Origin of the sequence: Dakarella massiliensis, from assembly GCF_001182045.1 — a bacterium.
Lineage (GTDB): Bacteria > Pseudomonadota > Gammaproteobacteria > Burkholderiales > Burkholderiaceae_F > Mesosutterella > Mesosutterella massiliensis.
The window spans coordinates 518,194-574,589 of sequence record NZ_CVTY01000006.1 but is presented as its reverse complement, the minus strand read 5'-3'; the positions used below and the strand labels follow the sequence as shown (position 1 = coordinate 574,589).

Below are 56,396 nucleotides of genomic sequence, written 5' to 3'. Positions count from 1 at the left end.
AGCGGAGATTATGTCAGGGTAATCCGAAATTACTTGCTGGCGTTCTTGACGGCATTGTCACCAGCCACGTAACCTGAGACGATTGCCCAGGTGTTCATCATGGCAGGGAGCGGATGCGCGCCGTTCGCGCCGCCGACCACACAGCCGGCGCCGTACAGATTCTTGAAGGGCTTGCCGCTCTTATCCACGATCTGCAACTGGGCGTTGGCGCGGAGACCGCCAAGCGTCGTCTGATAGCGGGCCTTCTGTTCGATGATGTGGTACGGACCCTCACCGATCGCGTGCAGATTCGTGCGGCCGAACTGCGTGTCCTTGCCGGCCTTCACTTCGCTGTTCCACTGAGCGACCTGAGCGAGCAGCCCCTTCGGATTGATGCCCATCGTCTTCGCGCAGGCTTCGAGTGTCCCCTCGCAGTGAGCCGGACGGCCGTTATTGATCAGCGTCTTCCAGGACTCAAAGACCGCGGGGCTCGTGAACGTATGATCATCAATCGCTTTCTTGACATACGTGTCATAGCCCTGCTTATCCATCACGAGATAAAGGAGGTGACCCGGAGCCCTCAGAGTCGCCTGAGCAAGTGCGGCAAGCGACGCGTTTTCGTTAATCACGCGCTTACCGGTAGCGTCCACGAAGATTGCGTTCTTCTTCACGGCGAAGCTTGACGAACCCGTCGTATCAATCGAGCGGCCGGGCTGGACTTCCACGCCGTTCGGGTACGTCGTCGCGAGTTCGAGATTCAGCGTATCGGCGCCGATTTCGCGGCCCATACGGAGACCGTCACCCGTTTCGGTCGGCAGACCATAGAAGAGGACGTGGGCCTTCTTATCCTTGAAATTATTGCGGTTCGCGCCGAAGCCGCCGGAGGCGAGGACGAAAGACTTCGCCTTGAAGGTATAAGGCTGGCCATACAGACCGTTTGCCTTGACACCCACTACGCCGTGACCCTTCGTCATGAACTTATTCGCGCGCATATCGGTCATGATGACGCCGCCGTGCTTCTTATAGATATCGAGCATCAGCTGCTGGTACTTGACCGAGTTGCCTTTGATGGAAATCTGACGATCCGCGCTGTGGTCCGGGAACTTCACCCAGGCGGCGCCGTACGGGAACTTGAGATCATCAATCAGCCAGTCACCGACTTTGCCGGTCATCTGCGTCACCATGTGGGCGACAACCGGGTCGTTGAGGTTACGGCCGCTTCGCAGCATATCTTTATAGAGGAGTTCCGGTGAATCCTTCGTTTCCTTCATCACTTCACGCTGATAGCGTGTACCGAGCGCGACAAAGCCGCCGTGGTTCAGGGCGGACACCCCGCCGACCGCGGCACGCTTCTCAATGAGGATCACTTTCTTTCCCTGCAGCACACCGCGAACCGCAGCCGTGATGCCGGCGTTGCCGCCGCCGATCACGAGAATATCCGTATCCACTTCTTTCGCGGGACTGCCGGCGAGTGACTTATGCGGCACTTTCTTCGCGAAGTCTTTCTGCGTGGCGCCAGCCTTAGCGAGAGACGCCGCGGTCGCGCCGATAATGGCTTTGGAGGTGAGAGAGGCGCCGCTCACCACGTCGACCTTCGTGCTCTGGCTCTCAACGATTTCCTTCGGGATGTTCTTCAGGGCGGCGTCGGAAATGCCCTTTGTTTCCTTCTGGTCGATCACTTTGACGTCCGCGATCTTGCCGTCCTTAACCGTAACGGAAACCTTGACCGGGGCGTTGCGTCCGTGAGCTTCGCCTTCGTACACACCGTCAGTGACAGCCGCCGTGGCTGCCATCGAATACGCTGCGGCAACAGACATCACAAGAGTTGCGGCGGCGGAGAAATGAAATTTCATATTGCTCTCCTCTGTTTGCCGGTCTTAAGGCAGACCGGCTTAACAATCCGCCAACAATTCTATCAAATAAGCCCTATATCCAATACAAAAGTATTAGATATTAGTGATTATGAACAGAGATAAAGGTCAGGGAATAAGTTCGCGAACTTCTTTAGGCACATGAGAGGGGGATTCAGTGGCGGTAAGAACGGGGGAGATTTTCAGAGCTCCGTGTATTTCTTTGAATTTCCCTTCGCCTTATCGACCGGGTACTTCGCCGCGTTCTTTTCAATCTTTTTCAGGATCGCGTCCGGTATGTCGATATGGAGGGCGTCCGCCATATAGATGCAGTAAATCATGACGTCCGCGAGTTCTTCCGCCATCTGAGGCTTCTTCCCGGCGGCTTCAAGGTCCGCTCCGGACCACTGGAAAAGCTCGAGGAGCTCCGAGGCTTCAAGCGACACCGAGATCGCGAGATCCTTCGGGTTATGGAACGGCTTCCACTCCCGGTCGTCCCGGAACTGAATCGCTTTGGCTGCCGCGTCCTCAAATGTGTTCCTGCTCATCAGAGTTTCCTTTTTTGACTGAATGCCGCCCCGCGAAGCCTTTGATTAGCCGCATCGGGGGTGGGGTTAGAAAATCGTTATACTGCAGTAATGGTTTTTATTCATAAAACACACACGGAGTCCATCCCATGAAAAAAGTTATTCTGGTTTTAGCTTCAGCTTTCTGCTTTAGCGGCAGTGCCCTCGCAGGCGTTAACTGCTACAGCGATGGATTCGGCAACACCAACTGCAGCGGTTATAACCAGAACGGCGACTATGTGAGTACGCATTCCTACAGCGACGGCTTCGGGAACACCACGACTACAGGCCGTATCGGGGATAGTTCCGTGAACACGAATTCTTATAGTGACGGGTTTGGCAACACCACAACGACCGGCCGTGTCGGAGGTAGCTCCGTGAACACGAATTCCTACAGTGACGGGTTTGGCAACACCACGACGACCGGCCGTATCGGGGACAGCTCCGTGAACACGAATTCCTATAGTGACGTATTTGGCAACACCACGACATCAGGCCGCGTGGGGAACCGTTCCATCCATTCCAATTCCTTTTCTGACGGTTTCGGGAACACGACGCATACGGGTTGGTAATCCTGGGGATCAGACTTCCCTAAAGTCACTCTCCCCCTCCCGCTGTCTCTCCGGAGATAGAGTCCCCGCCGAAACGTTTCAGGGCCGCAGACATGTCCGCGTGGCCCTGAAACAGCTGTTCGCCCGATCAAAGAATCAGCGCTAAGAGGAAACCAACCGCTACGCCGGCGAGATCGGTCGCGATATAGCGGGCAAGGCGCCTCTTCAGCAGTATTCGCGCCATCTACTCTTTCCTTCCGAATATGAGACTCAGGACGAAAACCACGGCGATGATGGGGACCGCGATGAGGCTCGCGGCGGAGGCGACCCAAAAGAGACCGAGTCTGATACAAGTCCAAAGCCAAGAACCGCGACGATAAAAATTACCATGCCGATGGTTTTCAGTGTTTCCATACGAATGAACGATTGTCAGGCATTCGGTCTCATTTACTGCCTTGCTCTCCGCCCAGAAAAAAGCCGTCCGGTCAGTTTCACCGAACGGATACGGGATTCTCGCGATCAGAACCAATAGACGGTATCGCCCTTCACGAGAGGCGCGTCCCGGATTTCTTCAGCGACTGCGCCGTAACTGATGCCCCAGTGACCCAGCAGGTTGTCTGAGCCTTCGCAGTAACTGATCGTGGGGCTCCCGTCCGCGGAGATCACGTAGCAGTCTCCAAAACACATGCAGCTTTCCCACGCGTGTCCATTCAGGCGGTCAATCGCGAGACAGAGCAGCTCTTCGGTGGGGCCGCACTCCCCGCTATACCCGAGAGGAACGCGGTGAAGACGCTCCTCGCAGAACGGAATGAACGCTTTCTTTTCCTCGTCGTTCACGAAGAGGAGAGGCTTTTCCGGATCGGGATCCAGGACGGACTTATATTTTCCGGATTCATTCCAGTCGCTGACGATGAATTCGCGAAGGGAGGGAATTTCATCCGTCACAAATTTCTCGATTTTATGCGCGGTTTCTTCCTTTTCTTCTTCACTGATCCCCTCTTCCTCGTCATCCTCTACGAAGCCGTCATCCTCGTCTTCGTCGTCCCCTTCTTCATCCAGCACTTCCGGCGTTTCGGGCGCCTTGGGTTCAGTCACTTCGGCCACGGGGGCTGTGACACTTTCTTCTGTCTCTGCCATCAGATCATCTCCTTTCCGGGTATCCGGTAACCATCCTGATTTATCAGCGGTTTCCGGAACTTCGGAATCTTTGTCTCCTGAAATAAAAGTAGCATTTTTGATGACGGATGAATCAGAGTTCCTCGTCAATACTGTCCCTGGATCGCAATACCGTTTCTTTTGAAGGGGGAAGACAGGGGGATGCTTCAGAACAGCTCGCTTTTTCTCCTGAACCGCGGGTGACAGAGACGCAAAAAATCCGCCCTGACGATCAATCAGGACGGATCTGACATGTAAAACTGAAAGTGTTTACTTCAGGATCGTCAGCCGATAGCTGCGGCGGCCGACGCCGTTCTTCTCCGCTTTCCAGATACCCGCGGGGTCCGTGAACATGAGATCCGCGGTGCCGCCTGAAAGCGTTGAGGAACCGGTCCAGGTGCCGGCGAGCGTCACAGTCGCCAACGCGCCGTCCGACGCCGAGAGGTCGCCTGTCCACGCGGTGCCGGTCCCGAAGTCAGCCTGCAGCTGGGTCCCCGAGCCTGACTCGGTCACGTTCCCGGTGAGGGTCGACGTGCCGGAGAGCATCACTATGGCTCCTGCTCCCGAGGTCAGGCTGATACCCGCGAGACTCGACGCCGTATCCTGCTCCTGAAGGAGGAAACGGCCTCCTGTTCCGTCCACCGAGACTTCTGACGTGCCGCCGGTCTGCGACGTGTACGCAGCGTCTCCCGTCAGCACCAGGTATACCCAGCTATCGGATGCCGTGATCTTATTCGCTTTCAGGTAGGAACCCGCTCCGCTTTCGTGAATGGCGACGCGGGAATCATTGCTGGCTGTCACGTTCCCAACCACCTGGACGCTTGATGCTTGGAGATCCCCGTTAATCGTGACGCCGGTCGAAGGATCGGCATTATCAGAGAGAATCACTTGGCCGCCGGATTGGTTGATCACCTGAATTGGGGCGCCGTCCGCCCGAATAACGACGCTGCCTTCGTCTGACGCGTAAATCGTCGGAGAGTCGGAATTATTGAGCACCTGAACTCCGGTGCCCGAAGCATCGTTCGCTTTCAGGCTAACCAGCCCGTGACCGGTGACTTTAATCGCGGCGGACGAAGCGGCGGTGTCTTTCACGGTCACGCTGCCAGCGTCAATCGTGACAGTGCCATCCGAATCCGACATGATTGCCGCGGCAGCGGATTGAAGACTCTCAGCCGTCACCGTGCCGCCGTCGTGGTCTTCCCCCGTACCATAAAGATTCACGATGCCGCTGTCCGCGCGAATAGCGAAAGTGCTGCTTGACGTGACTGTCGTGGTCCCGGCCCCGGCGATCTGAACAATCGCTGAAGCGGCATTCGTTTCAATGCCGTAGCCCTTATCCGCCGTGATCGACACGGTGCCGCCTGAGAGCGTGAGGTCGACGCCCCGGTACACGTACCGATCCGTCGTTCCGGCGCTCCCGAGGATCGCGGCGCCCCCTTCAGTCGAACGCACCGTCAGATTCCCGCCGATCGTGCCGTCAATATTGTTGTTTGACCCCGTGACGAGCGAATCCCCGACTGTCGTCACATTCACATCTCCCGCCACCGCGAGGTGAACGCCTCCCGTTGTCGAGCCAGTCGACGTCCCGGTGAGACTGTTCGCGGACGAAATGCCGTAAGGACTGATTCCAGAGCTCGCGGCGGACACGGTATTCGTGACCGTGAGGGAGTTAAGGGTCAGCGTGATGCCTGTCGCGGCGTCCGTGTCTGATCCTGCCTCAACCGGCGCGAGGGATCCGACCGCAGCGGTATCCGTCTGATCGGTATAAGACACGACCGCGTCAGTCCCGGCGGCGTTGATCGATGTGCCTATCTGGGTATACGTGACTTCCGACGCGTGCGCCGCGCCGATCGCGAAAAGCGCCGCGGCGACCGCTGCCGCCGCCTTCGTCCCCTTCAGGGCATAGGTTTTTCTCTGCTTCATGGTGAATACTCGTCCAATGGTGTGTTGAGCCGGATTAAAGACTCACCTCGGGTCAGAAACTGCCCTTCAAGGGGAATTGCTGAGAGGGATGGATTCTGACTTTTTCGCCTCACCTGTTTATTTTTGGTTGTTCTTCAAGTTGACAGATGGACCGAAGTAAGGATTACGGTAATTATGGAATCTTTACTCATTATTTCGTGTCGCTTCCGATTTCGCAAATAAATACAGAATTCTGTTGCCTTCCGGCAACAGGGAAATCGGAGAGCTAGTAACTTTTCCGTAATTTCAAAAATAGATGAGTTAATTTCAGTTAACTATTTCAGGTTGACAAATAAGGGCAGGAAACCCGGGGAAGCTGTCAGAATTTGAAGGCCAGCGGGATCAGATTTCAGTCACTCGGGCGATCTGAGAAACGCTTTTCGTTATTCTCTTTTTGAATATCCAACATAACTTGCAAAGGACTCAAGCTATATCTACCTAGTACTACCCAAAAGGTTTATTAATCACGTCAAACCATTTAAACGACTGAAAAAAGCCCTGTATCTTTTTTTATCGTTCTCATAAAAATAAGCCGTCTCAAAATAGTCTCGCAAATTTAAGAAACCTGTGGCAGACTGCCCCCGATGCTTTGAACAAGCTTTTGATGTCATAAAAATGAAAACAAAAAATAACCTCCGGCTTGAGATGGAGTTTTATCGGCTGGCTGCGGGCGACTACCGCCCGCTCCCGGAGCTGCCGAACAGAACTTCCCCTTCCCGCGGACCCCGCGGCCTGAAGAAGTACTGTGAACACTCTGTCGAACAGGCGATCTACCGCTTTTTCGCGTCGGACCATGAGGTTCCGGACGAAATGGCGCTGGAACACGCCTAAGAACGTTCCTCCGATTCGGCTGTCCCCCTGAAACTCTTGCCGGCCGGACGGAAGGAACCACCGGCCTCTCGGAGACGGAGCCGGATGACAAAAATGGAACCGCCCCAGGGCTTCAGCGCTCTGGGGCGATTTCATTACCGCTCTGCCGGCTGAGGAGAGGGGTCGCCGGCAGTTTCTGCTACGAGAGGCATGAAACTGTGTCGCTTCCGGGCATATCTCCCCGAACGCTCATGCTCTCGCGAGGAACCTAGATCTAGGCCCGGTGCGCCGCGGCGCTCTTTCCGGCGACCCTGCCATACACGACGCAGTCCGCGATGGACACCGTTCCGAGTCTCACCATGCCGTGGACACCGCCGCAGATTTCACCCGCAGCGAAGAGACCCGGGATGATATTGAAGTCAGTGTCAATCACTTCGGCCTTCGGGGTCACGGTCAGACCTCCCATGCAGTAGTGCACCCGAGGCCAGAGGCGGCAGGCGTAAAACACGCCTTCGTTCGGCTCCGCGTCCTTAAAGATCATGGCGTGGAAATCCGGATCAGCCCGGTTCTGGATCGCCTGATTCCAACGTGCGACTGTAGCCTTCAGTGCCGCGGGATCGATCTTATAGGCGGCAGCCACCGCGTCTAGCCCCTCGAGCCGCTTGATCGAGCCATTCTTGACACCCGCGTCCACCGTGCTCTGCGGCACATGCTTCTTCATGTTCTTTTCCGAAATCATGATGATCGAGGGGTGACCGGTCGCGATGATGGCGTCCGCGCGGACCTTGCGGTTGCCGGTTTCCTGGACGAAACGCTTCCCGGTCTGCGGATCCACCATGAGACCGTAGCCAACAGACGCCTCGACAAATTTCGGGCATTCACCGAAACCTACTTCGTCCGGGCTCGTCCAGGGGCCGAGCTGAATCCAATCCATCAGCGTCGTACCGGCGCCGATCCGTTCGGCGGCCTGAAGGGCCGCGCCGTCAGCACCAGGCTGATTGGTGGAACCCAGTTCCGACGTGAGCCGCGGGTCCTGCATCATGCGCATCTTGATGTTCTGGGAGAATCCGCCGCCGCCGAGCACCACGCCGCGGAGCGCGCGGACCGCAGCGGGTTTGCCGGACTTCTGGTTCGGGAACCGGAAGTTTTTGAGAATCTCAACCCCAAGCACCGCGCCCTTATCGTCCGTCACGATATTGGTCATCTTGGTTCGGAGCCGGACCGGAATCCCCAGTTCTTTGCACTTATCGAGCATCGGCCCGATGATGTCAGCTCCGGTGCCATTCTTAAAACTGCAGGAACGGGCAACGGAGTGACCGCCCTGGAAACCGAGACGGTCCCACTTCACACCGATGAAATCCGTCGCCCACCGGTACGAGTCATAAGCGCCGTAAGCCACGACCTTCGCGCACTGCACCTGATTCAGGTTGCCGCCTGCTCTCAGCATGTCTTTGAGAAGGAGTTCCGGGCTGTCCTGAATGCCGGCTTTCTTCTGCATGTCGTTCTCCGGAGCCGCGAAGCCGCCCGCTGAAAGGATGGAGTTTCCGCCCGGAATCGGCATCTGATCAAACACCACGACATTCGCGCCCGCGGTCTTTGCTTCAATCGCGGCTGAGAGTCCGGCGAATCCTGAGCCTATAACGACCACATCAAAGGTTTCATCCCATTTGGCGGGCATCTTTGCTGCCGGGTGGGCAAAAGCGGCAGGGGCCGCGGCGGCGAGACCCGCGGTAATAGAGGCTCCAAGCAGATTCCGGCGGTTGATACTAACGGTCATGATTCTCTCCTTAGTGAATAGAGGAACTGTTTTTCGAGTTCCTTGCTCTATAGAGAAAATCTAGTTTCGCGGCGTCTGAAAATCCTTAAACAAAAGTTTTAGATGCGTGAAAATCAGGACTTTATCCCTGCCGCATCCAGCCCCGCGATCCGCCCGAAAACCAATCCATCCGGAATTCCGCAGCCTCCCAGACGGTTAACGCCATGAACCCCGCCCGTGACTTCGCCCGCGGCCCAGAGTCCCGGGATAGGCTTTCCCAACGCTGTAAGGACGCGGGCCTGAGGTGAAATCCTCACGCCCCCAAGCGTGTAAAGCGTTGACATGCCGGCGTAGCACCCCCAGAACGGAGGCTTCAGAATCGGGGATTTCAGCGCGGAAGCCGCTTTTCCGAGGGGATCCTGACGTGTTTTGACGGAGCGGTTGTACTGCTCCACGGTCCGTGCGAGATTTCCCTTCGGGAGTCCCATGAGCGAGGCGAGTTCCGGAACCGTGTCCGCGCACCAGGCGTCCCCCGTCTCAATCGCGAGCGTCGCCTCTTTCTGCATGAGGATGCTGAGATTCCGGAATGCCCGATCGTCGATCACGGTGTACGCGTACCGCTCAGGAAGCTTAAGCACGGCGTCTGTCAGCTGATTCCGATGCGCGTCCTCCCGGATAAAACGCCTCCCCTGATGATTCACCAGAATAAATTGATCCACGATCATGTGGAAACGGGCGTGGTGCGTCCTTCCCTCGGGGGCTCCGGGGTTGCAGAGAATCCGATCCATGTCGGTGAGGGAGGAACCGATTTTTTCCGCTTCGAGAATCATTTCTCCGGTAGATCCCGGCGCGGCATTCGTGGTGAGCCCATCGTATTTAGGCGCAAAGCGGTGAATCATTTCCCGGTTGGCGCCGAAGCCGCCGCTCGAGAGAATCACGCCCTTTTTCGCGTTCAGATTTCTGAGAGTGCCTCGGTCGTTCACCCTGACCCCGGTTACTCGGCCGTCAGACTGAAGAAGTGCCACCGCGGCGGTCCCCGTCCTGATTTCCGCGCCAAGAGCGGACGCCCGGTTACTGAGCGTCCGGATATAGCCTTCGCCGTTTGGCATCAGGGGTTTATGGGCCCTCGGCCACTCAGCGCCATAAGCCTCGGTGACAGAAGGCATGAATTTCATCCCCTGGGACTCAAGCCACCTGAGCATCGGGGTCGCGCCGAACACCAGAGTCCGGGCAAGCGCCGGGTCCGAGTGGCCTCCGCCGCTCTGAAGAACCTGACTGAGAAAAAAGGGCTCTGAATCCCGGATCCTCAGCGCGTTCTGACGGCCCGGGTCGACGCAGGAATAAAAGCCGCCTGAGATCCTTGTGCTCCCGCCGATATGCTCCTCTTTTTCGAGAACCAGAACGCGGAGACCGTTTTCGGCCGCCATGATGAATTTTCTCCGTGAAGAGGCGATTTCCATCATTCATCCTCACTCAGTCCGCCGGTGATCGGGAAAATTTCAGGTTTCCCGGCTTCATCCGCTTTTTTAAGGAGTTCAGCGATTTCCACCGCGCTCTTCACCTCAAGCTTATTGGTCGCGTTCCAGCGATGAATCTTCACGGTCTGTTCGGTGACACCGAGTTTCTCGGCGATCTCTTTGTTATGAAGCCCAGATGCGGCCTCGCGGCAGATTTCGAGTTCCTTCGGCGTGAGTGTCCGAAGCTTATCAGCCGCGGCTTTCGCTTCAATCCTCTTTCTGCAGACGGCTTCATGCCACGCGACAAGCCGCTTCACGGACTCGGTGAGTGTCTCCGAACGCATCGGTTTCTGCACAAAGTCAGCTGCCCCGCGTTTCAGCGCGGCAACTGCCATATCCAGATCACCGTGGCCTGTGAGAAAGAGGATCGGGATCGTGCGCCCTTGCCGGATCAGTTCCTTCTGAAGCTCTATTCCGCTCAGCCCCGGCATCCGGATATCGAGAACAAGGCACCCGCAGCGCTCCTTGTCATCCGACTCGAGAAACCGCTCGGCGCTCTCGTACTCCTTCACGTCCCAGCCGGAGAGCCTCAGCACAAACGCTTCAGACTGCCGGACCCTCTCATCATCGTCCACAATTCTGACGAGAGGATTCAGTTTCGGGTTCAGATTTTCCATTGTCATGCCTCGCTCCCTCTTGCGGCCGGGTGGATGGTGGGAAGGGTGACGGTCACCGTGAGTCCCCTCTTTTCTCTCCGGAATCCGATATGGCCGCCGTGGCGCTCGATAATCGACCGGGCAAGACTGAGGCCGAGACCCAGCCCATCCGGTTTGAGACTCGTCACCGGGCGGCTGAGTGACTGAAGTTTTTCCTCGGACACGCCAACCCCGTTATCCGTGACTTCAACACTGGCCGTGTCGTTCCCAAGATCGAGGACCCGGATCGTGATCCGTTTGTCCGTCTCATCCCGCATCGCGGCGGCTGAGTTTTTGAGGAGATTCACGAGGACGAGCTCGAGTTCCATCGGATCCCCGAGCACCGTGATGTCCGGATTTACGCTCGGCTCGATATGGATCCCCTCCGCAGCTGAGGTGCGGCTGAAAAGCCTGACAGCCTCATTCACCAGTTTCTCAATCGTCACCGGAACCGGCCGCGGGCGATCCTGTTTCGCGTAGCGGCGAACCTTTTCCACGATATCAGAGGCCCGGACCGCCTCTTCCTCTATCACCCGGGTGGTTTCCGTCACGGTCGGATCATCGCCTTTGATCCTCGAGAGGTAGAGCCGCAGACCGCCCGCGAAATTCATGAGAGAGGTCAGAGGCTGCCGGAGTTCGTGCGCGACGAGCAGCGACATCTGGCTCACGGTCCCGGCCCTTTCAAGCTGTGAGAGCGTCTGGCTCTTCATCTGATTCTCTTTTTCGAGTCTTTCTTTTTCCGCCATCGACTCCCGGAGTTCCCGCGTCCGGATATCCACCAGCCGGTTCACACGCACTGTGTGAGCTGCCCAGAGGAGAATCAGCGCGGCGAGAACATAAACCGCGTACCGGTACTTTTCCCAGAACGCTTCCCAGTTCATTTCCTTCAGGTAAGCGTATGGGCCGGATTTCAGCACTTTATAGAGATTCGTGACCGCGGCTGAGTCATTCGCGATCGCCCAGACAGTCCCGTCATAGGCCGGTTTTTCGGCGAGCAGCGTGAGCGCGGTCGCCTTCACAAGTGCGGGATCGGTATAGGGGAGCGCCGCGAATACGACCCCCGGGTACAGCGGAGCGGAACGGCGGCAGGCGGATTTTTTGTCTGTCTGCTCGCGGATCACCCGGAATGCGTCCGGCTTAAAGGCGTGAAGCGTGAGCTGTTTCTCGAGATCACAGGCCTTCAGGATGCCGACATAGGCGTCGCCTGAAAGCACCGCGTCAACCACATTCGGATAGTCATAGTGGGTAAAAAGCTCCCGCCCCCAGAATTTATCCGGATCAAACCCCGCTTTCGCGACTTCCCCCTGGAAAACCACCCAGGAAGAGAAATCGTTCGGATCCTGACTGACGACAGTTTTCCCCTTCAGGTCTCCGATCGACTGGAGACCAGACCGATCGGATCGGACAAAAACCACGGCGCTCGTGCTGCGACCGGGGTTCATCCCCGAAACGCTTCTCGCCGCGACATTCGTCGCCCCGGATTCGAGCGCCTGGTAGGAGAAGAACCCGCTGTCCGACATGAAAAAATCAATCTGATGATTTTTGATCGCGTCAGTCAGCCCTTCCATCGACAGGACTTCGGTCCGGAAAGTCCTGCCGGGATTTTTGTCTCTCAGTGTCCTCAGTGTCGGCCCCATCGTATTCACAAAGAAATCAGGGTCGAGCGACTCCTGTATTCCGATCGTGACGGGGCGCTCTGACGCGCTGGCGGGATAGGGACCGAAAGCGATCAGAGCTGCGAAAAGACTGATGACGGATAGAGAGGCTCTGAGCACGGTGAAAAAACACCTCGGGCGGGTGTCCGTTGAATGAATAAGTGATACGTACTCTGACATTCTCGTTTCAGAGCGCGGATAAATCAAATAAATTCAATCCCACACAATCTTCACAGCCGTCCATGGACGCCCGTACGCGGCAGTCGGATTCCCGCCACAATGTTTAATCTAAGTTCAACTACTTACGTACTCGGATCCGTATCCTTAACTCTGTTCCGGGAAGCAACAGCGGCTTGATAGGTGCGCCGCTCCCGGAGCTAGGTGTTTTTATATTTACCGCTGCCAGATCCGGACTCTCTCCACCGGATGAGCAGCGGGCTTTTCTCTCCTTTGGTTGCTCTCCGACGGACCCGCGAGCTCTCTCTCCTGCGCGGGTCCGTTTATTTTTGCCTGGAAACCGACCTCCACGCCTCTTCTCTCCCTTACTTGATTTACTTATACAGAAATCAAGATTTCGGAGAAAAACGGTATTTTCCGAGGAAAACGAAGACTTTTCCCTGTCTGTTTGGCATCCACAGGAAAATCGGTCGGGGGCCGGCGTGCCGCCTTGGCCCCCTGGCGGACAGTACGAATAAAAAATACCCCGCCGTGGTTTGGCAATTGATAGCAAATCAGTATAATTTGCTGGCCCACAGCGTTTGTGCGTTTTCGCGCTGTGGGCTCCTTGCACCGCCCACCCCCGAGTCCTGAACACCTTGCGGGGCTGGGCGGTGTTTCTCTATCTGGCAGTAAGAAACAAAGACTCTTTGGCTTCACCGCAGGGTGCTCATTCCGTAAGAAGATTTCCATAAGTTTCGGCGTTAAGATTCCGCGGTCTTTAACAGCCAGCCATCCGCTTTCCGACTCCAGCGACTCCGGAAAAAGAACGTCATTTCCCTGTCGTTTGATTTTCTTATACGGAAATCAAGTTTGAGACCGTAAAAGGTATTTTCCCGGGATTTTTGACACTTTTTGCTTATTTATTAGGCAATCGTGAGAAAATCAGGCAAGTTTTCTGAGGTCAAATCCGGGAATTCCGGCGCTTTTCTCCGTCTCCCCGGCCCTTTAGCTGCGAGATCCCTCTTGATTCTCACATACTGAAATCAAGAAGCGTCTTCAAACCGGTTTTTTCCGGCAAATTTTGAGACTGCCGGGACCGGTTTTTGAGCTGAAAGAGTCTGTTTCGGGCATTCATGTTCCTGTTTTCCCCCGTTTCGATGAATTTTTCATCTTGATTTCGATATACCCAAATCAAGTGGAATCTGAAGCCATAAAAAAAACATCTTGAAATTGATATATTGAAATCAAGTTTCCCTGCGGACAGCCCTTCCAAAGAGAAAGAATATGGCATTACGGCTGATCAAAAAGACCGTTATGGGAATCACCGGGAACTCGCCAGAATCCCGGGTTTCTGGCGATCTATAGCGCTGTTTACCATTGATAGCAATATGATGTTTTCATAACTCAAACTGAAGTGGGCCCGGAACTGTGGTTCCTGATCCCCGCTTATCTCGCTATGAAGAAAATCGCATTGGCTCTCTGCTGCGCTGCCACGGCCCTTATGAGCCAGGGTGTGTCGGCCCACGGAATGACTCAGAACGACCTGATGAATCTGACAGAAGCGTATGCCTATGTCTATCAGCGGCAGCAGGTGCTCGCGGCGGCGGAGAAGCAATTCAGGAACGACGTTGGGGTGCTGGGCGTGGTTGATACCTCGCGTCTCACATGGAATCTGCTCTATCCGGACGCGGAAAACGCGCTGATCACGCATCTCGGACACTTCGGTCTCAGCCGGGCTGATATCGCGAAGCTCACCGCGGAAACGCTCGGAGCCTCGGATAAGAATCTCCGATTCCGGGACGCGAATCAGGCCAAAGCCGTGGTGCTGCACTACAGCCTGGTGTCCAAGAGTCCAACCGAGAAGGAAAACCGGGGCCGCCGGACACTATCGGATGCCGCCTTCTCGGACTACCCGGAAGAAGAGTTCGCGTTCCATCGGACAGCGCACGAAATCAAATATCCGCTTCGGAATACCGCGGGGGAGAAAAAATTCCGAATCCTGATCCCGGATTCCTGGGAAGAAACGCCGATGAGTTTTCCGGGGCATCTTGGCTACTGGACGAAGAATGATGAGGACGTCGTCGTCTCGATCGGCGCGAGGCGGCCTGTCGACGATGACTACAACCCTGCCGATTTCATTTACCGGAACCTGAAGGCAATCGAATCGACGCCGGAAATCTGGAAGCGGTTCGGACCGCTTGAAAGCGAGCTCGTTAAGAAGGGCTCTTCGAAGGTCGTCATTTTCGACCGGACACCGGTGATCCTTCTCGAGTGGGACGGACAATTCTCGAGAGACAATACGCCTTTCTACACGCACATCACTTCAGCGATCTATCAGGATGGATCGCAGTACGTGGATGTGGAATTTTATGTGGCGTCATGCGATCCCGAGGCAGCGAAGCGGGCGGGTAACAAGTACCAGATGCTGAGAGACCAGATCCTCAGTTCTATCCGGTTAGTTTCCGCAGACAAATAATCTCCGAAGCCCGCTGATTCCGCGGGCTTTTCCTTTATCCGTGGGGCAGAAGCGGGCAACTTTTCTTATCCCCCTATCTGATCCTGATTTTCTAATATCGGAGTCCAGTCTCCCAATGGCCTTTATTGATTGAGGTGACATTACGGTTTTTGAAAATCTCGTTACAGAAGAGGATCAAGAGACTCCGAGGCTGAACGTCGGCCGCCTTTCAAGTGGATCAATCAAGGAGGCAGGGATGTTCATTTAGTAACTAATCCGGTACTATCTGCAGTAACTGATTTTTCTCTCTGCCTCCTTCACCATGAAGAAACTCATTATCACTATTGCCGGCGCTGCCACCTGCCTCTTCAGCCAAAGCTCTTTGGCGCACGGGTTTACACAGACTGATCTTCAGAACCTTGTTGAGGCTTACGCATTTGTGTACCAGCAGAAACAGCTGATCGAAAACGCCCGGAAACAGTTTCCGAATGACAAACATTTAATGATAGAAGTCAGTGCCAGCGAGGCGGTTTGGAATACTGACTATCCGAATTCGGAAGAGGCCTTGCTCAGTCACATTGACGAGTTTGGCCTGACCAGAGAAAAATTAACCGGAAAGCTGGAAGCCAAACTCCGAAAGTTCAACTCGAACCGCAGATTCCATAATAAAAATGAAGCACTAAAATTAGTACATCAGTTCACCGGGGTTACGGACCACCCGACTCAGGATGAAAAGCGGATTTTCGCAACGGTCAGTGATGTGACTTTCTCTGAATATCCGGCAGAAGAACTTTTCGTTCACAAAAAGACATACTCAGAGTCTTTGCCTCGAGAACCGAACAAATCGCCTCGGAAGTTTCAGATTTCTCTCCCGGAATCCTGGGAAAAGAAACCACTGGATCATCCTTTTTCCCTTGGTTATTGGACTAAGTCCGATGAACACGCGTTAATTACCGTTTTAGTCTTGCGGGAAAGACAGACCGATGATCTTCCGTTTTTTAGGGAATACCGCTATTTGATGAAACGCATCAAGGAAGATAGTGCGGCGATCTGGAAAGAGTACGGTCCTCTGGAGGATGAATCCATTGCTAAAGGCCGGATTGATGCTGACTTTGTGGGCGACAGCGCAACCGGAACAGCGCTTCTGCTCGACTGGAAAGGAAGCGACAAAATAGAAAAGAACCACCCATTTTTCTATCATTCATACGTCGCGGAATACTTTGATTTTGACGAAAACATCCGGGTTGAGTTCACGATTGCGTCACCGGATGCCGAAACAACTGAAAAGACAGCGGAAAAATATCGAAAGTTAAGAAATCACATCTTTAATTCCGTTAAAGTAATCTTCAACTGATCCTGTATTTCCATGCCCGCCTTGCGCGGGCATTTTCATATCCAGAAAACAGAAACGGACCTGTTTTTGGGATTTTTTGTGTCACCCAAGTGTCGTTTTTTTGACGTGTGACCGGGCTACCTAGGCAGAGGTCTAATCCAAACTTACTACGTCGAGAGACATAGAGAGCCGCAAAGAAAAACGCGGCGGTCTCTCAATACGCATACAACCAAAAAGGAGATTTTAGCCATGCCCGTTTCGGTTTCACGCCGCAGCCTCTTGAAAGCCTCAGGTCTTACCGCCGCCGCGGTGAGTATGAATGGCGCAGCGTCCGCGGTCGCTTCCGCAGCGACGAAGGACATCAACGTTCAGCATCCGATCAGGAATATCGAGCACGTCCGCGCGTTCTATAAGAATTTCCCGACGCGGCTCGCCGCTGTGCGGAAGGGATTTAACCGTCCGCTCACGCTTTCTGAAAAGATCCTCTACACGCATCTCTATCACATCGAGGATGCGAGGGACTTCAAGCGCGGCCACGAATTCGCGAATTTCCGCCCGGATCAGCTCGTGATGGAAGACCTCACCGCGCAGTCCGCGATGCAGCAGTTCCTCGTCGCGGAGTTCCCGAAGGTCCAGCTTCCCTCCTCCATCCACTGCGATCACCTGACGCTCGCGAGCGACGGCGCGATCAAGGATCTGAAGGTCTCAAACTACGATAACCGCGTGACCTACAAGTTCCTGAGCGACGTGAGCGATAAGCTCGGTATCGACTTCTGGGAACCGGGCGCGGGCATTATTCATCAGGAGACACTCGAAAACTACGCGTATCCGGGCTGCCTCATTGTGGGCTGCGACTCTCACACGCCGAATGGCTCGGGGCTTGGCGGCATCGCGATCGGTATCGGCGGCGCGGACGCCGTGGACTGCATGTCGGGGGTCGAATGGGAGCTTCCGGTGCCGAAGGTGATCGGCGTGAAGCTCACCGGGGAACTGAAGGGGTGGTCCACTCCGAAGGATGTGATCCTCAAGCTCCTCGGAATTCTCTCCGTCAAAGGCGGCACGAACGCCATTATTGAATACTTCGGTCCGGGCACGGATACCCTTTCCGCGACCGGCAAAGCGACGATCGCGAACATGGGCGCGGAACTCGGCGCGACAAGCTCAGTCTTCCCGTATGACTCCCACATGATGGATTACCTCCGGAAGACAGGCCGCGAAGAGATCGTCCTGATGGCAAATAAGATCGCGGGCGACCTCAGAGCCGATAAGGCGGTGTACGAGAACCCGTCCAAATTCTATGACCAGGTGATCACGATCGACCTCTCGACTCTTGAACCCCAGGTGTCCGGACCGTATTCGCCTGACGCTGACATGAACCTCTCCGAAATGAAGGAGAACGTGAAGAAGAAGGGGCTTTCGGACAAGATCGAAGCGGTGCTGATCGGTTCCTGCACGAATTCATCCTACGAAGACATTTCGCGCGCCGCCTCCATCGCGCAGCAGGCGCTCGATCACGGGATTTCTGTGAAGTGCCCGATGTTCCTGTCGCCAGGCTCCAACCTCGTGAAGGCCACGATGGACCGCGACGGTCTCACGCAGGTCTTCCAGAAACTCGGTGTCACGGTGCTCGCGAATGCCTGCGGGCCGTGCGTCGGCATGTGGAACCGGAAGAACAACCCGAAGCGTAAGAACACGATCGTTCACGGCTTCAACCGCAACTTCCGGAAGCGTAACGACGGGAACCCGCTCACTGAAGCGTTCCTCGTGTCCCCGGATATCGCGGTCGCTTACGCGCTCGGCGGCCGTCTCTCCTTTAACCCGATGACGGATACCGTGACGGGGAAGGACGGAAAGGCGGTGAAACTCGAAGTCCCGCACGGAAATGAACTCCCGCCGAAGGGCTTTGCCCGCGCCGGCACTGGCTGCCACACGGCGACCTTTAAGACGAAAGTGATCAAGATCGACCCGAGCTACGACCGCCTGCGGCTGCTTGACCCCTTCCCCGCCTGGAACGGGAAGGATATCCAGGGTCTTCCGCTCCTCATCAAGGTGAAGGGGAAGTGCACGACGGACCACATTTCGCCTGCCGGCAAGTGGATTCACTACGTTGGGAACATCTCCCGGATTTCGGATAACACGCTTTCTGTCGCTGATAACGCCTTCCAGCCTGGGAAACTCGACCACGTCTTCAATCAGAAGACGGGGACCTACGACAAGGTGAGCTCTGTCGCGAAGAGCTATAAGGCCGCGAACCAGTTCTCGTGCGTCGTGGCGGACGAAAACTACGGTGAAGGGTCGTCCCGCGAACAGGCCGCGATGCAGCCCCGCTACCTCAATGTCCAGGTGATCATCGCGAGGAGCTTCGCCCGAATTCACGAGACGAACCTGAAGAAGCAGGGCATCCTCGCGCTCACCTTCGCGAATCCGGATGACTGGAACAAGGTGCAGGAGAAGGACCGCATCTCGGTGGTTGGCATGAAGGACTTCAAGCCTGGTAAACCGCTCACCGTGATCCTCAGTCACGCCGATGGGTCTCAGGACCGTGTCCAGGTGAACCACACCTACACCGATCGTCAGATCGAGTGGTTCCGTTATGGGTCGTCGCTTAACATGCTCCGCGCCCAGAACCAGGCTAAGGCGAAGAACGCCTGAGCTCTTTAGCAGTACCCGCTCCTGGATTCTCCCGATCCGGGAGCGGCGATTCTCTCTTTGGTCTTCGTTTGAACGTACGACGTTTTCACGCTCTTCCTCTTTTTTCAGATGAAGAGCGTGTTTTTTTATTGTGAGGGGCCGAGTCCTCTTCCCTATACTTATAGGCGTTACCGTGAACCTTTATTCGTTTATTCCCATGCGCCGCGCGAGATACCGCCTGAAACCTGTGAGCCTCTGCCTGATCGCGGGCTTTCTTGCTCTCCCGCTTCTTGTTACGCCGGCGGGCGCGTCCGGGATCGATGAGCCGTACCCGATCGGGCGCGTACTCACTCCCGAAACCGCGGCGCGGAAGGACGCCCCGGACGTGGTCCGGATGCAGGTCTCGCACTTCTCGCAGCCGAACCAGAATGACGCGATCATCATGCCGACGGTGCGCGCGTTTCAAAAAGCGTTCGGGCGGGATCACTTTTACGCCGAGGTGTTTTCAGGGGAACGGATCAATCCGAAGAAAACGGACCTGGTGCTGAGCTCCGCGGGGACGTACCGCCGGGCGGCTGACATCGGAAGCCGCGATATCGGGTAGCTCGTGTCGGATCGCTTTCCGGATCCGAATCACGCGGAAGGCTCCGTTTTTGTCGTGCGGAAAGGAGACCGGACGTACCAGAGTCTGAAAGATCTGGAGGGACTGAGGCTCGTGACGAGCGGCCCCAAGGCCTTCACTGGCTTCCAGGTCGCGATGGGGGAACTCCTGCGGGAGGGCTTCAACCCCGACCGGTTCTTTTCGGATCAGATTGTGAAGCTGAACGATATGCCGTCTGTCGTTACGGCGCTCCGGAACGGGGAAGCGGATGTCGGCGTGCTGCGAACCTGTTTCCTTGAAGATATGGCATCCGAAGGGAAAGATATTTCAGACCTCGCTGTCGTCGGCGCGAAACCGGAAACGAAAGACTTCCGCTGCATTCGAAGCACGGCGCTTTACCCGAATTGGACCGTGACGATTACGCCTCACGCGACACCGGATGTCGCGAGGCTCGCCGCGTCCACCCTCCTCTCGATGAAACCGATCCCCGGGAACCTCCACTGGGGGATGGCGACAGATTTCACCCCGGTCGACACCCTCTTCAAGGAACTTAAGATCGGGCCGTATGAGTACCTGCGGCACTGGACCCTGAGGCGGTTCCTCTCCGAATACTGGCCGTTCCTCACGCTCTTTATCGCCGCGGTCATCGGGCTCCTTCTTCATTCGGTCCGGAGTGACCGGCTGGTGGAGCGAAGGACCCGTGAACTCACAAAAGCCTACGCAAAGCAAAAAGAACTCGAAGAACGCACGCGTCGGGCAAACGAGCATCTCGCGTCGCTTCAGAAAAACGGGATGATCGGGCAGATGAGCTCCATGGTCGTTCATGAACTCCGGCAGCCCCTCGCGACAATCGTGAATTACGTGCAGAGCCTTCTGAGACTCTCAGACATGCATCGGCCGAATTCCGAAGCCATGATGCAGAAAGGCCTCACCACAATTCGAAGCGAAGCCTTGAAGGCGGACGAAATCGTGACGAAGGTCCGGGACTACGCGAAGCGGTCGAGCGGCTCGGACACCCGGACCGTGATTGATCTTTCGGACCTTGTGACGCGCTCCGTCTCGAATCTCGAGGACTCGAGCCGCTACCGGACCGCGATTCAATCTGATACCCGCCCTGGGTGCCTGATCGAGGGGGACCGGCTTGAGATTGAAGTCGCGGTCGTGAATCTCATCAAAAACGCGCTTGAAGCCGCGGACCGGAAGGGAGGCGCAGACGCCCGGGTCTCGGTGGTGCTTAACCGGTTTGAAACGGCGGATGGGGAATCGATCCGGCTCACGATTCAGAACACCGGTGAGGTCCTCACAAAAGAGCGGCTGGAGAGTCTCGGGTACGCCACAAAGAGCGCGAAGCCTGAGGGGCTCGGGCTTGGGCTCGCCATTGTCCGCACCATCATCCAGAACCACTCGGGAACGATCGCCTTTAACCCGGGTGCCGCCGGGGGACTTGCCGTGACCGTCACGATCCCAGCTCCGGCTCATCCGATTTCCTGATTCTGTCGCTTTCTCCCCTCCACTCTTCGGCCCTTCTGCTTCTCTTCTCTATATAGATAAGAAAAAAACCGGAAATCCGTCTGCCCCCGGAGAGAGAAAGGGCGGGATTTCCGGGGAACCTCAAGAATGAGGAGAAGTCAAAGGAAGAACGGAGGACTCGCTTCCTGTCTTACGGCGTCTTCAGATTGAACTTGTGGCACTGGCTGCAGGAAAGCGTGCTCTGCTGGTGACCCTTGTGGCACGTCGTGCAGTCGCGTTCGCCGTAGTGGTTGAAGTGCGGGTTCGGGTGAACGTTCTCGGTCTTCTTCGCGAGCGCTTCGTAAGACTTGTGGCACACGAGGCACTGCGCTTTGCGGACCGGTTTCGTGGTGTCGCCATTCACGTGGCAGGACTCGCACTTCACGCCGCGCTCGACGTGACGGTCCGCGAGGAAGTGGTCAGTCGTTCCGGCAGCCGCGGCGGACCCCGCGATCAGCATGGCGAGCGTCATAACGATTAAGTTTTTCATGGTCGTTTTCTCCCCTTCGGTTAAGCGTTCTTATGCTTTGAAGCCATATCAGCCGCGGCAATGCGGCCGAACACAGTGGCACCGCCAAGCTGCGAGCCGCCGATATAGTTTCCGAAGAAGAGACCGCCCGCGGCGTTGCCGACCGCGTAGAGACCCTTGAACGGGACGCCTTCGTTACTCACGATCTGAGCCTTAGAGTTGATCTTCGGGCCGCCGAACGTGGCCGTGATACCGCCCTGGAACGGGAACGCGTAGTACGGAGGCTTATTGAGGGGCTTCGGATCCTTGAGGGAGCATGGCGGATTCATATCCTTCAGCTTTCCGTCCGCGAGCGCCTTGTTGTATTCGGCGAAAAGCTTCGTGAAGACTTCGGGCTTCAGCCCCATCTTCTGCGCGAGTTCTTCCGGGGTGTTCGCGATGATCACTTCGCTATTCATCCCGAGGAACTTCTTCGCCGCCATTTCGGAGCGCGGCCAGTTCGCGTCAATCAGGTGATAGGCCTTGTTTTCCTTCGTCTTCGTCGCGGTCGCCATCGACTTCTGCGTGTACGTGAACACTTCATCCATGAAGCGCTGGCCCTGGCAGTTCACATCAAGACCCGTGCCGGCATCAATCACGAAGTTCGGATTCGCGTGGGTGTTCTCCACGATCGGACCGCAGTGGAACTGGTCCATGTGAACGAGCATCGCGCCAAGCGGCTCCGTCATCGAGACGTTTTCACCCGTGACGTACTGAGATCCGCGGAGTACGAGGCGGGAGAGCGGACCTCCCATATAGCGGCAGAGCATCGCGCGGTTCGCGGAGAAGCCGCCGGTACCGATCACGACACCGTCACGCGCCATGTAGTTCTTGAGGCCGTCGTCCGTCAGGCACTCAACGCCCACGATCCGATACTGGTTATCGGTGATGAGTTTCAGACCTTTCGTGTTGAAGCGGACCGGGATCTTGCGGTGAAGGAGCGGCCACGGGAGGCTGCGGATCTTCGCGAACTTCACGCCGATCTTCTTCTGCAGCCACTCGATATCGGGGCCGATATTTTCAACATAGGTGTCGACGAGCGCGGGATCGGCGCGGTTCTGCGACACTTTCATCATGTCAGCGCGGAACGCCTTTTTCGTTTCGTTGAATCCCTGAGCCTTCTGAAGGTCGGTGCCCCAGGCGGCGATACCGCCGGACGCGAAAATGGAGTTACCGGCGGCCCAGGACATCTTTTCGAGCACCACAGGCTTCAGACCGCGGTCAAAGGCCTCAATCGCGGTGACGAGGCTTCCGGTGCCCGCGCCGAGAATGACGCAGTCAAAGGTTTCGGACGGAAGCGTCTTATTGATGTTCGACTTCTGGGACGGGGAAGCTTTTCCTGTCGCAGCCTGAGCGACACTCGCGGTACCCGCGGCCGCTGCCGCGACACCGGCTTTCAGCCAATTTCTCCGAGTCAGCATACATATCTCTCCATGAGTGAGTTCTTGGTCTTGTGAGGACATCCGGTCACCCGAATCCCCTCTTCTCAGGAGAAATTGTGTTTCGGGGGTCTACCTAGGTGACCCCCATCGAAATCAGAAAATAGTCAGAAAGACTATGCCGAAAGACGTATAAAACCCGCTTTACCGCTCCGGGTTCGCGGCGAGGAACGCGTCAACCCGCGCGAAAAACTGTGCGAGGTCGGCGGAGGAATGAAGCCCGAGTTTCTTAAGGGCGGATCCCCGGTAGTGCTCCACCGTTCGGTGCGAAATCTCGAGCCGCTCCCCGATCGCCCGGCTCACAAAGCCCTGGATCGTGAGGCGGCAGATTTTTTCTTCCCTCTCCGAAAGACTCTGGAAAAGCTTCACCTCTTCCCGGATATCGCGGCTGATGCCTTCACGCCGCAGACGGTCATTTTCTAGCGCCCGCGCGACCGCCGGGAGGAACTTCTCCACGTTGATCGATTTTTGTCTGAAAGTCGCACGCCCCATCCCGCATCGCGCCCACCGCCATATCGGTGTCGCCATGCGCCGTGAGGAAGATCACCGGGACTTCGTACCCCCGGTGATTCAGCCGGTCAAAGAGATCAAGTCCGCTCATTTCCGGCATCTGGATATCGAGGATCAGGCACCCGGGGCGGCTTGGGGTGTCAGACTTCAGAAAATCCATGGCGCTCGCGTAGGACACGACCTCATACCCCTCGCACTGCAGCATGAATTCAAGCAACTGCCGAAGCGTGTCGTTATCGTCCACGACGCGGATAAGCGGGGGAAGTGCCGGGGTGTCAGTCTGAAGTGCCATAGGAAAACGTTGCTGCCTTGAAGTGATCTGGATCGCGGTAATTCTACTCACGGAAGTCCGGAGGCCGTCAAGAATAAGAATTCCGCAAACGACGTTTCTACCCTGCCGGATTTGAAATTACGAGTTTCGCGATGAAGCCAGAACGGGTTTCGCCGGCTGCTTTGGCCTGGCGGTCAAGACGCGTCAGAACCCTCGCGGGGAGCGTGATATTCACGCGGATCGATTTATCGGAAAGCGCCTCCGGATCCACATCAATCACGGACCAGATCCAGCCTTCAAACCCTGGATTCTTTCTGAGTTTTTCGAATGAGGATGGGGCTGGAATGGCTCTGCCATTATCGAGCTCTGACTCCATCCAGAGTTCGGCAGCCGCCTTTCCGTTTCTGAGTGCCTCTTCCAAAGTGTTTCCGGCTGAAAAGCATCCCGGCAGATCAGGAATCACAACACCAAACGCGTTTTCATCGTCACCTGGTTCAATCGCGGTCAGATACTTCATGATTTCGGCTTCCGATTATTTTTCATACACATCATACACATAAAAACTCTTCAATCCGAATACTGACACGTTCCGTATTCGTATCCATTGCCTTGGTTACTGAAACCGTTCAGAATCGAAGAAGCACTTAATTCAAAAGATCGTTTTCCTATGAAAACCGCCGCTCTGATTCTCTCTGCCCTCTTCTTCACCTCAATCAGCGGCGCGGCGTCCGCTCACGGTCTTGGGGAATCCGATATCCGGAATCTCGCCGAGGCCTACGGCTACGTGGAGTATCAGAAGACCGCGCTCACGGAAATCATGCATTCGTACCCCGCTCTCACGCCGGATGTTCTCATGTTTCAGCGCCGCTTCCGGGATCGGTTTCCGGGAGCCGAAGCCGCGGTGCGGAAACACTTTGAATGCTTCGGGGATTTCGGGATCAAGGTGCTCGCGAAATCAAACGAACGGATCGGGAAGCTGATGCCGGACGTGAAGTTCAGGAACGAGGAACTCGCGGAGAAGCAGCTTGATCTCTTTATTGCCACGCTTGATCAGCCGACAGAACTGACGGACCGGATTTTCCGGACGCTGTCCGACGTCTCCTTCACCCATAACCCGGCAGAAGAGTTCTCGAGGAACAAAGAAACCTATTCGACAAAAGGGAACCCCAAGGCTCAGGGGCTCAATATCGAGATCTCGTTCCCGCTCTCCTGGGTGCAGAAAACGAAAACCGTCCGCCCGCATGTAGTGAGCGAATGGATGAAGGCGGATGAACAGACGGTGCTGATCTCCGTGATCGGAATCGACACCAATCCGGATCCGGAAGTTAAGGCGAACTGGGAGCTCCCCGTTCTCAAAGAAGTGGTGAAGTCTCCCGATTTCTGGACAGACATCTTTCCGCCGGTTGGTGAAATCGTGAAACGCGGGGACGCGAGAGCCACGATGCTCGATTCCTACCCCGCGATTCTCGCTGACGCGACCGTGAAGACCGAGCGGCTTGGAAATGTTCTCTATCTGCACACCTTTTACATGCTTTTCCTTGTGGAAAACAAGGCTGTGAACGTACAGTTCACGATAGGATCAAAGGATCTCAGGACCACGGATTTATCAACACAGAAATACCGTAAACTCGCCTACCAGGTATTCAATTCGATCTACGTGAGAAAATGAGCATTTTTATTTCATCACTTTAAGAAAAATTAAAGCTTTGGCAGTAAAATAACAACGCGCACAATAGTACAGACGAAATAACCAAAAAAATCGATTTCCTCTCCGGCGCAACACCTCACATTGGAGAAATCTATGTCTGCAAATGCTTCTGGTGAATTCAATATCTGCCTCAGTTCCGGGGAGCAGCATCTGCTGCAGGATGCCGCTGAAAAGAGCGGCGTATCGCTTGCCGGTTTTATCCGGGTCGCGGCGCTCCGGGAGGCGGAGAAACTCGCGAAGCTCTCCCAAGTGTCTCACGAGGAATCCGTAGTACAGACCCGGAAAGCGTCCGAGAAACTGATCGAGTCACTCGACCACAGCTTCACGCCGAACGAGAAGATGAATGAAGCGATGGATCTCGCGAACCGCATCATTCAGAATTCGGAAAGCTATCAGCAAAAAGCGAACGATTGATTCCGCATCCCTCCAGCACTTCACAGCCGGAGGGATTTTTCATTCCGGGGAAAAGAAAAACCGCCTGCCTTCTGGGTTTACCAGCCCAAAAGACAAGCGGTTCGTGGGGCAAGCTAGAAAGGTTACTTCAGCATGTCGAGGATCCCTTCGCCCCCCTTCTTCCCGAAGTGGACGTCCTTATCGTTCACGATGAGGCACGGAACGCTCATGATGTTCCACTTCTTCTGAAGCTCCGGATAGTGAGCGAGGTCATACACGTCGACCGTCACATTCGGGTTATCGGCCGCGATCCTTTCAGCCGCGGCGACGAGATCCGGACACATCGTGCAGGAGAGCGACACAGCGATCGTGAGCGCTTTCGACGTATCGATCGAGTCGATCCGCTTCTGCAGCGCCTCACCCACGTCCTGCCCCGGACCCGCGACGTTATACATCGCGAGTATGAACGAATTGAATTCGTGACCGCCAGGCACCCCGTGGAAGCGGAGCCCCGCCTCTTCCTTCTTATCGTTCAGAATCGCGATCGTGTGTTCCTTACCCGGAACCGCGTCGACCACTTCGTAGGAGACCTTGTCAGAGAGACTGGCAAGCTCCTTGATCATCTCCGCGTCTTCACGCGAGAGATCCGAGTGATCGTCATAGAGCCTCAGCGTAATCGGATTCGTGAAGCGTCCGAGCACCGGAGCGAGCGCCGCGCGGGTATCCGCGTCGAGGAACGAATTGTCGTCCGCCGCTGGAGCGGCTTCAGGCTTCGGCTCTTCCTTCGGTTCGAGTTTCTTCACGTACGTCCGCTTCAGCTGAAGCTTCCGGTACTGGCTGCCGAGATACTTCTCAAGCGACGTCGCCGCGACCGCGCCATCCGACACCGCGGTCACCACCTGGCGAAGTTCCTTCACGCAGATGTCGCCCGCCGCGTAGACGCCGTCGATATTCGTCTTCTGATTCCGGTCCGCGATCACGTACCCCTGCGGGTTCAGTTCCACCTGGCCTTTGATCAGATCGTTCCCAGGCGTGTAGCCCACGAACACGAAGACGCCGTAGAAGCCATCCGACCCGGATTCGTAAACGGTTTCTTCTCCCGTCTTCCGATCCTTCAGCACCACCCGTCGGACGGCGCTGTCGCCTTCGACCCGAGCGACTTCCGTATTGAAGTGCAGCTCGACCTTCGGATTCTCCTTCAGCTCCTCAACCGCAGCGGAGTTGATCGAGAAGTCGTCACGGCGCACCACCATGATGATTTTCTTTCCGTACTTCGTGAGGAAGAGCCCCTCCTCCACCGAAGCGTAACCTCCACCGAAGCGTAACCGCCGCCGATCACGAAAATCGTGCGGTCCGTAAAGAATTCACCGTCGCAGGTCGCGCAGTAGGCGACACCGTGGCCCCGGAATTCGGATTCGCCGGTAAACCCGGCGAGTCTCGGATGAGCCCCGGCCGCGTACACCACGCCGAGCGTCTTAAAGTCGCCGCGGTTCGTGTGTACGATCTTCCAGTCACCCTCAAGCTCAAGCCCCGTCACTTCAGCCGCGAGGAATTCCGCGCCGAAATTCTGAGCCTGGCGTGTCATGTCAGAGGTGAGCTTCTCCCCGTTCGTCTTCACGATACCGGGATAATTCACGACCTCTGCCGTGATGGTGATCTGACCGCCGATCTTTTCCTTTTCAAGGACAAGAACGCGGAAACGAGCACGTGCCAAATAAATAGCGGCGGAGAGTCCTGCAGGACCTCCGCCGACTACTATAGCATCGTAGGTTTTAATTTCTGCCAAGATGCCATATCCCCATTAAAGCTTGCCGACCAGGTCGAAAGAGGGCTTGAGGGTCTTTTCACCCGGCTGCCACTTGGCCGGGCAGACCTCGTCACCGTGCTCGTGCACGAACTGCGCGGCCTGGACCTTGCGGAAGAGTTCATCCGCGTTGCGGCCGATGTTGCCGGCGCTCACTTCGTAGAGCACCACTTCGCCTTCCGGATTGATCACGAAGGTACCGCGTTCAGCCTGACCCGCGTCCTCAATGAAGACATCGAGTTCCTTCGCGAGACGGCCGGTCGGGTCACCGATCATCGGGTACTGAACCTTGCCGATACGTTCGGAGGATTCGTGCCAGGCCTTGTGAACGAAGTGGGTGTCGCACGACACGGAGTAGATCTCAGCGCCGATCTTCTGGAATTCAGCGTACTTGTTCTGCAGATCCTCGAGTTCGGTCGGGCAGACAAAGGTGAAGTCAGCCGGATAGAAGAAGAGGACGCTCCACTTCCCCTGCAGGTCCTTATCGGTCACATCGATAAACTCACCGTTCTTGTAAGCCTTCAGAGCAAATTCGCCGACTTTCTTTCCATTAAGAGACATGGTTAATTCCTCATATGTTGTTTGACAAATAACCGTCATGAACAGATACGAATGAGAATGACTATTGTTTCGTTGTTGATGGTGAACACTATATCAAGTATTTTTTAACTTTGCAAGACCACGATATTGTCGGAATGTTTTCCGCTGTAATTGGCTTTTATGCAATTTGCGTGATTCTGAAAAAGAGAACTTTAAGGTTCGTTTAAGGGTTGACACAGATCTAAAAAAGTTCTCGTTTTCTGATTAAAAAATCATCATTACTATGACTTTTATCACGGTTACAGTTGGTTAATGGCGGAGGTACTTCTGATGGCTAAAAGGGAAAATCCTGAATCAGGCTGAAGGTGTTTGCGCCCATTCACGCTTCTAAAAGCCTTCAGATGGAGCCCCTATTCGTGAGGGTTATTTAGTTGCGGACACCACTCGAAGGACCGCCAGGACTATACGAATAAGTACACTTAATAGTGTACTTATTGCTTTTACTTGTATAGTTCAGTCTCTTAGTTCAGTACTCTTCCAATGCATTGAAACCTTCCGAGAGAGCCAACATGAACTTTCTCCCTCCCCCTATTCAGAACGCGATTGAAAGAATGCGAGTCCTTGGACCTGACGCGCAGCATTATGAAGTGATCAGTGCCGGCGACGGCCTTCCTGACTCTCTCTTGGAAACCATCTCCGCCTTTGCTAATCGGGATGGAGGAACGCTGATCCTCGGTCTCGACGTCAAAAGTATGGCTGCGGTTCCAGGCTTTGACGCGAAGAAAATTCATGACGCGCTCCTTAGGCTGGGACGCGATCTCACTCCGCCCTGCCGCCTCAATATCGAACGCTATCCGGTTGAAGGCGGCGATATCGTGGTTGCCTCCATTCAGCCTGTCCCATTAAATCAGCGCCCCTGCTACATAACCAAAAAAGGATTGCGGTTCGGTTCATTTATCCGTACCAAAGACGGTAACAAAAGGCTGACAGATTACGAGATCGAGCGTCTGCGGGAATTTTACAAACAACCCGCTTTCGATCGGGAGCCTGTAGAAGAAGCGACCCTGGATGATCTGAATCCAGAGATTCTGGATGCGATCGTTCAGCGGAACCGAGAGATCGCCCCTAGAGTGTTTGGAAAAATGCCAAGAGATGAGGCCCTCGTCAGGCTTGGCGCTTTGGCTCCTGCCGCTGGCGGCAAGTACGTACCAACGCTAGCCGGGCTGCTCGCTGCCGGGATCTTCCCACAGCAATTCTTCCCCCGCCTCAACATCACGTTCACGGTTTACCCCGGAGTAACCAAAGCTCAGGCTGAAGAGCTGCCGGGCCGTTATTCGGTAACTCAGCCCATTAATGGATCGATCCCGGAAATGCTGACAAGCGCCATTGAGCTGTTAAGACAACACATGGGGACGGGAGCACTCATTCAGGGGGCGCTCCGCAGGGAGGTCACAGACTACCCTATTCCTGCCTGCCGCGAAGCCATTGTTAATGCCTTGCAGCACCGGGATTACTCGCCTGACGGAAGAGGCTCTCAGGTACAAATTAATCTATATGCGGACCGGCTGGAGATTCTGAATCCTGGAGGCCTTTATGGTGCCGCTTCCTTCAGCAGTCTCCCACACGGTATCTCCGCAACTCGAAATACCCGCCTGTCACAGCTATTAGAGTTCACCCCCTACAAAGAAGATGACGGCCAGACCAGCTTTGTTATTGAAAACAGAGGCTCCGGTCTTCAGCAAATCAAACAGGAACTGCATGAGGATCTTTTGCCGGAAGCGGATCTGAAAGACTTTGTCTCTGCCTTTCAAATTACATTCTTCAAGCGTCAATTCCCGGAGACCGAGAAGACCGGAAATATATGGAAAAATTTCGACGCCGCTTTGCTGGCTGCTTTGGAAAAGCAGGGCTCCATGTCGGTCAATGAAATCATCGACAGTTCCGGGCTATCCAGAAATACGGTTTCTTCCCATATACGCAGCCTTAAAAACCGGGGATTAATCGAAGGCACTGAACGCCCAAAGAGCCCCCGGCAGCGTTATCGGCTGGTAAAGAAATAATCCCGTTACAGCCGCCATTCTCTCTGGCGGCTCATCTTTTTGCTTGAGGTTAGCCCCGGTTACTTGTATTCTGGGAAACAAGCTTAAGCTGCCGGTTTTCTATAGCACAGGCTCTATGGGTTACGAACCAGGAAGGGATTTCGTTTTCTCTCCACGGGTCATTACCCTTTAAATCTCCAATTAAAGAGAGGATGTCATGCGTACGCTTTTGATTCTCGGTTTAACCGCGGCGACACTGTCATTAACAGGCTGCGGGGGCACTTTTCCCATTCAGCAGCTTCCTCAGCATGAAGTCACTCAGAGTCAGTCCGCGATTCACGACGCGGTGATCAAAGCCGCGAACGAGCGCCGCTTCATGGTGGAGAAGGACACGCCGACCTCAGTCGCCCTCGTCTACCCGCCGACGAACCACGGTAAATACATCCAGTTCCACGCCCGCTATCGGGTAGATATCGGACCGCACTCGTACGAAGTCAAATATATCGACAGCATGGGGCTTGATGTCAGCAAGTGCACACAGCCCGCCTTTGAAGACAAGCTTTGCGGCCAATCAGTGGCAGCTGCTGCTTGACCAGAGCATCGAAAAATACCTGGCCTATAAAGAACCCGCGAAGAAGTAATCCTCTTCATTCCGGATTCAACGTGCCGCCCTATGAAACACGGTTTCGGGGCGGCATTTTTGATTCCGGAGTCCAATAAAAATCCAGATGCCCGTAGGACACCTGGATTTCATTTTCGGTTTATTGCTGGAAGCGTTTATTCCGTCGCGAGCGGGGGCTTAGGATCCGCGATCCACTCAGACCAGCTGCCGATGTAAACGCCAGCGGGCTGAATCCCGACATCTTCCATCGCGAGGTGGTTGCAGCAGGCGGTGACACCGGACCCGCAGTAATTGATGATGGGCTTCCCGGCAGCGGCCTTCAGAACGTCCTCAAACCCGTCCTTCAGTTCACCTTTCCGGAGGAAATATCCATCCGGTCCGATGTTCGCGGCTGACGGGTGATTGAACGCTCCGGGGATATGGCCGCCCTTCGGATCCATCGTTTCGTTCTTCCCGTGGAAGCGGTCGTTTGAGCGGGCGTCAACAAGGAGATACTCCCCGGTTTCGAGGTTCTTCTCGATCTCTTCCTTCGTGAAGACCCGTTCCAGCGGCTCACCGACCTCAAAGTCGCCCTTTTCAGGGGTCGGAATCTCAGCGGTCACAGGAAGCCCCGCGTCGACCCAGGCTTTAAAGCCGCCATTCAGCACACGGATATCCCCGTGGCCGGCCGCGCGGAACGTAAACCAAAGTCGGGACGCGAAATTCGCTTCTCCCCCGTCGTAAAGAATCACGAAGGTGTCCTTCCGGACGCCGAAGTTCCGCATCTTTTCAGCGAATGTCTCAAGATCCGGGAACGGGTGACGGCCGTTCGTCCCGGTCTTCACGCCCGCGACGTCCGTCTCCATATCCGCGAACACCGCGCCCGGGATGTGAGATTCGAGATACGCCTCGCGCCCCTTCTCGGGGTAAACGAGGTTCGATCGCACATCAATGATCACGACGTGGTTCTTGCCGTCCTCGAGCACACCCTTGAGGCACGGCGCGGTAATGAGCGGAAAAGCCGACTGTTTCATGACGCATCCTTTATTCAGAAAAGCTTGAAGTTATATTACCTTTTCCTTTGATTCTGCAGGAGAAAATAATTTCAAGACTGAACAAAAACTGAAGCGCATCAGAGGTTTAACCGTTACCGCCCAGACGCTTTAAACCGTATAGCGGATCCAGACCGACTGATCAGCGACCTTTTCCACGCTCTGCAGCGTGAGCTTATAGGGCACGGTGTGGGATTCTGAGATCCCTTCAAACGCGGTCGGCTGGCTGGAGCGGCCGTCAATTCCGGCCCCATAGACCATGCTCACTTCATCAATCAGACCGGCTTCAAGGAACGAGCCATTGATATGGCCGCCGCCCACCACACCGATCCGCTTGGACCCGAATTCGGTCTCAAGGATCCGCACCGCTTCCTTGAGGTCAATCGACTTCTTCCCGACCGCGATATAGGAGATGCCGTTCTTCTTCAGATAGTCGAGGTACTCGCGCGGGGCGAGTTCAGAAACGAGGCAGAGCCGGTTCTTATCATCCGTTTCCGGCCACACGAGCGTACCGCGGGTATCGGCGATCACTGCCCACTTGTCGGACTCATGCGACTTAAAGAACTCAGGCTTTCCGACAGAAGTCGGATCGATCGGCGTATAGGGGCCGCTCGCGTAGTGATGCAGCGCCGTGACCTTCCCTTCCACCGTCGTATCAATCTTCAGGGCTTCGAGCGCTTCGTAATAGCCTTTCGAACCCAGGTGGCTCGTCATATCGCAGTCAATACGTCCATCAAGCGACGCCATCATGTGGCAGATAACTGTTGCCATGCTGTCTCCTTAAATCCATGCGCCGGGAAACCGCTCCCAGATTGCTTTCCATAACTCTAACAGGAGGACCGCTGGTCTTTTGTCTGAAATTCTCAGAAGTCTGCGAGATTTTTTCGGATTGGGAGGGAAAGGCCTGTCCTCGTTAATGACGTTTCTGAAATTGGATAGTCTGAAAGCTGTTGATTTAATAAGGCAGTTCACAGCTACTCTACCAAGGTAGTCATGCGAGGCCGGCATTCTACCGAAAGAAATAAAAAATGCCAGAGGCTGGAAAACTTGGGATTTTCGGATCCCAAGACATCCTTCCCTTGTTAAAATTCCGAGTCAGAATGCCTCGCCCCCGATGAGGCACCCATTGATACCTGTCCTCTCATGAGCATATCCGCGTCGCAGTTTGCCATCGTCGTTCCGGTCTATAACGTGATCCAGTACCTGCCGGAATTTCTCGATTCACTCGATAAGCAGACTTCAAAAGCTTTCTTCGTGATCGCGGTGGATGACGGGTCAACTGACCGTGGCGGCCTGATTGTCGACCGGTTCTCGGCCGCTCACCCCTGGCTCACCGCGGTGCATCAGCCTAACGCCGGCGTTTCGGCTGCCCGGAACCGGGGGCTTGATATCGTGAGTCAGGTGAAAGGAGTGAAGTACGTGTCGTTTGTGGATCCGGACGATGTACTGAATCCCAACTACGTGGAGTCCTTCACGGAGTCGCTTGAACGCACCGGGGCCGATCTCGCGCTCTGCCCCTATACGGACTTCGACCGGAAGAAAGAAACCCCGAAAGTCCCGAATCTCAAAGAAATCCGCCTCGATCAGGATGCCATCGGGGCGGTGTTTTTTGGCTATGAAGCGACCAAGGACGAAGCGCCCTTCAGTTCCCGCGGACTCCCCACGAAGTGTTTCCGGTATGACCGGATCAAGGATTATCGCTTTGACGCGCGGCTCGGGATCGCGGAGGATCAGGAGTATTTCATCCGGATTCTCCCGTGGCTTAAAACCGCGATCACCGTGCCCCAGTACCTCTACCGCCGGCGGCTCAGAAAGTCCTCCATCACGCATAGCCTCAGGAACGACTCGGCTGGGCTTCCTTTCCTTCGCCGGTTCCTTGAGCGGCCGGATGGGCTCCCGCCCGCCGCGCTCCGGGGGATTGAGCGGACACTGGTCGGCATGTGGTGGGCCGCCGTGCGGTTTGGCTATGGCCGCGGGGACAGCAAGGCGCTCCTCGAAGCGGACGTCTATTACGGCTGGCTCAGGAACTACAAGTTCTCCTCGCCCCTACCCGCACAGGATAAGAAGCGGCTGCTTTTCTACGCGCTCGGGCGCTATATCCTCACGCCGTACCTTCGGTTCCGGGAGCGGGATAAACCGAGGAAAACGAAAGATCTTTTTGACTGAGTGAAGGACGGTTCCGTTCCTGGCTGGGAAATTCAGAATCCGGAACGAGTTCCGAAACCGATATCCAATAAAGACAGTTGCCTTCCGCGTCAGACAACAGAAAAGGGGCGGCTCCGTTTAAAGGAATCGCCCCTTAGCCGTTCAGACGGGACTCTGAAAATTTAGTCAGAGGACTTATTGCCCGGACGCTGCTTACCGAAGTAATGCATGTAGCCGCGGTCCTTGGCCTTGCCTGTGATGTTTTCAGGGGTCATCTCGAAGACATTCATATAAAGAGCGATCTTCTGGGTACGGGCAGCCATGGCCTTATCAATATCGATGCTCGGCGTAAAGCGGGCGAGCAGATAGCGCATGAACTTTTCCTTCTCCTTCGCGTCCGTCACGATGCGAATCGGGCCGCGGGCGATCACGGAAACGTAATCCACCGTGAGATGCGGCTCATTGATGTCCTGCTTCGCGATCCAGCAGAGCGACCCGCGGGGGTTCTGAGTAAGGTTCGCGTTGCGGCGGCCTTCGCCCATTCCGATACCGTGGAAATAAATCTTCCCGTTCAGCATAAACGGGGTCACCGGAACGCCATACGGTTCACCGGTGGCATCCGCGGTCGAGAGAACCGCGTGATCCGTGTGCTCGATGATATAGAGGCATTCTTCTTTGGAAAGCGCGAGTTCCGTATGCTTCATCGGCATATCTTTAGTGGACTTGGGGGCGTCGGCGGCGAAAGCGCCATCAGCAAAAGTGGCAAGTCCGGCAGCGGCACCGAGGGCGATAGCAGAACGGCGGGAAATTTCGGTCATAACAAACTCTCTCCTGTTTTCTCAGGCAACAGCGCCTGCGTGCCGTGAAATATAGAGAAGAAAAACCGCGATTTAACCCAAATCCGGGGTTACTACCATCATGGGTAGTAATACGGATAATTCCCATAAAAGAAAAATAAATTCAATCGATAAGTCTGCTGTTCTTCGAGGCGGGGAGAGAGGAAGAGGACCCGCATCTGCGCGGTTTACTGCCTTCTGAACGGAAAGACAGTCTTCAGCGAAACTTTGGCTCGCGGGAAGCGGACAATCAAAAAACAGAAGCCTGACACGGTTCCCAACGTGCCAGGCTTCTTCTCTTCTCAGAGACAGTCGTTTCACTCCTCTCAATAGGTCTCTGGAACAATCGGCGGGTCGGAGAGTGTGATGCGTAGTTTGCCAACTGCCCCAGAGGGGGAAACCTTTGAGAGGAGTGAAAGAACGGCCCATGAGGACAGTGCTTTCACTTCTATTGATACTTCAGGTGCTGCTTTTTTCCTCGAAACTAAAAAGTGAACAGCCAGAGCGGATCCCTCTTACCGCTCCTCTGCAGATCCATCACCGAAAAACCCGGCTCTGGCCATTCACCCAGGAGAAAGACGTTTACTTCAGAAAGAATCAGCGTTCAACAACGCGGGATTCAATCTCGAGAGCCCTCGGGAAGATGAGGTTGTTCTCAAGATGGATGTGCTCGTGCAGGTCATCCTTGAACTGCTTCAGGAGCGCGTAGGTGAGCTTGAGGCTCCCGCAGGCGTCCGCGGGCGGCGTGTAGTCGTTCGTCAGCTGACGGATCTTTTCCTGACGCTGACCTTCTTCCTCGTGTTCCGCTTCCATGACACCGATCGGAGACTCAACGGAGCCGCAGTGGAAAGCCTGCACGGAGTGGTGGTTCAGGTCACCGTCGCAGAGCTGATAGATGAAGGGGTAAAGCATCATCTCTTCCTTCATCAGGTGGTTCGTCAGATCCACCATGGTCTGCTGGAAGAGAGACTGGATTTCGTGGAGTTCGGGGTGATTCGGGCCGTGCACTTCAACGACCTTGGCAAGCAGATCCAGAATCTTCGGACCCACCTGGCGGATGCCGCGGTGATGCACCTTCAGCACGTAGTCAGAGAGAAGATCGGTCGGCCAGGTATTGAAGTCGTGCGACATCTGGGCCGGAACACCGACCACGGAGTCGAGCTCCTGGGCGACCTTTTCAGGATCAGCGCCAGCCTTGCGGCAGGCTTCGGAGAAGCCGTCAGAGCCGTGACAGCAGAAATCAACGCCGGCGTCGTTCAGCACCTTGGCAAAAGCCGTGCTCTTCGAGGCCACATTTCCGACAGACTGCGATGCATATTCAGGTAACGACATGATTCTCTCTTATTTAATTTAAGTTATATTTCAAATACAGCTTTAATATACCGAAGAACCTCACCCTAAGCAAGATTCCTAAGAATGAGACATTCGTGTCTACGGGTAATCCCGTATCAAATGTCCAAATTCTATAAACCGCCGGGCCGTCTCAAGACTATTCAGACTGAGCCTTCGACGACAGACGATCCCGCTCATTCTGCCGCTTCGCCCGCCGATACGCACTTGGGGACAATCCGGTTTTATTTTTGAAGGACTGCCCGAAGTAGCTCATCTGAGCGAAACCCACGGATTCCGCGATCGCGCCGATCGGGAGATCGGTTTTCGCGAGCAGCTCCCCGCCCCGCTGCAGCCGATATTCGAGAAGATACTGATACGGCGTTTTCTCAAGAGTCTGTCTGAAAACGCGGCCGCATTCGGACTTGCTGATACTCGCACTCCGCGCCAGGTCTTCGAGCGTGATCGGTTCGGAAAAATGAAGCGAAATGTACTGCAGCATCTTCTGCAGCCGCCGGTGCAGCGGACTCACTTTCTGTTTATCGGGGAGCCTGAGATTCCGGACCAGCACGAGCCAAAGCCTCGCGAGCTCTATCAGAACCTCATAGGCATACGTTTCGTCTTTCGCCTGGTCCTCAAGTTTGTAGAGGCTGGTAAGACGCTCGAGCACTTCGCGGTTCCAATCCGTATCAGCTGAAAACCGAATCAGCCGGATGTCCTGATTCTCGGTCACCCGGGTCACCAGATCTTCCGCGGGGCTCCCCGGAAAGAAGGACAGAAACGAGGCCGGGAAAATAAAGCTCCGATAGCGGCAGGTCCCGATCTTTGTGATGCGGTGGATGACCGTCGCGTTGATAAAAATGGCTTCCCCTGCCCCCACTTCCACCTTTTCATCCAGTGTCTGAACCGTGATCCGCCCGTCTGTCACCAGGATGAACTGCAGATCCTCGTGCCAGTGCATCAGGCGAAAACCCGGGTTCGGCGGAAACGGCTTGTCATCAATCGCGTCCACCACGAAATAAGGAAACCGCGTTCCGATATTCAGATTGACGGAATTGACAAAACGGTTCTTATCCATGCGAAAAATTCCAGTTTGGCGATTTATTGATCATTTTCGCTATTTTCCTGATATCAAAACGGGGATTTTGAGAATAAATTGCTACTCAGGAAGTGATACGAATGGAGATGAGGCCGTGCTCCGGCACTGCCCGGCGCTGAAAGCCGGCGGGGCTGGATTCGCAGGGACGCGGGTAACAGTTCAGCGCTGCCTCCGATGGTTCACAGAATAAGACAGCCAGACCCGGCTGTCAGATTCAGAGCGTTATTTTAGCCTCATGATCAGAAATGGTAACTGTAAAGTACTACGACTCCCCGCTTGGGCTAATTTTTCTCGCGGCCGATGACACGGGGCTCATTGGACTCTGGTTTGAAGGACAGAAATATTTCGCCCAGACACTCACCCGGAATTACCAGACTGGCAGCACACCGATTCTGGAATCCGCGGTCCGCTGGCTCAGGGCTTATTTTTCAGGCGAAAAACCGGCTTTCACGCCGCCTCTTCACCTGATCGGAACCGACTGCCAGATCGCGGTTTGGAAGCGCCTGAACTCGATCCCCTACGGAACCTCCGCGACGTACGGCGAGATTGGAAAACGGGTTGCCGCGGCGCGGACCGGCTTTCGCCCTTCTCCGCAGGCGGTGGGCGGCATAGTGAGCCAGAATCCGATTTCAATCATTATTCCGAGCCATCGGGTGGTGCCGGCAAACGGAAGTCTCACGGGGTACGCGGGCGGCGTTATCCACCGGGCCAGACTTCTGATGCTTGAAAAAACCGATATGGGGTCGCTCTTAATCCCGGCTTCGGTTTCCGATCTGCAGCCTCTGGGGGTTGTTTAGTCCATCGCGAATCAGCGGTGGTTTCCTTTCCGCTCGGGTTTCAGAATTACAGCCGCCGCTCTTTTATTAAAGAGAGATTTCTCAGGAAAGGCCGTGTTTACGCCTTGAGCGGCAGACACGGCGGGAATGCCATCAATCGGAGCTGCCTTCAGACATCCGGTAACCCGTCTATTCGTTTTTCTTCCGGTGCGCCCGTCGGTAGGCGCTGGGGGTGAGTCCGGTTCTCTTCCGGAAGCAGTGCCCGAAGTGACTCACCTGGCTGAAACCCACCGTTTCACCAATGGTCCCAATCGGAAGATCGGTTTCCGCGAGAAGCTCAGAAGCTCTCTGCATCCGATACTCCATCAGATACTGGTACGGCGTTCTCTGAAGGCTCACTCTGAAAACCCGTCCGCACTCTGACTTACTGATACTCGCGCTCCGCGCGAGATCCTCAAGCGTAATCGGTTCCGAAAAGTGAACCGCGATGTACTGAAGGATCTTCTGCATTCTCCGGTGAGACGCGCTCACCTTTTCCTTCGCAGGGAGCCTCAGATTCCGGATAAGAACAAGCCAGAGCTCGGAAAGGACGGACAGTACTTCATAGGGGTAGGTTTCGTCTTTGGCCTGATCTTCAAGGGATGAAAGACGAAAGAGGAGCGAAAGCACGCCGCGATTCCACTCCGTGTCCGGTGAAAAGCGGATCAGATGGATATCCGGATTTTCGGTCACCCGGGTCACGAGGCTTTCCGCGGGGCTTCCCGGGAAGAATGTGAGAAACGCGGCCGGAAAGATGAAACTCCGATAGCGGCAGGTCCCGATTTTCCGCACATAGTGGATGACATCCGCGTTGATAAAGACGCCCTCCCCTGCTCCAATCTCCACCGTTTCATCGAGTGTCTGAACCGCGCCCCGGCCATCTGTCACCGCGATGAACTGCAGGTCCTCATGCCAATGCATCACCTGAAAGCCAGGATTCCGGGGCGACGACTGATCGTCGACCACATTCAGCACCAGATACGGAAACCGGCTCCCGGCATTCAGATTGACGGAATTGATATAGCGGTCTTTTTCCATGCCGAAAATTTCATGATGACGATATTGTGATGATTTTCGCTCGCAATGTGATATCCGGACAAGGATTTCAATAATAAATTGATACTCAGAATGGGTACTGAGTGGGGACCGGATTGTGTTTTTTCGCTATGGCGCGAGAGAAACCGATTATCTGAAAGCGCGGGACGCGCGGCTGGGAAGTCTGATCGATCGGCTTGGGCACATCAACCGTGAGACAGACCCCGACCTTTTTTCATCCGTCATCCGCCACATCATCGGGCAGCAGATTTCGTCCAAAGCTCAGAAAACGATCTGGAATCGGATGCTCGACGCTTTCGGCAGCGTGACGCCTGACGTAATCGCGGCGGCTGGAATTCCCCGGCTGCAGTCTTTCGGCATGACTTTCCGGAAGGCGGACTATATCGCCGCTTTTGCTTCAGACGTTCTTAGCGGCAAAGTGGATCTCGGCGCGATCGAACGAATGACGGATGAAGACGCCATCCGGACGCTCACCGGAATCCGGGGAATCGGAACCTGGACCGCGGAGATGATTCTCCTATTTTCCCTCGGCCGGCCGGACATTCTGAGTTTCGGCGATCTCGCGATTCAGCGGGGGCTCCGCATGGTCTATCACCACAAAGCGATCACGCCGGCGCTCTTTCGGAAGTACCAGCGGCGTTTCAGCCCGTACGGCAGTGTCGCGAGTCTCTACCTCTGGGCCGCCGCGGCGGGCGCGGTGCCTGAGCTTCGGGATTACGCGCCTGTGCCGGTGAAAAAAGGAAAACCCGGAAGAAAAAAGAAAGCCCTCCCGAAATCCCAATCCGAATCCGGCCGCTCAGCCCATACCTGAAACCTATATCAAAACCACAAAGGAGAAAACCGCCATGCCGAACATCATTGTCCTTTTTGAACTGAAGCCGACCCCTGAAGGCCGGGCACGGTACCTCGAACTCGCCGCGATGCTGAAGCCTCTCCTCTCGGGGTTTGAGGGCTTTATCCGCGCAGAGCGTTTTGAGAGCCTCGCGGATCACTCAAAACTCCTCTCGATGAATGTCTGGACTGACGAAGCCGCGGTCAGCCGCTGGAGAAACACGCTGAAGCACCGGCTCGCGCAGAGAGAAGGACGCGACAAACTGATTGAAAGCTACCGGGTCACGGTCTGCGCCGAACTCCGCTCTTATACAGAAAAGGATCGGAGCGAAGCGCCGGATGACTCAAACCGATATTTCACCGATGGGAACTGAAATGGTCACCGTGAAGCACTATGAGTCGCCGCTCGGGGAGATTCTGCTCGCTGCAGATGAGACCGGGCTCACCGGTCTCTGGTTTGAGGGGCAGAAGTATTTCGCGCGGACGCTCCCCAAAACTTACAGGACCGGGGGTTCACCGATTCTGGACTCTGCCTCGAAGTGGCTCAGCATTTACTTTTCAGGGGGCTTTCCCTCCTTCACGCCCCCGCTTCACCTGATCGGGACCGAGTTTCAGACCACGGTCTGGAACCATCTGCTCTCGATTCCTTACGGCACCACCGTGACATACAGCGCGATCGGGAAGCGGATCGCCGCGTCCCGCGGCGGCACCCGGTTTTCAGCTCAGGCGGTCGGGGGCGCGGTGGGTCATAACCCGATATCAATCATCATTCCCTGCCACCGCGTGGTCGCCGCGAACGGCAGTCTCACCGGGTATGCCGGCGGAATCCTCCGGAAGGTGAAACTTCTCACGCTTGAAAAAGCCGATATGCATTCTCTCTTTATTCCAAAAACGGGCACAGCCCTATGACACCTGAAAATCTCAGTCTTATCAATGAATCGTTCTCGATCCAGGCGAAGAACTTCGATAGTCCGACGCTGCAGTTCTCCAAAGCGGACTATCTGAACCACGTGCTCGACACCGTGAGGCCGGAGAAAAGTGATCTCGTGCTCGAAGTCGCGGCCGGCACCGCGGCCTGCGGCCGGACTTTTTCCCCGGCGGTCCAGACCGTGGTCTGTCTCGACGCCACACTCCCGATGCTTGAAGCCGGAAAAGCCGCGGCGGAGCAATCAGGACTCACGAATCTGATATTTGAGAAGGGGGTCGCTGAAGACCTCCCTTTCCTTTCCGGGAGTTTCGACCTCGTGATGTCCCGGCTCGCCTTTCATCACTTCTCGGCTCCGGTGAAGACGTTTGAGGAAATGGTCCGGGTTCTGAAACCTAACGGGCGGCTCGTCATGATCGATATGGAGGCGACTCCGGAACCGGATCGCGCGACCCGGGACGCGATCGAAAAGATGCGTGATCCGTCGCACGTCAGCAATCTGACAAAGGACGACATGGAGATGCTTTTTGAGTCTGAGGGACTCTCGATTGAACACTCAGACACCGTACCGATTGAGCAGCATCTCGAGTCCTGGATGGGCCTCACGAGGACGCCGCCCGAAACCGCAAAGGTGATCCGGGATCGGATGGTGTCGGAGCTCTCGGGCGGCCCGAAGACCGGTTTCGCCCCTTACCGGAAAGAAGGTGAAATCTGTTTCGAGCAGCGCTGGGTGCTCACGATCGGGCGGAAACCCGCATAATCCGGATAAAATAAGGGATCCGGCTACGCTAAACCCGGATCCCAAACTGACTTATAACCTGAACTGCTTTTTCACCAGAACCGCGGGGGACCGGAGGAGAGATCGTCCGGTTCCCCGACTTTTACTTATCTCAGACGTCCTTCCGTCCCATGGCGATCTGGCCCGCCATGTAACCCGACGTATGAGCGAAACCGCAGGCGTTGCCGCCGCAGTAGAACGCGCCGTGGACACCAGCCACCGTTTCGCCGGCAGCATACAGCCCCTTCACGGGCTTCAGATCCCAGCCGAGCACCTGGAGGTGATCCGTCACGCGGAAGCCGCCGCAGGAGAGGTTGTTCCACGGATACATCTTGATGCCGTAGAACGGACCCGCGAGGTCAATCTTCACCTTCTGGTCATGACGCCCGTACTGGGTGTCGTTCTTCGTGTCAACGGCCTTATTCCACATCTCGATCTGATCCTGCAGGCCCTTGAGGTCCACGCCCGAGATCTTGCAGAACTCTTCAAGCGTGTTCGCGCGGAAGAGGTTCTTCCCAAGCTTGAACTCTTCCTCGGTGCGCTCGTCGTTCCAGGACGGAAGGCCGATCAGAGCGCCGATCTTATACTTCGCGCGGGTCGCGTCATAGATCTTCTTATCCATGAAGACGATGTGGTAGCCGCCCGGGTTGCTCGCGAGGTACGGCGTGATGTGGCAGATGCCTTCGTTTTCAGAGACGAAGCGCTTGCCGTTCTTATTAATCAGAATGCCGCCCGCCTGCGTGAAGTACCAGAAGCGGCAGTACGGTCCGCGGCGGCCGCCTGTCACAATGCCGCAGGGGTAGGACGCGATGTACTGCATGTGGGAGATCGGCGTTCCGACATCACGCACGGCGATACGCATCGCGGTGCCGTCGTTCGCGGGGCAGCCAATCGAGACGCCTTTGCCAGCCACTGACGGAACCCAGAAGTCGAGAGACTCAGGGGTGCCGGTGATGCCGCCGGTCGCCATGATGACGCCCTTAAGCGCGCGGACGTTGTACTTCTTACCCGTATCGAGATTCGTCGCCTCAATACCGAGGACTTCATTCTTCTTCGGGTCGAAATAGATCTTCGTAAGCGGCGTGCCTTCGTAGATCTTGATCTTGCGGTCCGCGATCTGCTTCGTCAGCACGTCGATGTAGTCTTTGCCCTGATAGCTGTCCTGACGAACGGCGCGGAGATTGCTGTGGCCCGGATACTTTTCAAGGTGATGCTTTGCGAGACCGTGGTTCTCGAGCCAGTCAAAGGCTTCGCCGGAATGCTTCGCGAAGAGTTCCACCGGTTCTTTCAGCGACATATAGCCGCCGTAATCCATGATGTCGTGCGCGAATTCCTGCCAGGAGTCCTTCGCGTGCTCACGCTTCTGGATCGCGGAGCCGTAGGCGGTGAAAAGGCCGCCGCACATGCGGGTCGCGGAGTGGTAGGGGCTGTAGGACTTATCGAAAACGACGACCTTCCCCTTCTTGTCATAGACCTGGCAGGCAGCCATGAGGCCAGCGCCGCCGGCACCAAGGACGACCACGTCAACGGTCTGATCCCAATGCTTCGGAGCGGCAGTGGATTGCGAAGACGCGGCAAGCGCGGGGGCGGCTGCGGAGGCAGCGCCGGCAGCGGCAGCGGTCTTCAGGAAATTACGGCGGGTCAGAATAGAAGACATGGTTTACTCTCCCTTGAACTTACGATCGGGAATCGCGTGGCAATCGCGGCAGATGTAGTGGCTCGTGGCGTGCATCGAATGGCACTGCGTGCACTCAATGCGGCCCATATGAGAGTCATGCGGGTTGAACTTTTCGCCCGGCTTCGCGGTCTTCTTCGCGAGAGCTTCGTAAGAACCGTGGCACTTGAGGCAGGTCTTCTGCGACGGGGCGGCCTTCTGGGTCTGCCCGGCGTGGCAGGTTTCGCACTTCATGCCGGCGTGGGATCCGTGGATCGTCACGCCCTGAGCGAAAGCGGACGGGGCCGCGAGGAGCATGGCTCCGATCGCCGCGGCAAGCGCTGCTTTGAACCTTATCTGCATATCCGTTGTCCTTTAAATCGGCTTTCGGATTCTGGGGAGTACTGCTGAGACTTTCTCTCTCCGTCTGAAAGCGGGTATCTTTGAAAACTGCTGACTCTGTTGTTTTTCACAGAGTTCTTGTTTTTGAAGAGGTACTTAGAAGGTTTCTGCGACACCCTTCACACCTCTTAAGCTTCACTTAAGCTTAGGTACAAGGTTATAGATGGTGACAAAAATTGACTACCTAAAAAAGTAGGTGGGTAGCCGGCACGGTCCTTCTATAGAATGACCTCATACAAAAAACCACAATTCCCCCCTCTCATCCCGGCACGCCATGCTTCAGAAGTCCGCTCTCATTGCCGCGCTTGTCTCCGCCCTATGTCTCACAGGGCCCGCAGAGGCACTCGGCCCGCAGTTTGACTCAGCGGCGACCCGGACCGTGCCCGCGAGTTACTCGGCTAAAAACCCGTCGCTCGACGCGGATCCGAATGAGGGGCGAAAGAAGTCACGATCGGCGTGATCAACGTAAATGAACCGGGGTACCGGCCGGAATTTATTTCGCCGACCCTGATCCAGCTCTCGCGCGCCCTTCCCGGATACCACTTCCGGGTACTTGAGATCCCGGCCTACCAATCGGCCTCCGTCATTGCCGGGCACCGCCCGGACTTTGTGATTGGCCCGTCCGACATCTTCTATACGCTCACGAATTCCCTCGGAGCTCAGGCGCTCGCGACCCGGAAAACCATCTGGGCGAAGGATGGCGGGTATTCGGTGGGATCCGCGGTTGTCGTGCGGTCTGACCGCAAGGATCTCGACTCAATCCAGGACCTGAAGGGGAAGTCGGTTGCCGCGTCTCTCCCGGATTCGCTTGGCGGGTGGCTCGCGCTCGCGGGGTATTTAAAGCAGGCAGGCTATGATCCAAAGAGTTTCTTCAGCCGCGTGAGTTACCGGACGTTTGAGTATCCGGATGTGATGGAAAACGTGTTGGATGGGAAAACCGACGCCGGGGTCCTTACCGCGTGTGAACTCGAAGCCGCCGAAAAGGCGGGACTGATCGAAACGGGAGTGCTCCGCGTCGTCTCCCCTCACGCGGATAGTCTCCTTCAGTGCCGGCACACGACGGCGCTTTACCCGGATAACGTCTTCGGAGCGCTGAATTTCACGCGTCCGGATCTCGTTAAAGCGGTGTCCGTTGCTCTCCTTACGATGCCGGATCAGCGGTCATTCTCCTGGCAGGTCGCGGGGCAGCTGAACACCGTGGGCGATCTCTATAAGACGCTCGGGATGGGGCCGTTCGCGCCGAAACCCTTGACGTTCAAGGACGTTCTCATCAAGTACCGCTGGATCTTCGCCGGTGTCGCGCTGCTTATCTTCATCCTCGTGATGAACGAGATGCGGCTCCGCACCCTGGTGCGGAAGCGGACGAGTGACCTCTCGGCCGCGTTAACCGAAAACGAGCGGCTTTCTGAAAACGAGCGTGAGGCGCGGACAAAGCTCTCGGTGCTCGAGCGGAACTCTCTCGTTTCTCACCTCTCCAGCATGATCGCGCATGAGCTGAAGCAGCCGCTCGCGACGATCACGAATTACTGCGAGGTGATGAGTCTGACGCTAGAAGACCTCTCGCCCTCGAACCCGACGCTTGAAAAAGCGACAGACGCCGTGAACCGCGAGGCGCACCGGATGACGGATATCGTGGACCGGGTGCGCGGGTACGCGCGGGAAAAGAAGTCCGCGCATAAGCCCGTGGATCTCGCGTCCGTCATCACTGCGGCGGTCGAAAATTTCCGTCACTATGAGGAATACCGGAAGTATTCGCCGGAGCTCCTCATATCCGCGGTCCCGGGCGCGGTGATTTCGGGGGACCCTCTGGAACTCGAGATCCTTCTCATTAACCTCCTCAAAAACGCGGCGCGGGCGATGAAATCGGAAACCCGCCGGCCGCTTCAGGCCTCGGTCCGGACGGTCGATCAGTACGTGTTTCTCACGGTTGAAGACGCGGGCCCGAAATTGGATGACAAAAACTTCAGGCGGCTTACCGAAGCGAGTGACTCGACCGACCCCGCGGGTCTTGGTCTCGGACTCGGCATTGTCCGCGGAATCGCGGACGCCCACGGCGCTCTGATGACCGTGAAGCACGCGGAGCCGCATGGCGTTATCTTTGAATTCCGTTTTGACCGGGTGAACGAATCACCGAAACCGGATCCGGCGCTCGACCCCGAGTCGAACCCCAACCCCTCTTCAGAACCCTCTACAGGTGCAGCCGATGAGTGAAACTCCTCTTATCCGAATCGTGGACGATGATCCTGAACTTCTCGCGTCGCAGAAGATGCTGCTCGAGACGCTCGGGTGGGAAGTGATTACGTATGCGAGCGGCGTTGAGTTTCTGAAGCATGATGAACTGAAACGCCCGGGCTGCGTCGTGCTTGATATGCGGATGCCGGGAATGACCGAGCTCGAAGTCCAGGAGGAGCTCGAGAACCGGGGTGTCACCCACCTCTCGATCATCTTCCTTACCGCTCACGGCGAAGTGGACGCCGCGGTGCACGCGATGCGGCACGGCGCGGCGGACTTTATCCAGAAGCCGGCGGAGCCCCACAAAATGCTGGAACGTGTCGCGGCGGCGGTGACGGCCTCTGTCGAACTCGACGTCCGGGAGCATGAGGTGAACCGATTGAAAAGCCTGGTCGGGAAACTCTCACCGCGCGAAAACGATGTCGCCCGCTGCATTGCCAGAGGTCTGAGAAACAAGGAAATCGCGCGGGAACTCGGGATCGAAGAGACGACCGTCAAAATGCACCGGCAGAACGCTTTGATCAAACTTGACGCCCGATCGAGCGCCGAACTCGTCCGGATTTTCACGATTCTGGATTATGAAACCGGCGATGACCCGGGGAGCGAGGCCGCCCTATGAAACGCCGGAATCTTCTCGGGCTCCTCTCCGTGATCCCGTTCGCGGGACCGGCGCTTTCGTCGACCGCGGAACCAGCTGACGAGTGGGAGTCGGATGTCTGCGTGATCGGAGCGGGACTCGCGGGGCTTACCGCCGCGATCGCGGCGAAAACCGCGGGGGCAGCCAACGTTTGCGTGCTCGAGAAAGAATCGCTCCTTGAAGGCCACTCGACGATTTCGACCGGATACTTCAGCGCGGTGCGCCATATGCCGGGGCACGACGCGGAGTACCGCGCGGCAGTCGACTCCATGATCGCCGATATGGAAAAAACCGGAAAAGGGCTCGGGAACCCGGAGTTGATCCGGATTCTCGCCGAGAATTCCGGCGCGGCCTACGACTGGATGACAAGCCTCGGCGTCACCTGGCTCCCGGATCCGTATGAAGCGCTCGGCGGCCTCGTCCCCCGAAGCTACCTCACGAGTATCGTGAACGGGGGCTACGACTACATCTTCGCCGTGAACCGGAAGCTCCGCGAAATGCGGATACCGCTTTATTTCGGAGCCGAAGTCACCCGGGTAACGCCGACGGACGCCGGGTACGTGGTTTCAGGATCGCGGCTCAAAAAGAAATTTATCGTTCACGCGAAAACCGTGATTCTCGCGACAGGCGGCTATACGGCAAACGTGGAACTACGGTCCAAGTACGACCCGAGATTGACCCGCGAAATCACCTCGACCGCGAATCCCTATGGGGATGGGCTCGACACCGCGACAGGGGACGGAATTCTCTTTGGCGAAGCGCTCGGGGCGGAGCTCCTCGACATGGATAAGATCCTCACGATTCCGTTTTCCGGCGGCCGCCTCACGAACTACGTCGGGGCGGATGTGTATCTCGATGAACAGGGGCACCGGTTCGTGAACGAGCAGGCTCCGATGGAAACCATTTCTCAGGCGGTGTGGAAACTCCCGAATCACCGCTTCTGGGTGGTGACCGACGCCGCCTCCGCGAAAGGCGCGAGCCGGAGCGTGAAACTCTTACGCGGGATCGTAAAAACCGCGGACACGCTGGAAGACGTCGCTGTGGGTATGCGGGTGAATCCGAAAGAATTCCCGCAGACGATGGACCGCTATAACAGCTACGCCCGGGCGCACCGGACCCGGAGTTTGGGCGAACGCTCTTCACGCAGGAAATCAAGAAGCCGCCGTTTTATTACGGGCTTGAGCGGCCGTTTGTTCATTTCTGCAACGGCGGTCTCAAGATCGACACCCGATCCCGTGTGATCAAAACAGACGGCAGCCCGATCCCCGGGCTCTACGCAGCGGGCGAGGTAACCGGCGGGATCCACGGCGCGGGGCGTCTTGGCGGCTGCTCGCTCCCCGACTGCGTGGTGTTTGGGCGGATCGCGGGAGAAAGCGCGGCAAAAGCCTTGTAACCTGGGGCGGGTTCTCCCCTTTTCCCTTACATCAGGCAAAACAAAAGGCTGACACGGCAAAAAGCCGGTCAGCCTTTTTGGCTGTCTCGAGCGAAGCAAGACAGATTACTTATTGCGCGCCCAGTCGTTATAGGCGTCAAACGGCGGGACACCTGCGATATAGCTCACTTCAGGAATATCAGGACGCAGCGCCTTCAGTTTCTGGTACCAGTCCACCACCATGTGACCGCGGCGGCAGTGCATGATGACGGGGCGGCCCGCCGGAAGCTCTTTGATCTTCTCAATCGACGCGTCATCCCCAATATCTTCCGTCGGAATGTTCACCGCGCCGTCAAAGTGGTTCCGATCCCAGAAACCGCGTCCCGCGACATTCACGATCACGAGATCCGGGGTCTTCTCCATATAGTCCAGAGCCTGTTCGGGCGGCAGTCCGCCGAGATCCTTCTGCATGTGGGTATTTCCTTTGTGTTGCTGGGTGTTATGGGTTACTTTCCGGCGGCTTTGGAAGCCGGAGCGGAGGAGTACGAGTCAGAGAACGTATTCTTCACTGCGGTCGCGCCGTTCTTGATCGCGTGACCGGTGGTCTTCGCGCCCTTCGCGATTCCGTGACCGACGGTAGAGGCCGCGCCTCCGACCTTCTCAGCGCCCTTCTTCACGGCGTGACCAGTGCCCTTCGCGGCGTCGCGGAAGAAGTGTCCGGTGTCCTTCGCCGCGTCACGGAAGAAGTGACCGGTTTCCGTCGCGGCGTCTTTTGCCATATGGCCGACGTCCGTCGCCCCTTCCTTGATGTCCTGACCGATCGACGTGGACTTCGCCGGTGCGGAAGCCGTTTCGTTCGCGATCGAGGTGGAATTGCCTTCAGTTGAGTCCGCCGCGAAGGCGGCAGTGGTCATTCCAAGTGAAAGAGCCAGAACCGCGGCCGCAGTCAAAACGCGTTTCGTCATCTCAAAGCCTCCAAGAAACCTGAATGAGTGTGATTCTTATGAGTCTAGCTGAACGAAACCGAATTGATGAGATGGACTTTCCCGTATACGAAAAGCCCATAAAAAGACCGCGGATGCAGGGAGCAGCCGCGGTGTAAAGGAAATTACCATCTAGCCACAGATTAAGTCTGTGGCATAACCACTAAAGCCGATCAATAGGAATTGAGCTATCGGTTTACTGGAATGTACTGAGAGTTAACTGATCTAAAGCTAACTATCGATGATTTATGTGTTTTTAAAAAACATCCAAACCGGGGTCAGTTTCATTTCGGTTAACTTCTGGTTAACTGCCCGAGAGCCCATGCCTGGGCGTCATTCAGGTCCGCTTCGTCCGGATGAGTCGCGGCGGCCGCGATCCGCGCGCGCCTCTCAGGCGTCATCGGGAAACGCGCTTTTGACTTTTCGACGAGCGCGGGATCGATTTTCCCCTGCCAAAGCCTGAAATCCCGGAAGGGAACATTCGCGGCCGTGAGCTCTTCCCTCACCCGATTCTCATACGTGACCGAGTACCCGACCCCGGGCACACCGCCAAGGGTCCCGAAAAGGATGAAGGGGTAACCGGGGTGAGATTTCAGATACGTGTCCGCACCGTCACTCGCGTGCCCCTTGTCGCACCAGAAGCCTACAAACACCCGGTCGAACCCCTCAGGGGCCGGAGCGTCTGTGATCGGGAGCAGAACGGAACCCGGTATCACCGCCGCGATCGCTTCCGCGACCCGCTTGGTGTTTCCCGTGACGGACTCATAGGTGACGAGCACCCGGCGCGGTTTAACGTCCATAGCGCTCATCACGCTCAGAGCTGCTCCACGTGGATACCAGCCTTCTTCAGGAACTGAATGCCGGCGTCATCCCGATAGAGCTCGTGGTAATAGACCGCGATAATGCCGCACTTCTGAATGAGGAGCGAGCAGTGGATGCAGGGGGAATGCGTGATATAGATGCTCGCGCCGTGAGACGAGTAGCCGTTGTAGGCGAGCTTCGCGATGGCGTTCAGTTCCGCGTGCTGGACTTCCTTACGGGTCACGAGCTTCCCGTCGATCTCTTCCTCGCAGCAGTTGTCATAGCCGGTGGGCATGCCGTTCCAGCCAAACGAAATAATGGAGTTGTTCTTCACGATGACGCAGCCCACCTGGAGGCGCTTCGCGTAGCTGCGGCCGGCCGCGATCTGCGCGATCTGCATATACATCGCGTTGTCTTTCTTGATATCCATTTAAATCTCTCTTCTGTTCCTCACGGGGATGGTGAGGAGACGCGCGTCACTGCGCGCTTAAATCAATCATTTAAGGGGTGAATTCTAAGAGATTTTTTCAGAAACCTGAGATCAGACTGCCGTTACGCTATTGCTTTTTTCTTTCTGACGGGAAAAAGGACGGCGACGTTCTGATGCGAACCGATGGAACGGGGTCACGGCTGAGGCGAAGGACCCCGCGAATTATGACGGTAAGAAAAGGCGATCCGTGTATCCACAAAAAAGGAAAGGCTGTGCCCTGAAGACCGGAATAACCGCCGCATCTTGTGCATGAACTCTGGTTATGAGACAGTCATTGCAAAATGCGGCTATAGATTGATTTTCCGACATAACCAAACTATTTTTAAAAAGTTATAGTAACTTTTTTAGTTAGCATTTTTCCAATTCTTCAGATAGAATTTCTCCAGGTTGATTTCCCGAAGTTTCCTTCGAGAAAATCCCTTATGTCCTTATATCTCTGCCATCGCAGAGGTGTTTCAATGGGAAGCTTGCAACGGACGGACTTCGGCGGCTAAGCGCTCATCCCTTTCCCCACACACCGTGGGGGTGTTTCAATGGGATCATTACAGAGGACGGACTTCGGCGGGTAAGCGTGCATCCCTTTCCCCACACGCCGTGGGGGTGTTTCGATGGGATCGTTACAGCGGACCGACTAGGGCGGCTGATTTAAAAATAGCTTTTCTCAAGGATGGAAATCAACCTCCTTTTCCTTTGACCCAAAACCTTTTAAGCCAACTAGTAAAAGCATCGCCGCCAAAGAGTGACTCTCTGGCGGCTGTCTTGTTTCTGTTGGATTGGCTTAAACGGCTTTAAACATTCCGGAACTCCGCGTAGAGGTTCGGAAGGATCTGCGAAAGCCGCGTGAACTCAATCATGTCGTGAACCGACATGTCGTACCCGCCGCGGAGCAGCATCTCGTCCGGCACCGGTTTCGCGAGGCTGAGCGCCTTCTCCACCGCATCCTTCATCCCGGTGAGTTCCGCCATTCCGCGATGCGTCCCAAGCCAATAGTGGGAAATGAGTTCAAGGCCGCCTGACACCTCACGCCCCAGGTGGAACATCATGCCGGCGGGGAGCCCCGGTGCCGCGAGATTCTCGGACCACCCGCTCGCGCTGAACGTGTAACCGCCCTTCTCGATCGTCTCTTCCGTGAGACCGAGCTTCTTCGGATCCGTGAAGTGGATCAGCGCGTCGAGCACCATGTCACCCACCAGTTCCGTCACCCGGTTCGGGTTCTCGGGGTCATACATTTTTTCCTCATACGTCCGGTTCGGATCATCGATCCGATCGAGGTGAGGAACCGTGTTTCCAATATGGGCGTACGGAGACCAGAGCGAATAGCGATCCGTGTGCCCCATGTGCCACGTGAACCACCAGCGGAGCATGTCGGAGGTCGATCCCAGGAAGAAGTGCCGGCTCCAGCTGCAGATGATCCGGCCGGTCTCTTTATTCCCAATGAGACCGAAACCGGCGACGGGGAGATCGTACGGGGATTGGAACAGCGCGTTGAGGCCTGCCTTTGTCGGAGGGAAAAGCGATGCTTCCGGGAGCGGCGCGAGTTTCAGCGCCTGGACCATATCGCGCGGAACCTCCAGGTCATCCGTGAAATACTTCGCGTAAGGCGTGTGTTCAAGCGCCGCCTCATTCTTACGGTGCTGCGTCACGTACTGGGGCGTGAAAAAAGTGAAGAGCGTATTGCGATCAGAATTCATCAGTCATCCTCTTTCTGCGGTCGTCCGGTCCGCCCTCCTCAGAAATTCAAGATTGCGGACGCAACTTCCTTTCACGGCTTTTCAATATAGTCCGATAGGAGGAAGATGCCGGGAAACACGGCAAATAAAAGAAATCTCCAGCCCCCGAGACCGGGGACTGGAGATCAGAAGTTGGATCGCTGAAGAAACGGGGGAATGCTATTTCGGCCGGCGAGTCGTCAGGTTATCGAGCAGGTGCGCGGCTTTCGCTCTCAGCTCGCGGCTGTCACCGCCGTAATTCGACACCGCCTGGGAGACTCCGGCAATCAGCATGAAGAGCGCGAGTGACGGATCCCCTTCCGGGAAGCACCCGGAGCGCATCGCGCGCTGCACCACCGGCACCGCGGATTCCACGAACGGGAGCACGATCGTGCGGCGGATGATATCGGCTCTCGGGGTCGTGGATTCGTTAAAAATCATCATGGAGATCATCGGCTTTTCCACGCCGACCCGAAGAATGACCTGCATCAGAGCCTTGATACTCCGCTCAGGATCGGGATCCGAGATCAATTCCCGGGCTTCACGGATATACGGAATGCTTTGGGTTTTGATATTTTCGAGCACCGCGAGCCACAGATCCTCCTTTGACCCGAACCGGTAATGCACCATGGCGGGGTCAACGTTCGCGGCCTTGGCGATCTGGCGCGTCGTCGCGCGGTCAAAACCGTGATACGTGAATTCCTTAAACGCTGCTTCGAGCAGCGCCTCCCTTGTTGCGCCATCCGGACCGCTTCGCGGTCCTCTCTTACCCGGTACTCTCATTTGGTCTCTCCCCACCTACACATTCACCAAACGATGAAGCAGGCTGATTCGGTAATTGCAAAATATTCAATTAAAAGAACTGATTCAGAACTTAGTCTGAAGCGAATGGAGAGACTATAGCACGCTTAAATTTGTGTCATTTCCGCATTAGCGGTAGATAAAACGAATATCCGACGATTGGAGGATCGTAATACTTCTCCTCACTCATGTATACCAAAGTGACAAAAAAGTGGTCACAGATACGAAAAGTGTGACCGCGAATTCTGTATCTCAGATAGGAAAAATCAAAGCTTCCCGCTCACTTTGGAAAAAAGCCGGGTGCCCAAAATATTTTTTCTGGTCTTTCCGTAGACCGGAAATTCCGAAAATCGCCTCTTCACTTCAAAGCGCGGGAGAAGAAACGGAACACACTCCCTCCACCGATGCTCACAGGAATGAGTTCTGGCTGCCAGATTTTTCATCTCACCTTTTACGTGGATTGGAAAAATCAAGGCGAATCGCCTGACGCGACCGCCGACGCAATTCTTGAAGAATCAGTCACTCACCTCACCCCAAAAGCGAAAAGAAGTCGCCGCAGGGGCTGGCATAGACTATGCGGCTGATGCTGATGCCTTCTTCACGCTTTTTCAGATCTTCTAGCTGTTCTTTCCAGAATCCTGGCTCATCCCTTATCTAACAGCAGGAAACCCAGACAGAGAGCCAGCCGGTTCTCCAGCGGCATCACACCGAAAAAACTTCCGTTTAATGGATCAGATTGAACGTAGACTGACTTTAAAGTGACCCTATTATCGGATTGAAAATCGCACCCTGTATAATCCGACTTTTACGCACGTTCAATGCCATGGTCTTGCCCCCATGAGATATCGGGGAATGACTTATTCCCCACAGCGCCGGGATCTACAGGCCATGAAATGTCAGAGGGTACACGTGAACAAAAAAGTCTTAATCTTATCTGGATCGGTATCTATAGCATTACTTACCGGCTGTGCCTCAAATGGGTCGTTTGGCTCTGCCAACCCCCTTTCCTCTTATGTGGGTTTAACGCCCGCGGTTATCAATGGTCAGACGAAATACCTCACGAAGGCGGAATATGCTGAGTATCAGAAGCAACAGGCAGCGGAGCAGGTGAGACAGCAGAAGCTGATCGCGCTGAATTATCAGAAGATTCAGGATGAACTCGCGGCTGAAAAAGCCGAAAAACTCCGTCAGGAGAAACTGAGACAGGAAAAGATTGAGGCTGAAAGACGCGCTCAGGCCGCTAAAGCTGAAGCGGAACGCCAGGCAAAGCTGAAGCAGATTCAGGAGGAGGAGAGGAAGAAAAAAGCGGAAGAAGCAAAACGGATTGCGCATGAGAAAAAGGAAGCTGCTGAGATTCAGCGGCGTGAATCACACGTTCCGACACAAGCTGAGATTGAATCCTGCAGAAGAGGCTCCCCCTACCTGCAGACCATCCGGGGCGTTTCCTACAAAGGCGTTTACTGGGTGATGAATTCTCCCAGGGACACTCCAAAGAAGGACTTTGTATACAACACGCAGGCTCCCTTCACAGTTATCCAGAGCGTGCGGAACGGCGTCCTCGCTAACGGTCCTTCGGGCGGGAATATCGGTTATTTCCTGACGAAAAAAGAATACGCTGATGGGCAGTACATCCCTAAGAGCTGGTGGAAATACATTGGTCTACATAAATATCAGACTGTCACCGGATACACAAAAACGGTCATGATGTTTGAAGAGGTGCCGGCAAGTATTGAGAATCAAATGCTCAATATGCGTAGCTGCTTTGAAAGCATCAACTATTACCCGGAAAGGCAGTAAAGATGGAGGCGCGGGAGTCTCCTCAATGCGAGAAACCGCGGGAGCGCCTCCAAACCACAATAAACGGTGATGCTTTACCAGAAACCGGAACATGTCCGGTTCAATTCCGATAGTTACTTCTCCAATGGAGAAATCAGCTCCAGCCCTCTTTGTTCGGGGCCTGAACCTTACAACAAGGGAAGCGATGCGGAGGCGTTGATCCGCGGAGTGGATCCGGCATTTAACCAGTGAGGAAAGGATCCGAAAGCAGAAATCCTCTTTTCAACTCGGCTTGTCGGATCCGATTTCAATGGGTTATTTGTTGAGGCTAGCACTTCCGATTCCGGCGTGAATCGATTCCGAATCGCAATTGCTTAGACTTCTCCGCTCACCTCGACAAACGTACTGCCGTCAGCTGTCTTCCACTCCATGGTGCCGCAGACAGAAGATGTCCCCCGGGGCAATAAGCGCTATCAGAGATCTGAAAACCGCCTAACTCCCTTCTAATATGCAGGTTTTGATTTGTTCCGATAGATATGTATGATGTTACTTCGACATCAGGGATAGCCGTTCTATCTTCTTTTACAGCACACAGGGGGAATTGTGAGCCCCGCCCTTCCCGCCTCTTCTTATGGATGAGCTATGACAGACCCACAATACATGACAAAAATCTTCATCAACACGACGAAGAGAAAGAAGACCATCTTTATCAAGGTGGCAGAGCAACATGGGAAGAAATTGGCAACCTGGATGATGGATGTCCTCAATGAACACCTTAAAGCACAGTTTATCGATGCTGCTATGAAATCCGGCATCAGCTTCAGCGCGCTGGAATTAAAGCATCGAGAGGACGGCTGGGTGGACGTGAACCCGGATACGATGCATGAACTCTGCCGGCTCGCCAAAATCCCGCCTCACTATTACGACCTCAGTTCGGAGGAGGATCTCGCGGATATCGTCTTCAGCCTGTACGCGGAATGGAAGAAACAGGGCGGAACCCCTGACGCGGTCGCGGAAGCGATTCTTGAGGAGTCAGGCGTTCACCTCGCGCCTGAAAACAAAGAGGAGTCGCGGCAGGCCTTGGGATGAAGACTGCGACTGAAACTGGAGCTGAGCCTGTGCAGAAGCGCACCTGAAGACTGAGGCTGTGAGTCTATGGAGCGCCTAAGAGAATCCGGGAACCCCCAGGCGGGGAGCTCCCAGGATTCTTGGAGCACTGGCGAGCAGCCAGTACACGAGTAAGTCCTGTACCTGCCGCGTAAGGCGCGGGAGTTTCCTCAATATGGGAAACCGCAGGCGCGCCTCTAAACTGCAAAAAACGGTGATGCTGTACCGGAAGCCGGAACACGTCCGGTTCCATTCCGATAGTTTCTCCCCAAAGGGGAATTCGGTTCGAGCCCCCTCAAATCAGGAGCCTTACCCATCCAACAAAAAAAGATGGAGTCACGACCGGCCTTGGGATGAAGCCTGAGACTTAAGCTGTGACGGAGCCTTAGGAATGAGCGCGTTAGTGAATACTGAGACTGTGGTTCACTTGGCGCCCGTCCGGAACGCGGGGCGATCCAACGGGTGTTGGCCCACTGCTTTCCGATTCGGCTGGTGCGCAGCCATCAAGAATAAGTCCTGTACCTGCCGCGTAAGGCGCGGGAGTGTCCTTAATATGGGAAACCGCAGACGCGCCTCCAAACTGCAAAAACGGTGATGCTGTACCGGAAGCCGGACTACGTCCGGTCCCG

The 56,396-nt window shown here is 55.6% G+C and carries 54 protein-coding genes; 24 read left to right on the top strand and 30 right to left on the bottom strand.

The features are described from left to right. Window positions 1-29 precede the first annotated feature (29 nt). The gene (locus BN1936_RS06350) at window positions 30-1,832 is read right to left on the bottom strand and encodes an FAD-dependent oxidoreductase (RefSeq protein WP_049686920.1); all 1,803 of its coding nucleotides are present in this window, start codon (window positions 1,830-1,832) and stop codon (window positions 30-32) included. A gap of 200 nt (window positions 1,833-2,032) precedes the next feature. Then, window positions 2,033-2,377, bottom strand: coding sequence for a nucleotide pyrophosphohydrolase (locus BN1936_RS06345; RefSeq protein WP_022444097.1), 345 nt, complete (start codon window positions 2,375-2,377; stop codon window positions 2,033-2,035). Window positions 2,378-2,505: 128 nt separating this feature from the next. Between BN1936_RS06345 and BN1936_RS06340 the strand changes: the two genes are divergently transcribed. Continuing rightward, complete coding sequence (locus BN1936_RS06340; protein ID WP_022444098.1) at window positions 2,506-2,967, top strand: hypothetical protein; 462 nt, start codon at window positions 2,506-2,508, stop codon at window positions 2,965-2,967. Window positions 2,968-3,465: 498 nt separating this feature from the next. On the opposite strand, the gene BN1936_RS06330 is transcribed toward BN1936_RS06340, so the two are convergent. Both BN1936_RS06330 and BN1936_RS06325 read right to left on the bottom strand, forming a co-directional pair. Further along, window positions 3,466-4,083 (bottom strand): hypothetical protein, encoded by a 618-nt coding sequence (locus BN1936_RS06330; RefSeq protein ID WP_049686918.1) that lies wholly within the window; start codon window positions 4,081-4,083, stop codon window positions 3,466-3,468. Window positions 4,084-4,371: 288 nt separating this feature from the next. Further along, a complete protein-coding gene (locus BN1936_RS06325; protein WP_049686917.1) occupies window positions 4,372-6,024 on the bottom strand; it encodes a beta strand repeat-containing protein in 1,653 nt (550 codons plus the stop codon). Window positions 6,025-6,678: 654 nt separating this feature from the next. Here BN1936_RS06325 and BN1936_RS06320 point away from each other — a divergent pair. Beyond that, the gene (locus BN1936_RS06320) at window positions 6,679-6,894 is read left to right on the top strand and encodes a hypothetical protein (RefSeq protein ID WP_022444102.1); all 216 of its coding nucleotides are present in this window, start codon (window positions 6,679-6,681) and stop codon (window positions 6,892-6,894) included. Between the two features lie 253 nt (window positions 6,895-7,147). On the opposite strand, the gene BN1936_RS06315 is transcribed toward BN1936_RS06320, so the two are convergent. From BN1936_RS06315 to BN1936_RS06300, 4 genes are all read right to left on the bottom strand, one after another. Next, on the bottom strand, window positions 7,148-8,650 hold the full coding sequence (locus tag BN1936_RS06315) for a flavocytochrome c (protein ID WP_049686916.1): 1,503 nt from the start codon (window positions 8,648-8,650) through the stop codon (window positions 7,148-7,150). A gap of 113 nt (window positions 8,651-8,763) precedes the next feature. Continuing rightward, entirely contained in the window at window positions 8,764-10,056 is a 1,293-nt protein-coding gene (locus tag BN1936_RS06310) for an FAD-dependent oxidoreductase (RefSeq protein WP_232422074.1), read from the bottom strand. A 32-nt stretch (window positions 10,057-10,088) separates the two neighbouring features. Then, entirely contained in the window at window positions 10,089-10,769 is a 681-nt protein-coding gene (locus tag BN1936_RS06305; RefSeq protein ID WP_049686915.1) for a response regulator transcription factor, read from the bottom strand. Continuing rightward, complete coding sequence (locus tag BN1936_RS06300; protein WP_187367754.1) at window positions 10,766-12,556, bottom strand: sensor histidine kinase; 1,791 nt, start codon at window positions 12,554-12,556, stop codon at window positions 10,766-10,768. Before BN1936_RS06300 ends, BN1936_RS06305 begins: the two co-directional genes overlap by 4 nt. A gap of 1,453 nt (window positions 12,557-14,009) precedes the next feature. Between BN1936_RS06300 and BN1936_RS06295 the strand changes: the two genes are divergently transcribed. From BN1936_RS06295 to BN1936_RS06275, 5 genes are all read left to right on the top strand, one after another. After that, window positions 14,010-15,071 (top strand): hypothetical protein, encoded by a 1,062-nt coding sequence (locus BN1936_RS06295; protein WP_148521195.1) that lies wholly within the window; start codon window positions 14,010-14,012, stop codon window positions 15,069-15,071. 301 nt (window positions 15,072-15,372) lie between these two features. Continuing rightward, window positions 15,373-16,404 (top strand): hypothetical protein, encoded by a 1,032-nt coding sequence (locus BN1936_RS06290; RefSeq protein WP_022443759.1) that lies wholly within the window; start codon window positions 15,373-15,375, stop codon window positions 16,402-16,404. A gap of 228 nt (window positions 16,405-16,632) precedes the next feature. Then, entirely contained in the window at window positions 16,633-19,035 is a 2,403-nt protein-coding gene (locus BN1936_RS06285) for an aconitate hydratase (RefSeq protein ID WP_022443758.1), read from the top strand. Window positions 19,036-19,207: 172 nt separating this feature from the next. Continuing rightward, window positions 19,208-19,618, top strand: a complete 411-nt coding sequence (locus BN1936_RS06280) for a hypothetical protein (protein ID WP_148521194.1) — start codon at window positions 19,208-19,210, stop codon at window positions 19,616-19,618. Between the two features lie 3 nt (window positions 19,619-19,621). Next, window positions 19,622-21,106 (top strand): sensor histidine kinase, encoded by a 1,485-nt coding sequence (locus tag BN1936_RS06275; RefSeq protein ID WP_049686911.1) that lies wholly within the window; start codon window positions 19,622-19,624, stop codon window positions 21,104-21,106. A gap of 169 nt (window positions 21,107-21,275) precedes the next feature. Here BN1936_RS06275 and BN1936_RS06270 read toward each other — a convergent pair whose 3' ends face one another. The 5 genes from BN1936_RS06270 to BN1936_RS06250 form a co-directional block, all read right to left on the bottom strand. Beyond that, complete coding sequence (locus BN1936_RS06270; RefSeq protein WP_022443754.1) at window positions 21,276-21,614, bottom strand: cytochrome c3 family protein; 339 nt, start codon at window positions 21,612-21,614, stop codon at window positions 21,276-21,278. A gap of 20 nt (window positions 21,615-21,634) precedes the next feature. After that, window positions 21,635-23,053: an FAD-dependent oxidoreductase gene (locus BN1936_RS06265; protein ID WP_049686909.1), complete on the bottom strand. Its 1,419-nt coding sequence runs from the start codon at window positions 23,051-23,053 to the stop codon at window positions 21,635-21,637. Between the two features lie 162 nt (window positions 23,054-23,215). Further along, window positions 23,216-23,527 carry a LuxR C-terminal-related transcriptional regulator gene (locus BN1936_RS11740; RefSeq protein WP_022443752.1) on the bottom strand — a complete coding sequence of 104 codons (312 nt, stop codon included), beginning with the start codon at window positions 23,525-23,527 and terminating at the stop codon, window positions 23,216-23,218. Continuing rightward, entirely contained in the window at window positions 23,484-23,873 is a 390-nt protein-coding gene (locus tag BN1936_RS11735; protein ID WP_022443751.1) for a response regulator transcription factor, read from the bottom strand. The genes BN1936_RS11740 and BN1936_RS11735 overlap by 44 nt, the downstream gene beginning before the upstream one ends. A 97-nt stretch (window positions 23,874-23,970) precedes the next feature. Continuing rightward, on the bottom strand, window positions 23,971-24,369 hold the full coding sequence (locus BN1936_RS06250) for a type II toxin-antitoxin system HicB family antitoxin (protein ID WP_022443750.1): 399 nt from the start codon (window positions 24,367-24,369) through the stop codon (window positions 23,971-23,973). A gap of 150 nt (window positions 24,370-24,519) precedes the next feature. Here BN1936_RS06250 and BN1936_RS06245 point away from each other — a divergent pair, with 150 nt between their 5' ends. Both BN1936_RS06245 and BN1936_RS06240 read left to right on the top strand, forming a co-directional pair. Continuing rightward, window positions 24,520-25,521 carry a hypothetical protein gene (locus BN1936_RS06245; protein WP_022443749.1) on the top strand — a complete coding sequence of 334 codons (1,002 nt, stop codon included), beginning with the start codon at window positions 24,520-24,522 and terminating at the stop codon, window positions 25,519-25,521. Between the two features lie 132 nt (window positions 25,522-25,653). Continuing rightward, on the top strand, window positions 25,654-25,974 hold the full coding sequence (locus tag BN1936_RS06240; RefSeq protein ID WP_022443748.1) for a type II toxin -antitoxin system TacA 1-like antitoxin: 321 nt from the start codon (window positions 25,654-25,656) through the stop codon (window positions 25,972-25,974). A 122-nt stretch (window positions 25,975-26,096) separates the two neighbouring features. Here BN1936_RS06240 and BN1936_RS06235 read toward each other — a convergent pair whose 3' ends face one another. Genes BN1936_RS06235 through ahpC form a run of 3 tightly spaced genes read right to left on the bottom strand, consistent with a single transcriptional unit; the run spans window position 26,097 to window position 28,318 of the window. Next, on the bottom strand, window positions 26,097-27,251 hold the full coding sequence (locus BN1936_RS06235) for an FAD-dependent oxidoreductase (RefSeq protein ID WP_198290751.1): 1,155 nt from the start codon (window positions 27,249-27,251) through the stop codon (window positions 26,097-26,099). Beyond that, on the bottom strand, window positions 27,152-27,739 hold the full coding sequence (locus BN1936_RS11590) for an FAD-dependent oxidoreductase (protein WP_022443746.1): 588 nt from the start codon (window positions 27,737-27,739) through the stop codon (window positions 27,152-27,154). The genes BN1936_RS06235 and BN1936_RS11590 overlap by 100 nt, the downstream gene beginning before the upstream one ends. Before the next feature lie 15 nt (window positions 27,740-27,754). Continuing rightward, window positions 27,755-28,318 carry an alkyl hydroperoxide reductase subunit C gene (gene ahpC, locus BN1936_RS06230; RefSeq protein ID WP_049686908.1) on the bottom strand — a complete coding sequence of 188 codons (564 nt, stop codon included), beginning with the start codon at window positions 28,316-28,318 and terminating at the stop codon, window positions 27,755-27,757. Between the two features lie 548 nt (window positions 28,319-28,866). Here ahpC and BN1936_RS06225 point away from each other — a divergent pair. After that, on the top strand, window positions 28,867-30,357 hold the full coding sequence (locus BN1936_RS06225; RefSeq protein WP_049686907.1) for an ATP-binding protein: 1,491 nt from the start codon (window positions 28,867-28,869) through the stop codon (window positions 30,355-30,357). Between the two features lie 196 nt (window positions 30,358-30,553). After that, on the top strand, window positions 30,554-30,928 hold the full coding sequence (locus BN1936_RS06220; protein WP_022443743.1) for a hypothetical protein: 375 nt from the start codon (window positions 30,554-30,556) through the stop codon (window positions 30,926-30,928). Window positions 30,929-31,113: 185 nt separating this feature from the next. Here BN1936_RS06220 and BN1936_RS06215 read toward each other — a convergent pair whose 3' ends face one another. Beyond that, window positions 31,114-31,971, bottom strand: coding sequence for a sulfurtransferase (locus BN1936_RS06215; protein ID WP_049686906.1), 858 nt, complete (start codon window positions 31,969-31,971; stop codon window positions 31,114-31,116). 129 nt (window positions 31,972-32,100) lie between these two features. After that, window positions 32,101-32,760 (bottom strand): dihydrofolate reductase family protein, encoded by a 660-nt coding sequence (locus tag BN1936_RS06210; RefSeq protein WP_022442923.1) that lies wholly within the window; start codon window positions 32,758-32,760, stop codon window positions 32,101-32,103. Between the two features lie 372 nt (window positions 32,761-33,132). Here BN1936_RS06210 and BN1936_RS06205 point away from each other — a divergent pair, with 372 nt between their 5' ends. Continuing rightward, window positions 33,133-34,155, top strand: coding sequence for a glycosyltransferase (locus tag BN1936_RS06205; protein WP_022442922.1), 1,023 nt, complete (start codon window positions 33,133-33,135; stop codon window positions 34,153-34,155). A 161-nt stretch (window positions 34,156-34,316) separates the two neighbouring features. On the opposite strand, the gene BN1936_RS06200 is transcribed toward BN1936_RS06205, so the two are convergent. The 3 genes from BN1936_RS06200 to BN1936_RS06190 form a co-directional block, all read right to left on the bottom strand. Beyond that, on the bottom strand, window positions 34,317-34,952 hold the full coding sequence (locus tag BN1936_RS06200; RefSeq protein WP_022442921.1) for a pyridoxamine 5'-phosphate oxidase family protein: 636 nt from the start codon (window positions 34,950-34,952) through the stop codon (window positions 34,317-34,319). Window positions 34,953-35,567: 615 nt separating this feature from the next. Then, window positions 35,568-36,302 (bottom strand): iron-sulfur cluster repair di-iron protein, encoded by a 735-nt coding sequence (ric, locus tag BN1936_RS06195; protein ID WP_022442920.1) that lies wholly within the window; start codon window positions 36,300-36,302, stop codon window positions 35,568-35,570. 157 nt (window positions 36,303-36,459) lie between these two features. Beyond that, window positions 36,460-37,377, bottom strand: a complete 918-nt coding sequence (locus BN1936_RS06190; protein WP_049686905.1) for an AraC family transcriptional regulator — start codon at window positions 37,375-37,377, stop codon at window positions 36,460-36,462. A 266-nt stretch (window positions 37,378-37,643) separates the two neighbouring features. Here BN1936_RS06190 and BN1936_RS06185 point away from each other — a divergent pair, with 266 nt between their 5' ends. Next, the gene (locus tag BN1936_RS06185; protein ID WP_049686904.1) at window positions 37,644-38,195 is read left to right on the top strand and encodes a methylated-DNA--[protein]-cysteine S-methyltransferase; all 552 of its coding nucleotides are present in this window, start codon (window positions 37,644-37,646) and stop codon (window positions 38,193-38,195) included. A gap of 168 nt (window positions 38,196-38,363) precedes the next feature. Here the strand turns inward: BN1936_RS06185 and BN1936_RS06180 are convergent, their stop codons facing one another. Further along, the gene (locus tag BN1936_RS06180; protein WP_049686903.1) at window positions 38,364-39,251 is read right to left on the bottom strand and encodes an AraC family transcriptional regulator; all 888 of its coding nucleotides are present in this window, start codon (window positions 39,249-39,251) and stop codon (window positions 38,364-38,366) included. Between the two features lie 115 nt (window positions 39,252-39,366). Between BN1936_RS06180 and BN1936_RS06175 the strand changes: the two genes are divergently transcribed. The 4 genes from BN1936_RS06175 to BN1936_RS06160 are packed head-to-tail and all read left to right on the top strand — an operon-like array spanning window position 39,367 to window position 41,785. Further along, window positions 39,367-40,080, top strand: a complete 714-nt coding sequence (locus tag BN1936_RS06175; RefSeq protein WP_049686902.1) for a DNA-3-methyladenine glycosylase family protein — start codon at window positions 39,367-39,369, stop codon at window positions 40,078-40,080. Window positions 40,081-40,114: 34 nt separating this feature from the next. Beyond that, complete coding sequence (locus BN1936_RS06170) at window positions 40,115-40,474, top strand: antibiotic biosynthesis monooxygenase family protein (RefSeq protein ID WP_049686901.1); 360 nt, start codon at window positions 40,115-40,117, stop codon at window positions 40,472-40,474. After that, on the top strand, window positions 40,440-41,009 hold the full coding sequence (locus BN1936_RS06165; RefSeq protein ID WP_232422073.1) for a methylated-DNA--[protein]-cysteine S-methyltransferase: 570 nt from the start codon (window positions 40,440-40,442) through the stop codon (window positions 41,007-41,009). The genes BN1936_RS06170 and BN1936_RS06165 overlap by 35 nt, the downstream gene beginning before the upstream one ends. Continuing rightward, on the top strand, window positions 41,006-41,785 hold the full coding sequence (locus tag BN1936_RS06160) for a class I SAM-dependent methyltransferase (RefSeq protein ID WP_022444123.1): 780 nt from the start codon (window positions 41,006-41,008) through the stop codon (window positions 41,783-41,785). The genes BN1936_RS06165 and BN1936_RS06160 overlap by 4 nt, the downstream gene beginning before the upstream one ends. Window positions 41,786-41,915: 130 nt before the next feature. Here the strand turns inward: BN1936_RS06160 and BN1936_RS06155 are convergent, their stop codons facing one another. Together BN1936_RS06155 and BN1936_RS06150 are read right to left on the bottom strand one after the other, a co-directional pair. Further along, window positions 41,916-43,460: an FAD-dependent oxidoreductase gene (locus BN1936_RS06155; RefSeq protein WP_022444122.1), complete on the bottom strand. Its 1,545-nt coding sequence runs from the start codon at window positions 43,458-43,460 to the stop codon at window positions 41,916-41,918. 3 nt (window positions 43,461-43,463) lie between these two features. Then, window positions 43,464-43,820, bottom strand: a complete 357-nt coding sequence (locus BN1936_RS06150) for a cytochrome c3 family protein (RefSeq protein WP_022444121.1) — start codon at window positions 43,818-43,820, stop codon at window positions 43,464-43,466. Window positions 43,821-44,133: 313 nt separating this feature from the next. On the opposite strand from BN1936_RS06150, the gene BN1936_RS06145 reads away from it, so the two are divergent. From BN1936_RS06145 to BN1936_RS11295, 5 genes are read left to right on the top strand one after another with little or no spacing between them, the layout of a single operon-like run. Then, window positions 44,134-44,319, top strand: a complete 186-nt coding sequence (locus tag BN1936_RS06145) for a hypothetical protein (RefSeq protein ID WP_022444120.1) — start codon at window positions 44,134-44,136, stop codon at window positions 44,317-44,319. Then, the gene (locus tag BN1936_RS06140; RefSeq protein ID WP_049686899.1) at window positions 44,316-46,070 is read left to right on the top strand and encodes a sensor histidine kinase; all 1,755 of its coding nucleotides are present in this window, start codon (window positions 44,316-44,318) and stop codon (window positions 46,068-46,070) included. The genes BN1936_RS06145 and BN1936_RS06140 overlap by 4 nt, the downstream gene beginning before the upstream one ends. Next, window positions 46,063-46,710: a response regulator transcription factor gene (locus tag BN1936_RS06135; RefSeq protein WP_022444118.1), complete on the top strand. Its 648-nt coding sequence runs from the start codon at window positions 46,063-46,065 to the stop codon at window positions 46,708-46,710. The genes BN1936_RS06140 and BN1936_RS06135 overlap by 8 nt, the downstream gene beginning before the upstream one ends. Next, window positions 46,707-47,969: an FAD-dependent oxidoreductase gene (locus BN1936_RS06130; RefSeq protein WP_049686898.1), complete on the top strand. Its 1,263-nt coding sequence runs from the start codon at window positions 46,707-46,709 to the stop codon at window positions 47,967-47,969. The genes BN1936_RS06135 and BN1936_RS06130 overlap by 4 nt, the downstream gene beginning before the upstream one ends. Beyond that, window positions 47,879-48,121, top strand: coding sequence for an FAD-binding protein (locus BN1936_RS11295; RefSeq protein ID WP_082164496.1), 243 nt, complete (start codon window positions 47,879-47,881; stop codon window positions 48,119-48,121). The genes BN1936_RS06130 and BN1936_RS11295 overlap by 91 nt, the downstream gene beginning before the upstream one ends. A gap of 105 nt (window positions 48,122-48,226) precedes the next feature. Here BN1936_RS11295 and BN1936_RS06125 read toward each other — a convergent pair whose 3' ends face one another. The 6 genes from BN1936_RS06125 to BN1936_RS06100 form a co-directional block, all read right to left on the bottom strand. Further along, a complete protein-coding gene (locus BN1936_RS06125; protein WP_022442829.1) occupies window positions 48,227-48,571 on the bottom strand; it encodes a rhodanese-like domain-containing protein in 345 nt (114 codons plus the stop codon). Window positions 48,572-48,606: 35 nt separating this feature from the next. Further along, on the bottom strand, window positions 48,607-49,065 hold the full coding sequence (locus BN1936_RS06120; RefSeq protein ID WP_022442828.1) for a hypothetical protein: 459 nt from the start codon (window positions 49,063-49,065) through the stop codon (window positions 48,607-48,609). Between the two features lie 311 nt (window positions 49,066-49,376). Further along, window positions 49,377-49,883, bottom strand: a complete 507-nt coding sequence (locus BN1936_RS06115) for a flavodoxin family protein (protein ID WP_157274778.1) — start codon at window positions 49,881-49,883, stop codon at window positions 49,377-49,379. 14 nt (window positions 49,884-49,897) lie between these two features. Then, entirely contained in the window at window positions 49,898-50,314 is a 417-nt protein-coding gene (locus BN1936_RS06110) for a deoxycytidylate deaminase (RefSeq protein ID WP_022442826.1), read from the bottom strand. A gap of 848 nt (window positions 50,315-51,162) precedes the next feature. Continuing rightward, window positions 51,163-52,065: a DAPG hydrolase family protein gene (locus BN1936_RS06105; RefSeq protein ID WP_049686896.1), complete on the bottom strand. Its 903-nt coding sequence runs from the start codon at window positions 52,063-52,065 to the stop codon at window positions 51,163-51,165. 198 nt (window positions 52,066-52,263) lie between these two features. Continuing rightward, window positions 52,264-52,866, bottom strand: coding sequence for a TetR/AcrR family transcriptional regulator (locus tag BN1936_RS06100; RefSeq protein WP_049686895.1), 603 nt, complete (start codon window positions 52,864-52,866; stop codon window positions 52,264-52,266). Between the two features lie 927 nt (window positions 52,867-53,793). Between BN1936_RS06100 and BN1936_RS06095 the strand changes: the two genes are divergently transcribed. Further along, window positions 53,794-54,681: a cell envelope integrity protein TolA gene (locus tag BN1936_RS06095; protein WP_148521191.1), complete on the top strand. Its 888-nt coding sequence runs from the start codon at window positions 53,794-53,796 to the stop codon at window positions 54,679-54,681. 621 nt (window positions 54,682-55,302) lie between these two features. Further along, complete coding sequence (locus tag BN1936_RS06090; protein WP_022443319.1) at window positions 55,303-55,749, top strand: hypothetical protein; 447 nt, start codon at window positions 55,303-55,305, stop codon at window positions 55,747-55,749. The last annotated feature ends 647 nt before the right edge of the window (window positions 55,750-56,396 follow it).

What these genes read in the sequence shown, in the direction of transcription:
- BN1936_RS06200 (WP_022442921.1), bottom strand. Translation starts at nt 34,952, where the DNA reads ATGACCGAAATTTCCCGCCGTTCTGCTATCGCCCTCGGTGCCGCTGCC.
- BN1936_RS06245 (WP_022443749.1), top strand. Translation starts at nt 24,520, where the DNA reads ATGAAAACCGCCGCTCTGATTCTCTCTGCCCTCTTCTTCACCTCAATC.
- BN1936_RS06205 (WP_022442922.1), top strand. Translation starts at nt 33,133, where the DNA reads ATGAGCATATCCGCGTCGCAGTTTGCCATCGTCGTTCCGGTCTATAAC.
- ahpC (WP_049686908.1), bottom strand. Translation starts at nt 28,318, where the DNA reads ATGTCTCTTAATGGAAAGAAAGTCGGCGAATTTGCTCTGAAGGCTTAC.
- BN1936_RS06270 (WP_022443754.1), bottom strand. Translation starts at nt 21,614, where the DNA reads ATGAAAAACTTAATCGTTATGACGCTCGCCATGCTGATCGCGGGGTCC.
- BN1936_RS06350 (WP_049686920.1), bottom strand. Translation starts at nt 1,832, where the DNA reads ATGAAATTTCATTTCTCCGCCGCCGCAACTCTTGTGATGTCTGTTGCC.
- BN1936_RS06090 (WP_022443319.1), top strand. Translation starts at nt 55,303, where the DNA reads ATGACAGACCCACAATACATGACAAAAATCTTCATCAACACGACGAAG.
- BN1936_RS06145 (WP_022444120.1), top strand. Translation starts at nt 44,134, where the DNA reads ATGCTTCAGAAGTCCGCTCTCATTGCCGCGCTTGTCTCCGCCCTATGT.
- ric (WP_022442920.1), bottom strand. Translation starts at nt 36,302, where the DNA reads ATGTCGTTACCTGAATATGCATCGCAGTCTGTCGGAAATGTGGCCTCG.
- BN1936_RS06240 (WP_022443748.1), top strand. Translation starts at nt 25,654, where the DNA reads ATGTCTGCAAATGCTTCTGGTGAATTCAATATCTGCCTCAGTTCCGGG.
- BN1936_RS06160 (WP_022444123.1), top strand. Translation starts at nt 41,006, where the DNA reads ATGACACCTGAAAATCTCAGTCTTATCAATGAATCGTTCTCGATCCAG.
- BN1936_RS06285 (WP_022443758.1), top strand. Translation starts at nt 16,633, where the DNA reads ATGCCCGTTTCGGTTTCACGCCGCAGCCTCTTGAAAGCCTCAGGTCTT.
- BN1936_RS06135 (WP_022444118.1), top strand. Translation starts at nt 46,063, where the DNA reads ATGAGTGAAACTCCTCTTATCCGAATCGTGGACGATGATCCTGAACTT.
- BN1936_RS06220 (WP_022443743.1), top strand. Translation starts at nt 30,554, where the DNA reads ATGCGTACGCTTTTGATTCTCGGTTTAACCGCGGCGACACTGTCATTA.
- BN1936_RS06305 (WP_049686915.1), bottom strand. Translation starts at nt 10,769, where the DNA reads ATGACAATGGAAAATCTGAACCCGAAACTGAATCCTCTCGTCAGAATT.
- BN1936_RS06225 (WP_049686907.1), top strand. Translation starts at nt 28,867, where the DNA reads ATGAACTTTCTCCCTCCCCCTATTCAGAACGCGATTGAAAGAATGCGA.
- BN1936_RS06155 (WP_022444122.1), bottom strand. Translation starts at nt 43,460, where the DNA reads ATGTCTTCTATTCTGACCCGCCGTAATTTCCTGAAGACCGCTGCCGCT.
- BN1936_RS06320 (WP_022444102.1), top strand. Translation starts at nt 6,679, where the DNA reads ATGAAAACAAAAAATAACCTCCGGCTTGAGATGGAGTTTTATCGGCTG.
- BN1936_RS06115 (WP_157274778.1), bottom strand. Translation starts at nt 49,883, where the DNA reads ATGGACGTTAAACCGCGCCGGGTGCTCGTCACCTATGAGTCCGTCACG.
- BN1936_RS06165 (WP_232422073.1), top strand. Translation starts at nt 40,440, where the DNA reads ATGACTCAAACCGATATTTCACCGATGGGAACTGAAATGGTCACCGTG.
- BN1936_RS06125 (WP_022442829.1), bottom strand. Translation starts at nt 48,571, where the DNA reads ATGCAGAAGGATCTCGGCGGACTGCCGCCCGAACAGGCTCTGGACTAT.
- BN1936_RS06130 (WP_049686898.1), top strand. Translation starts at nt 46,707, where the DNA reads ATGAAACGCCGGAATCTTCTCGGGCTCCTCTCCGTGATCCCGTTCGCG.
- BN1936_RS06290 (WP_022443759.1), top strand. Translation starts at nt 15,373, where the DNA reads ATGAAGAAACTCATTATCACTATTGCCGGCGCTGCCACCTGCCTCTTC.
- BN1936_RS06215 (WP_049686906.1), bottom strand. Translation starts at nt 31,971, where the DNA reads ATGAAACAGTCGGCTTTTCCGCTCATTACCGCGCCGTGCCTCAAGGGT.
- BN1936_RS06210 (WP_022442923.1), bottom strand. Translation starts at nt 32,760, where the DNA reads ATGGCAACAGTTATCTGCCACATGATGGCGTCGCTTGATGGACGTATT.
- BN1936_RS06120 (WP_022442828.1), bottom strand. Translation starts at nt 49,065, where the DNA reads ATGACGAAACGCGTTTTGACTGCGGCCGCGGTTCTGGCTCTTTCACTT.
- BN1936_RS06340 (WP_022444098.1), top strand. Translation starts at nt 2,506, where the DNA reads ATGAAAAAAGTTATTCTGGTTTTAGCTTCAGCTTTCTGCTTTAGCGGC.
- BN1936_RS06265 (WP_049686909.1), bottom strand. Translation starts at nt 23,053, where the DNA reads ATGCTGACTCGGAGAAATTGGCTGAAAGCCGGTGTCGCGGCAGCGGCC.
- BN1936_RS06310 (WP_232422074.1), bottom strand. Translation starts at nt 10,056, where the DNA reads ATGGCGGCCGAAAACGGTCTCCGCGTTCTGGTTCTCGAAAAAGAGGAG.
- BN1936_RS06330 (WP_049686918.1), bottom strand. Translation starts at nt 4,083, where the DNA reads ATGGCAGAGACAGAAGAAAGTGTCACAGCCCCCGTGGCCGAAGTGACT.
- BN1936_RS06185 (WP_049686904.1), top strand. Translation starts at nt 37,644, where the DNA reads ATGGTAACTGTAAAGTACTACGACTCCCCGCTTGGGCTAATTTTTCTC.
- BN1936_RS06250 (WP_022443750.1), bottom strand. Translation starts at nt 24,369, where the DNA reads ATGAAGTATCTGACCGCGATTGAACCAGGTGACGATGAAAACGCGTTT.
- BN1936_RS06325 (WP_049686917.1), bottom strand. Translation starts at nt 6,024, where the DNA reads ATGAAGCAGAGAAAAACCTATGCCCTGAAGGGGACGAAGGCGGCGGCA.
- BN1936_RS06180 (WP_049686903.1), bottom strand. Translation starts at nt 39,251, where the DNA reads ATGGAAAAAGACCGCTATATCAATTCCGTCAATCTGAATGCCGGGAGC.
- BN1936_RS06110 (WP_022442826.1), bottom strand. Translation starts at nt 50,314, where the DNA reads ATGGATATCAAGAAAGACAACGCGATGTATATGCAGATCGCGCAGATC.
- BN1936_RS06150 (WP_022444121.1), bottom strand. Translation starts at nt 43,820, where the DNA reads ATGCAGATAAGGTTCAAAGCAGCGCTTGCCGCGGCGATCGGAGCCATG.
- BN1936_RS06345 (WP_022444097.1), bottom strand. Translation starts at nt 2,377, where the DNA reads ATGAGCAGGAACACATTTGAGGACGCGGCAGCCAAAGCGATTCAGTTC.
- BN1936_RS06170 (WP_049686901.1), top strand. Translation starts at nt 40,115, where the DNA reads ATGCCGAACATCATTGTCCTTTTTGAACTGAAGCCGACCCCTGAAGGC.
- BN1936_RS06190 (WP_049686905.1), bottom strand. Translation starts at nt 37,377, where the DNA reads ATGGATAAGAACCGTTTTGTCAATTCCGTCAATCTGAATATCGGAACG.
- BN1936_RS06315 (WP_049686916.1), bottom strand. Translation starts at nt 8,650, where the DNA reads ATGACCGTTAGTATCAACCGCCGGAATCTGCTTGGAGCCTCTATTACC.
- BN1936_RS06100 (WP_049686895.1), bottom strand. Translation starts at nt 52,866, where the DNA reads ATGAGAGTACCGGGTAAGAGAGGACCGCGAAGCGGTCCGGATGGCGCA.
- BN1936_RS06105 (WP_049686896.1), bottom strand. Translation starts at nt 52,065, where the DNA reads ATGAATTCTGATCGCAATACGCTCTTCACTTTTTTCACGCCCCAGTAC.
- BN1936_RS11735 (WP_022443751.1), bottom strand. Translation starts at nt 23,873, where the DNA reads ATGGCACTTCAGACTGACACCCCGGCACTTCCCCCGCTTATCCGCGTC.